The sequence below is a fragment of the Rhodococcus sp. SGAir0479 genome (genome assembly GCF_005484805.1).
In the GTDB taxonomy this organism is placed as follows: domain Bacteria; phylum Actinomycetota; class Actinomycetes; order Mycobacteriales; family Mycobacteriaceae; genus Prescottella.
In genome coordinates this window covers 798,336-856,006 of sequence record NZ_CP039432.1, presented here as the reverse complement: position 1 = coordinate 856,006, position 57,671 = coordinate 798,336, and the positions used below count along the sequence as shown (strand labels likewise).

General features: G+C 69.4%; 49 protein-coding genes and 1 pseudogene (2 of these 50 cut by a window edge). 14 read left to right on the top strand and 36 right to left on the bottom strand.

Features of this window, described 5'->3' with window-relative positions:
• The 3 genes from E7742_RS04050 to E7742_RS04040 all read right to left on the bottom strand — a co-directional run.
• On the bottom strand, positions 1 to 1,540 hold the start of the coding sequence (locus tag E7742_RS04050) for an AAA domain-containing protein (RefSeq protein ID WP_441346908.1). The gene continues 4,283 nt to the left of window position 1, outside the view; 1,540 of the gene's 5,823 nt are visible here — the first part of the coding sequence; its start codon is at positions 1,538 to 1,540; its stop codon lies off the left edge, out of view.
• Positions 1,541 to 1,682: 142 nt separating this feature from the next.
• The gene (locus tag E7742_RS04045; protein WP_137797768.1) at positions 1,683 to 3,920 is read right to left on the bottom strand and encodes a hypothetical protein; all 2,238 of its coding nucleotides are present in this window, start codon (positions 3,918 to 3,920) and stop codon (positions 1,683 to 1,685) included.
• Positions 3,921 to 4,035: 115 nt separating this feature from the next.
• Positions 4,036 to 4,905, bottom strand: coding sequence for an HNH endonuclease (locus E7742_RS04040; RefSeq protein ID WP_254699155.1), 870 nt, complete (start codon positions 4,903 to 4,905; stop codon positions 4,036 to 4,038).
• A gap of 264 nt (positions 4,906 to 5,169) precedes the next feature.
• Here E7742_RS04040 and E7742_RS04035 point away from each other — a divergent pair, with 264 nt between their 5' ends.
• Complete coding sequence (locus E7742_RS04035) at positions 5,170 to 5,751, top strand: T3SS (YopN, CesT) and YbjN peptide-binding chaperone 1 (protein WP_137797766.1); 582 nt, start codon at positions 5,170 to 5,172, stop codon at positions 5,749 to 5,751.
• 10 nt (positions 5,752 to 5,761) lie between these two features.
• Here E7742_RS04035 and E7742_RS04030 read toward each other — a convergent pair whose 3' ends face one another.
• Together E7742_RS04030 and E7742_RS04025 are read right to left on the bottom strand one after the other, a co-directional pair.
• Positions 5,762 to 6,631, bottom strand: a complete 870-nt coding sequence (locus E7742_RS04030) for a slipin family protein (RefSeq protein WP_254699262.1) — start codon at positions 6,629 to 6,631, stop codon at positions 5,762 to 5,764.
• Complete coding sequence (locus tag E7742_RS04025; RefSeq protein ID WP_137797764.1) at positions 6,628 to 7,095, bottom strand: NfeD family protein; 468 nt, start codon at positions 7,093 to 7,095, stop codon at positions 6,628 to 6,630. Before E7742_RS04025 ends, E7742_RS04030 begins: the two co-directional genes overlap by 4 nt.
• Before the next feature lie 143 nt (positions 7,096 to 7,238).
• Here E7742_RS04025 and E7742_RS04020 point away from each other — a divergent pair, with 143 nt between their 5' ends.
• The 3 genes and pseudogenes from E7742_RS04020 to E7742_RS23425 all read left to right on the top strand — a co-directional run.
• Positions 7,239 to 8,003 (top strand): 8-oxoguanine DNA glycosylase OGG fold protein, encoded by a 765-nt coding sequence (locus E7742_RS04020; protein ID WP_137797763.1) that lies wholly within the window; start codon positions 7,239 to 7,241, stop codon positions 8,001 to 8,003.
• Between the two features lie 34 nt (positions 8,004 to 8,037).
• Entirely contained in the window at positions 8,038 to 8,145 is a 108-nt protein-coding gene (locus tag E7742_RS23595; RefSeq protein WP_302660641.1) for an SIMPL domain-containing protein, read from the top strand.
• A 114-nt stretch (positions 8,146 to 8,259) separates the two neighbouring features.
• Positions 8,260 to 8,457 (top strand): annotated as a pseudogene (locus tag E7742_RS23425) (SIMPL domain-containing protein); the annotation flags it as partial.
• Positions 8,458 to 8,709: 252 nt separating this feature from the next.
• On the opposite strand, the gene E7742_RS04010 reads toward E7742_RS23425, so the two are convergent.
• From E7742_RS04010 to E7742_RS03990, 5 genes are all read right to left on the bottom strand, one after another.
• Positions 8,710 to 10,032 (bottom strand): hypothetical protein, encoded by a 1,323-nt coding sequence (locus E7742_RS04010; protein WP_137797762.1) that lies wholly within the window; start codon positions 10,030 to 10,032, stop codon positions 8,710 to 8,712.
• Positions 10,033 to 10,453: 421 nt separating this feature from the next.
• The gene (gene recD, locus E7742_RS04005; protein WP_137797761.1) at positions 10,454 to 12,310 is read right to left on the bottom strand and encodes an exodeoxyribonuclease V subunit alpha; all 1,857 of its coding nucleotides are present in this window, start codon (positions 12,308 to 12,310) and stop codon (positions 10,454 to 10,456) included.
• Complete coding sequence (locus tag E7742_RS04000) at positions 12,307 to 15,579, bottom strand: UvrD-helicase domain-containing protein (protein WP_441346907.1); 3,273 nt, start codon at positions 15,577 to 15,579, stop codon at positions 12,307 to 12,309. Before E7742_RS04000 ends, recD begins: the two co-directional genes overlap by 4 nt.
• Positions 15,580 to 15,659: 80 nt before the next feature.
• Entirely contained in the window at positions 15,660 to 18,917 is a 3,258-nt protein-coding gene (gene recC / locus E7742_RS03995) for an exodeoxyribonuclease V subunit gamma (RefSeq protein ID WP_137797759.1), read from the bottom strand.
• Between the two features lie 167 nt (positions 18,918 to 19,084).
• Complete coding sequence (locus tag E7742_RS03990; protein WP_254699154.1) at positions 19,085 to 20,311, bottom strand: epoxide hydrolase family protein; 1,227 nt, start codon at positions 20,309 to 20,311, stop codon at positions 19,085 to 19,087.
• A gap of 102 nt (positions 20,312 to 20,413) precedes the next feature.
• Here E7742_RS03990 and E7742_RS03985 point away from each other — a divergent pair, with 102 nt between their 5' ends.
• Entirely contained in the window at positions 20,414 to 20,983 is a 570-nt protein-coding gene (locus E7742_RS03985) for a CGNR zinc finger domain-containing protein (protein WP_137797758.1), read from the top strand.
• A 6-nt stretch (positions 20,984 to 20,989) separates the two neighbouring features.
• Here the strand turns inward: E7742_RS03985 and E7742_RS03980 are convergent, their stop codons facing one another.
• From E7742_RS03980 to E7742_RS03940, 9 genes are all read right to left on the bottom strand, one after another.
• The gene (locus E7742_RS03980) at positions 20,990 to 22,099 is read right to left on the bottom strand and encodes a zinc-dependent alcohol dehydrogenase (protein WP_137801035.1); all 1,110 of its coding nucleotides are present in this window, start codon (positions 22,097 to 22,099) and stop codon (positions 20,990 to 20,992) included.
• An 11-nt stretch (positions 22,100 to 22,110) separates the two neighbouring features.
• Positions 22,111 to 22,374, bottom strand: coding sequence for a hypothetical protein (locus tag E7742_RS03975; protein WP_137797757.1), 264 nt, complete (start codon positions 22,372 to 22,374; stop codon positions 22,111 to 22,113).
• Positions 22,371 to 23,531, bottom strand: a complete 1,161-nt coding sequence (locus E7742_RS03970) for an amidohydrolase family protein (protein ID WP_137797756.1) — start codon at positions 23,529 to 23,531, stop codon at positions 22,371 to 22,373. The genes E7742_RS03975 and E7742_RS03970 overlap by 4 nt, the downstream gene beginning before the upstream one ends.
• A 91-nt stretch (positions 23,532 to 23,622) precedes the next feature.
• On the bottom strand, positions 23,623 to 24,516 hold the full coding sequence (locus E7742_RS03965; protein WP_137797755.1) for an SDR family NAD(P)-dependent oxidoreductase: 894 nt from the start codon (positions 24,514 to 24,516) through the stop codon (positions 23,623 to 23,625).
• Positions 24,513 to 24,959, bottom strand: a complete 447-nt coding sequence (locus tag E7742_RS03960) for a Zn-ribbon domain-containing OB-fold protein (protein WP_137797754.1) — start codon at positions 24,957 to 24,959, stop codon at positions 24,513 to 24,515. Before E7742_RS03960 ends, E7742_RS03965 begins: the two co-directional genes overlap by 4 nt.
• The gene (locus tag E7742_RS03955) at positions 24,956 to 26,122 is read right to left on the bottom strand and encodes a thiolase family protein (protein WP_137797753.1); all 1,167 of its coding nucleotides are present in this window, start codon (positions 26,120 to 26,122) and stop codon (positions 24,956 to 24,958) included. The genes E7742_RS03960 and E7742_RS03955 overlap by 4 nt, the downstream gene beginning before the upstream one ends.
• A gap of 45 nt (positions 26,123 to 26,167) precedes the next feature.
• Positions 26,168 to 28,561, bottom strand: coding sequence for a CaiB/BaiF CoA-transferase family protein (locus tag E7742_RS03950; RefSeq protein WP_137797752.1), 2,394 nt, complete (start codon positions 28,559 to 28,561; stop codon positions 26,168 to 26,170).
• Between the two features lie 22 nt (positions 28,562 to 28,583).
• Positions 28,584 to 30,083, bottom strand: a complete 1,500-nt coding sequence (locus E7742_RS03945) for a class I adenylate-forming enzyme family protein (protein ID WP_137797751.1) — start codon at positions 30,081 to 30,083, stop codon at positions 28,584 to 28,586.
• 8 nt (positions 30,084 to 30,091) lie between these two features.
• Positions 30,092 to 30,388: a hypothetical protein gene (locus E7742_RS03940; RefSeq protein WP_137797750.1), complete on the bottom strand. Its 297-nt coding sequence runs from the start codon at positions 30,386 to 30,388 to the stop codon at positions 30,092 to 30,094.
• 306 nt (positions 30,389 to 30,694) lie between these two features.
• Between E7742_RS03940 and E7742_RS03935 the strand changes: the two genes are divergently transcribed.
• The 3 genes from E7742_RS03935 to E7742_RS03925 all read left to right on the top strand — a co-directional run bounded on the left by E7742_RS03935 (position 30,695) and on the right by E7742_RS03925 (position 33,275).
• Positions 30,695 to 31,843 carry an enoyl-CoA hydratase/isomerase family protein gene (locus tag E7742_RS03935; protein ID WP_137797749.1) on the top strand — a complete coding sequence of 383 codons (1,149 nt, stop codon included), beginning with the start codon at positions 30,695 to 30,697 and terminating at the stop codon, positions 31,841 to 31,843.
• A 36-nt stretch (positions 31,844 to 31,879) separates the two neighbouring features.
• Positions 31,880 to 32,506, top strand: coding sequence for a TetR/AcrR family transcriptional regulator (locus E7742_RS03930; protein WP_137797748.1), 627 nt, complete (start codon positions 31,880 to 31,882; stop codon positions 32,504 to 32,506).
• A gap of 82 nt (positions 32,507 to 32,588) precedes the next feature.
• On the top strand, positions 32,589 to 33,275 hold the full coding sequence (locus tag E7742_RS03925; RefSeq protein ID WP_137797747.1) for an SDR family NAD(P)-dependent oxidoreductase: 687 nt from the start codon (positions 32,589 to 32,591) through the stop codon (positions 33,273 to 33,275).
• Between the two features lie 33 nt (positions 33,276 to 33,308).
• On the opposite strand, the gene E7742_RS03920 is transcribed toward E7742_RS03925, so the two are convergent.
• The 5 genes from E7742_RS03920 to E7742_RS03900 all read right to left on the bottom strand — a co-directional run bounded on the left by E7742_RS03920 (position 33,309) and on the right by E7742_RS03900 (position 40,207).
• Entirely contained in the window at positions 33,309 to 34,262 is a 954-nt protein-coding gene (locus E7742_RS03920; protein ID WP_137797746.1) for a phosphotriesterase family protein, read from the bottom strand.
• A 34-nt stretch (positions 34,263 to 34,296) separates the two neighbouring features.
• Positions 34,297 to 35,898 carry an ABC transporter substrate-binding protein gene (locus E7742_RS03915; RefSeq protein WP_137797745.1) on the bottom strand — a complete coding sequence of 534 codons (1,602 nt, stop codon included), beginning with the start codon at positions 35,896 to 35,898 and terminating at the stop codon, positions 34,297 to 34,299.
• Between the two features lie 54 nt (positions 35,899 to 35,952).
• Positions 35,953 to 36,825: an IclR family transcriptional regulator gene (locus E7742_RS03910; RefSeq protein WP_137797744.1), complete on the bottom strand. Its 873-nt coding sequence runs from the start codon at positions 36,823 to 36,825 to the stop codon at positions 35,953 to 35,955.
• Positions 36,826 to 36,877: 52 nt separating this feature from the next.
• A complete protein-coding gene (locus tag E7742_RS03905; protein ID WP_137797743.1) occupies positions 36,878 to 38,491 on the bottom strand; it encodes an ABC transporter substrate-binding protein in 1,614 nt (537 codons plus the stop codon).
• A 63-nt stretch (positions 38,492 to 38,554) separates the two neighbouring features.
• Entirely contained in the window at positions 38,555 to 40,207 is a 1,653-nt protein-coding gene (locus tag E7742_RS03900; protein ID WP_137797742.1) for a class I adenylate-forming enzyme family protein, read from the bottom strand.
• 405 nt (positions 40,208 to 40,612) lie between these two features.
• Between E7742_RS03900 and E7742_RS03895 the strand changes: the two genes are divergently transcribed.
• Positions 40,613 to 41,767 (top strand): Rieske 2Fe-2S domain-containing protein, encoded by a 1,155-nt coding sequence (locus E7742_RS03895; protein WP_137797741.1) that lies wholly within the window; start codon positions 40,613 to 40,615, stop codon positions 41,765 to 41,767.
• A gap of 256 nt (positions 41,768 to 42,023) precedes the next feature.
• Here the strand turns inward: E7742_RS03895 and E7742_RS03890 are convergent, their stop codons facing one another.
• The gene (locus E7742_RS03890; RefSeq protein ID WP_137797740.1) at positions 42,024 to 43,247 is read right to left on the bottom strand and encodes a DegT/DnrJ/EryC1/StrS family aminotransferase; all 1,224 of its coding nucleotides are present in this window, start codon (positions 43,245 to 43,247) and stop codon (positions 42,024 to 42,026) included.
• 366 nt (positions 43,248 to 43,613) lie between these two features.
• Between E7742_RS03890 and E7742_RS03885 the strand changes: the two genes are divergently transcribed.
• The 3 genes from E7742_RS03885 (at position 43,614) to E7742_RS03875 (ending at position 46,236) form a co-directional block, all read left to right on the top strand.
• Entirely contained in the window at positions 43,614 to 44,207 is a 594-nt protein-coding gene (locus E7742_RS03885; protein WP_137797739.1) for a TetR/AcrR family transcriptional regulator, read from the top strand.
• Between the two features lie 43 nt (positions 44,208 to 44,250).
• The gene (gene pdxS / locus E7742_RS03880) at positions 44,251 to 45,153 is read left to right on the top strand and encodes a pyridoxal 5'-phosphate synthase lyase subunit PdxS (RefSeq protein ID WP_137797738.1); all 903 of its coding nucleotides are present in this window, start codon (positions 44,251 to 44,253) and stop codon (positions 45,151 to 45,153) included.
• A gap of 168 nt (positions 45,154 to 45,321) precedes the next feature.
• Positions 45,322 to 46,236, top strand: coding sequence for an SDR family oxidoreductase (locus E7742_RS03875; protein WP_137797737.1), 915 nt, complete (start codon positions 45,322 to 45,324; stop codon positions 46,234 to 46,236).
• A gap of 33 nt (positions 46,237 to 46,269) precedes the next feature.
• Here the strand turns inward: E7742_RS03875 and E7742_RS23125 are convergent, their stop codons facing one another.
• The 8 genes from E7742_RS23125 to E7742_RS03845 form a co-directional block, all read right to left on the bottom strand.
• On the bottom strand, positions 46,270 to 46,443 hold the full coding sequence (locus tag E7742_RS23125; protein ID WP_175420398.1) for a hypothetical protein: 174 nt from the start codon (positions 46,441 to 46,443) through the stop codon (positions 46,270 to 46,272).
• Positions 46,444 to 46,558: 115 nt separating this feature from the next.
• Positions 46,559 to 47,110, bottom strand: coding sequence for an LpqN/LpqT family lipoprotein (locus E7742_RS03870; protein ID WP_254699260.1), 552 nt, complete (start codon positions 47,108 to 47,110; stop codon positions 46,559 to 46,561).
• Positions 47,107 to 48,042 (bottom strand): hypothetical protein, encoded by a 936-nt coding sequence (locus E7742_RS23120; RefSeq protein WP_175420396.1) that lies wholly within the window; start codon positions 48,040 to 48,042, stop codon positions 47,107 to 47,109. Before E7742_RS23120 ends, E7742_RS03870 begins: the two co-directional genes overlap by 4 nt.
• Complete coding sequence (locus E7742_RS03865; protein WP_137797735.1) at positions 48,033 to 49,034, bottom strand: WXG100 family type VII secretion target; 1,002 nt, start codon at positions 49,032 to 49,034, stop codon at positions 48,033 to 48,035. The genes E7742_RS23120 and E7742_RS03865 overlap by 10 nt, the downstream gene beginning before the upstream one ends.
• Positions 49,031 to 49,324, bottom strand: coding sequence for a hypothetical protein (locus E7742_RS03860; RefSeq protein WP_137797734.1), 294 nt, complete (start codon positions 49,322 to 49,324; stop codon positions 49,031 to 49,033). Before E7742_RS03860 ends, E7742_RS03865 begins: the two co-directional genes overlap by 4 nt.
• 77 nt (positions 49,325 to 49,401) lie before the next feature.
• On the bottom strand, positions 49,402 to 50,025 hold the full coding sequence (locus E7742_RS03855) for a LutC/YkgG family protein (protein ID WP_137797733.1): 624 nt from the start codon (positions 50,023 to 50,025) through the stop codon (positions 49,402 to 49,404).
• Positions 50,022 to 51,536, bottom strand: coding sequence for a LutB/LldF family L-lactate oxidation iron-sulfur protein (locus E7742_RS03850; RefSeq protein ID WP_137797732.1), 1,515 nt, complete (start codon positions 51,534 to 51,536; stop codon positions 50,022 to 50,024). The genes E7742_RS03855 and E7742_RS03850 overlap by 4 nt, the downstream gene beginning before the upstream one ends.
• Positions 51,533 to 52,285: a (Fe-S)-binding protein gene (locus tag E7742_RS03845; RefSeq protein WP_137797731.1), complete on the bottom strand. Its 753-nt coding sequence runs from the start codon at positions 52,283 to 52,285 to the stop codon at positions 51,533 to 51,535. Before E7742_RS03845 ends, E7742_RS03850 begins: the two co-directional genes overlap by 4 nt.
• 215 nt (positions 52,286 to 52,500) lie before the next feature.
• Here E7742_RS03845 and E7742_RS03840 point away from each other — a divergent pair, with 215 nt between their 5' ends.
• Positions 52,501 to 54,168 (top strand): L-lactate permease, encoded by a 1,668-nt coding sequence (locus E7742_RS03840; RefSeq protein ID WP_137797730.1) that lies wholly within the window; start codon positions 52,501 to 52,503, stop codon positions 54,166 to 54,168.
• 31 nt (positions 54,169 to 54,199) lie between these two features.
• Here E7742_RS03840 and E7742_RS03835 read toward each other — a convergent pair whose 3' ends face one another.
• Positions 54,200 to 55,003 (bottom strand): SDR family NAD(P)-dependent oxidoreductase, encoded by an 804-nt coding sequence (locus E7742_RS03835; protein ID WP_137797729.1) that lies wholly within the window; start codon positions 55,001 to 55,003, stop codon positions 54,200 to 54,202.
• 280 nt (positions 55,004 to 55,283) lie between these two features.
• On the opposite strand from E7742_RS03835, the gene E7742_RS03830 reads away from it, so the two are divergent.
• On the top strand, positions 55,284 to 56,015 hold the full coding sequence (locus tag E7742_RS03830) for a FadR/GntR family transcriptional regulator (RefSeq protein ID WP_137797728.1): 732 nt from the start codon (positions 55,284 to 55,286) through the stop codon (positions 56,013 to 56,015).
• Here E7742_RS03830 and E7742_RS03825 read toward each other — a convergent pair.
• Both E7742_RS03825 and E7742_RS03820 read right to left on the bottom strand, forming a co-directional pair.
• A complete protein-coding gene (locus tag E7742_RS03825) occupies positions 55,988 to 56,635 on the bottom strand; it encodes a LutC/YkgG family protein (RefSeq protein WP_137797727.1) in 648 nt (215 codons plus the stop codon). The genes E7742_RS03830 and E7742_RS03825 overlap by 28 nt on opposite strands.
• Positions 56,632 to 57,671, bottom strand: partial view of a lactate utilization protein B gene (locus E7742_RS03820; protein WP_137797726.1) — the 3' portion only. The gene runs 475 nt beyond the window's last position; only the last 1,040 of its 1,515 coding nucleotides appear in the window; the start codon falls outside the window, past its right edge; the stop codon is at positions 56,632 to 56,634. The genes E7742_RS03825 and E7742_RS03820 overlap by 4 nt, the downstream gene beginning before the upstream one ends.

Genomic DNA, 57,671 nt, shown 5'->3' with positions numbered 1-57,671 from the left:
GCTCCAGAATCGCCTGCAGCTGCGATCCGTTCACCGACGGCTCGGCCGCGTTCAGTGGCCCTGGCAACCACGAGAATCGCTCAGCTCGCCGGGTGACGTCACGGACGATCGCGGCCGTGGTCCCCGCGTATCCGGGCGCGACTTCCGCATGGACGAACATCTCGGCTTCCCGGACCGACCGGATGCGCTCGGTGATGCTGCTGCGTCGGCTCAATGCCTGATCGCGCCTCGTCGCCAGATCGTTGATGCGGGCGGCGGTGGAGCCGGGGTTGTATGACGATTTGCGGGTGGCGATCTCGGCGACGCTGCGGTTCAGTTCCGCGGATCCTCCGCGACCGACGTCGGTGATGGCAACGCACAGTTCCTGCATCTCCGGCGGCAGTTTGTCGCGCAGCACCCGCAACGCCTGTGCCTTCTCACTGGTGACGAGGACACGCTGCCCCTGCGCGAGCAGCGCGGACACGAGATTCGCGATCGTGTGGGTCTTACCGGTACCGGGAGGACCCTCGACGACGACGCCGCTGTCGCGGGCGAGCCGCTCGATGATCTCCCGCTGCTCGGGATTCGCGGGCAGCGGGAAGAGCGGGTCGTCGGCCAACGTCGCGGACGGCGACGCCCCGGTGCGGTCCAACCAGGCGACCCGGTCGTCCGGCTCGATCGCTTCCACCAGTTGTGCAAGCCCCAACGGCACCGGGACGTCGTCCCGCTCGGCCTCTGCGATCATTCGGTCGTAGTATTCGACCAGCGCGAAGGCTCCGCGCTTGCGTAGCACCAATGCCGGGGCATGCACGAGGGTCCGATCGAATGCGGCAGTATCCGTCTCGTCGCCAGTGTTCACCGGCACGGTGAGGGACCGCTCCGCCCAGGCTTTGAGGAATACCGGGATCCCCGGATCGATCGGGGACGTCAGCCCCTCCAAGTTCTCCTGCAGTGCGCGTGAACCGGTGGGATCGAAAATCGACATACCGGTGAGCAGCTGAGTGTCCTCGAGTCGCGGAGACGTCTCGGCGGCCAGTCGCACCAGGAGATCGCCGGTGGACTCATCGCGTTCGACGGTCACCGGCTGGGTCAGGATGTGGGTCCGCAGACTTTCCCCGGCCGCGCTCGCCGGCAAGGTGAGCAGCCCCGACGCCAGCACCAGTTCGATCGATTCCGGCCTCGAACCCAGCTCCTGCATCGCCCGTTGCAGCGAGTTGTGCAGATTCCACGCCGGACGCCGCTCCCGGTCCACCGCGGCCCACGCCTGCCAGTCGGCCAGCCAGGAGTCGAACGCTCCTCCGACATCGGTCGCCTTCGGATCCAGTCGCGGCGACGCAGCGGAGTCCGTCGTGTCCCCTTGTACCAAAGTGTTCAGTCGAGGCGGCAGCGCCGGTGGGTCGACCAGCACGACACGGGAGCGGAGCATGACGTCTCCAGCCGAAGCGTCGCGCACCAAGGCCATGTCGACGGCGTCACCGCTCAACCACACCACGTCATCATGACGTCGGTGGTCGAGCACGGGCTTGCTCCGCGACTTGACGAGTTCCCGAAGGAATCCCATCAATCGCTGGACTCGGTCCTTGAGGTGGGGGTCGTCCTCCCTGTGCACCGTGCGCCCCTCCTGTGTCCTGATCAGCTACGCCACGTCGCACTAAGGGTAGGGACCGGGTACGACACCGGATTGCCGGACCCGCCTGCCGGCGCTAGTCGGGGGATGTTAGGAGATCCCAGCGGCCACGCCCGTGTGCGATCCGGGCCAACTCGATGGCATGGTGCCCAGTGCGCCGCCGACTGGGGTCTCGAGCGATCCAGGCGTCGGTTGCCCGTCGAATGCCGGCCGCGACCTCCGCGGCGGGGAGGATGAAGACTTCGGTCGGAGCGACCGACAAGTCGACGAACGCCCAGAACTTCGCACCGGTGTCGTCGGTCCGCAGGTTCTCGTCCTTTTTGGTCGCCTGCCAGGTGCCGCCGGTCCGCGTCTTGACACGCACCACGACGGGTGCGCAGCCCGGTATTACCACCCGTACGGCAGTTCGCAGTGTCCCGGTAACGCGGGAGGCCTCGCCTCCCCGATTCCGAACCTGCTCGATGAACCATGTAATTCCCCGCTCTGCCGTCGGCGAAGTCGCTGCCGCGACCAATGCAGCGTCGACGGGCGCGGCGACGCTCCGCGGCGCGCTCACACCCGGGGTGTCGGCTGCAGTTCCGTCCATCTTGCGCACCGTCCCGAGAGTGCGGCCTCTGCCGTCATCGACGATCCAGGCGGTCCACCCGTCGTCCGGCGGGAGTGCTCCGGGTTCGTGTCGCTCGACGACCGCCGCGGCGGCGAGGGTCGGGTTGGGAAAGCGGCGGCCCTTCAACTCACCCTTACTGATCTCGATCACCCCTGTCTGCGGATCACAGACGGCGACGGTTCGAAAGCCCGCACAATCGAGGAACACCCGCCATCGGCTCCCCACCGCCGCCGACCGGTTTGCGGCCGGCGGGACAAGACTGGGAACGGCCCGCGAAGCGGGTGCGATCCGATCCTGTGTTGCAGGCCGATTCATCGGGCGCGCCGGAACCTGCGGCATCGTACGCGCAGGACGAGGACTGGCCGACGACGAATCGGTGCTTCCCCGACGCGGGGGCGCCGGCACCTGCGGTTCGCGGATGGCGCCGGCCGGGGCGGCACGGCGCTCGCCTTCCGCCTGCTCGCGCTTTGCTGGCTCGGGTTTCGCTGACTCGTTGTCACCGCGGTCGGCGCACAGGGCTTCCCACAGCTCGGACAGGCGCCACGTGGAGATGCCGGCCAGGGGCGTGTCGGCCGCTGCTGCGCACAATGCGGCGACACCGGTGTCGCCCGGAAGGGTGTCGACGAGCAGGCTCATCGCGCGCAGCAGCTCGACGGAGTCGGTGGTGCCCCCGGCGTGGAGTCCGCCTGCCGCGACCCAGGTTTCCCCCACCCACGCCCAGGTGACCCGCGGATCGTCATCGAGTTCGTCCAACTCGTCGGCCAGCTTGGCCACAGCGTCTTCGTCCTGATTTCGCCCGCGCTCCTCCAACACCGCGTCGAGGATTTCCTGCGCCGTGGCGATATTCTCCATCCGGTCGAGAGCAGCGAGGAACGCACTCGTCGTCGACTCCTCCGTCGCGTCCGCGGGCGAGGCCAGCATCGCTGCCAGATCCTCGAAGTCTCGCTCCTGTCCGACGCCGAAGACGACGGCGTCCGGATGGCTAACGCAGTCGGCAGGAAGCTCGTCCGCACCGTCGACGAGAACGTGCACCATGCCGCCTGCCCCATCAGCCCGCGACGGCAACAGCCGGCACGCGCGTACCGCGGTCAACGGGGCGCGGCGAGGCTCTGTCGCGAAGGCGAAGGCTTCGACATTCTCACGGGTAATCCAGACATGGGTGCGGTCGACGATCACCTGACCGTCGAGTCCACGGAACCATCGAATCAACCGAGTGGACTCGGCATCCTCCTGGTCACCGTCACCGGACTCCACCGGGTCGCCGGACTCGTCGGATGCCACCAGCCCGAGAAAATCCGGCAAGAGATCCGGGCCGATCCCCTGAAGCCGGGCAGCACGAAGGATTCGCAGATACAACGCATCCAATGCGTCGGGGTCGCCGACCAAGCAGTCGTGCACGGCGCGGTCGTGTCTGCCACCGTTGGGGCGGCTGCCGTCGAGGTTCGCCATCTTGGCCAGGATGCTCGAGTTCGGGCGCTTGAACAGCCGCGCCAGCTGGGGTACCGGAAACGGCGCCCGGTCGGCCGAGCCGCTGCCGAACCGGCTGTGGTCGACGACCCTTGTGGCGCACAGACAGAGCACCACTTCACAGGGAATGAAGTTCACCTGCCGTGCACCGCCGGGGTCGGTACGGGCTAGGACCGAACGCCACGCTTCGGCCAGCGCAGTGTCCGTCGGGTCCAGGAAGTCCGTGAGTTCGTGCGCCACCGTGCCTCCGCCGTGATTCCGCTACCTGCGATTATCTATACCAAGGAAACTCGACTACCCCTCACCCTCCAAGCATCCGACTCATTCGCTTGGAGGCTGTCTTCACCGAGGCTCCTCACACCGCCGCGCGGAACCTCTTGTAGCTCAGCTCCAACAGTTGCCGATCGGGGCGCTCGGCTCGCGCCTTCGGCAGTACCATCAGTGGCTGGCCGTGACGTTCCTTGAGCCCGTGTTCGAGCATCGGCCCGTCAATTTCGTAGAGCAGGTCCTCGCGGATCTCGACGACGAAGTCCGGACTGATGCCGAGGATCCGGACGTCGTACGCCGCATGGTGAATCTTGCAGAGTGCCAAACCGTTTCGTACAGATGCAATCCCCAGCTCGTCGCCGTCCGGGACGATGTGCGCGGCGTCGAGCAGCTCACCGTGCGCCAGCGCGCACACGGCACAGCGCGTCTCGTAGGCTCGCATCACCGCCGCGCGGAAGACCGGCTGGTGCAGGCGCCGTTTCGTCTCAGCCACCACGTACCGGCGCAGTGTCTCCTCGACCCGCGACTCCGGTCGACGCAGATCGCGCGATGCGTCGATCGCGACGACGAACTGATGCTTGTCTGGTTCCTCGTCGACGAGGTACACCGGATAGATCGGCTGATAGCGCCCGACACCGACCCCAAAGAACCAAATCAGCGGAACCTGCAGGTTCATCGCGGCCCGCAGACCGCGGTTGTCCATATGCTCGGGATCGGTCCCGGACCACTTGTATCGCAGGAATCCGTCGCCTCCGACCTCGTCCTCGTACGGTCGCGCCGCTCCTGCGGCCCGGTACGTGGTCATGATCGACAGCGCGGCACCCAGCTCCCGCGGCTTGCGGATACCACGTGTCGGGTCGACGAGGCGGAACATCGCGCCGTCGAAGGTGAAATCGAGGAGTTCATCGCGGGTGATGGAGTCGAGTCCGTCGTTGGTGCGGAGGGTCAGGAACTGCATCGCTTCTTGCCTCAGGCGAGCATCATCGCTCGGCCCCATTACCGCCACCACTCAAGTCCTCCCCATTGGAACCAGTGAGTCGAAGGCTATCCCGGGGAGCCGACAACCATTGATACAGACATGCCCTTTAAAGTGGGCGTCATATGGGGGATAGCCGCCGACCTCGGAAAACCCCCGATCCGGACCGCGCTACCGTTACACCCACCATCCACCAACTTTGCAGCGCCCGAACCGTAGATCCGGCCGGCGCCGGACAGGGGAATCATGACCGAGCACGACACCACCGACCAGCCGCTTCAGCTCGATGGCGCGTTCGCGATCGCGACCGACAGCCGCGAGCAGCTGCAGGCCCTGAGCCTCCGCACGCTCACCGAACTCCTCGGCAGTGCGCCGGAGGTCGACGAGGACGGCGACATCGCGATCCCGGTCCACGGTTTCGGGCTCTACGTCACGGTCGCCGAGGACGGTCCGCAGCTGCACGTGTGGGCGTCGATCCTCTCCGAGCTCGGTGACGGCGCCGCGGCCGCTCAGAATCTGCCGGCGCTTTCCGCCGAGTGGCCGCGGCTGCGCTTCACCATCGAGGACGGGCATCTGCTGGTCTCGACGCTGGTCGACGCCGACCCGTTCGCACCGCAGCACCTGATCAACCTGGTCGACGAGATCCACGAACTCACCCACGACCTCGACGACGACTTCGCCGCCAAGTTCGGTGGCGTCCTCGACTGCGACGCCGACGACGACTCCTACGCCGGCGGATGCGGGGGCTGCGGCGACGACTGCGCCTGCGGCGGCCACGACGCTGGCAACCTCGGCGAAACGATTCCGGTCGGCCAGCCGTCGAACTGACGCTCGCTCGCTACTTCTCGGCCGGCTGGGCGTTCGCTCGCACCGACGTCCAGCCGGCGATGAGCGATTCCATGTCGCTCCGCCTCCGCAACGCCGGCTTCTCGCTGCTCGTCGACGCCGCCGGCGCCCCGTCGCCCGCCAGGAACGGCCGCACCAGATCGATCGGTACCGGAAAGACCACGGTCGACGTGCTCTCCCCGCCCAACTCCCCCAGCGTCTGCAGATAGCGCAGCTGCAGCGTGGTCGGGTTGCGGCTGATCACGTCCGCGGCCTCCGCCAGCTTGGTGGACGCCTGGTACTCCGCCTCCGCATTGATGATCTTCGCGCGCCGCTCCCGCTCGGCCGCCGCCTGCCGCGCGATCGCGTGCTGCATGTCCCGCGGAATCTCCACGTCCTTGATCTCCACGGTGGTGACCTTCACGCCCCACGGCTCGGTCTGCTGGTCGATCACCTTCTGCAGGTCCTCGTTCAGCCGCTCCCGCTCGGCCAGCAGCGAATCCAACTCGGCCTTGCCCAGCACCGACCGCAGCGTCGTCTGCGCGATCTGCGACGTCGCCGCGAAGTAGTCCTCCACTCCGACGATCGCCCGGTCCGCGTCCACCACCCGGAAGTACGCGACGGCGGTGACCTTCACCGGCACGTTGTCCCGGGTGATCACCTCCTGCATCGGCACGTTCAGCGTGACAGTCCGCAGGCTCACCCGCACCATCCGGTCGACCGCCGGGATCAGCAGCACCAGCCCGGGCCCGCGCAGGTCGACGAGCCGTCCGAGCCGAAACAGCACACCCCGCTCGTACTCGCGCAGCACCCGAACGGCGGCCGACGCGACGATCACCGCGAGCAGCGCGACGACGATGACGGCCAGAATGATGGTGGTCAACATGGCAACTCCCACGGTTCACGGCGACGCACGCTCAGCGTGAGTCCACGCACTCCCTCGACGACGACGGACTCCCCCGCACTCGGAATTTCGTTGTAGCCGAACGCCATTCGGGCGCGCCACAAGCCGCCGTCCATCTCCACCTGCCCCTGCTCGCCGTCCCAACTGCGGACCAGAGCCTCGGATCCGACGAGCGACTGCGCGCCGGTGCGCACGGGTTCACGGCGGGCGGTGAGTACCTTGCGGCCCGTCACGGCGACCGCGCCGAGTCCGACGGCGGCCGTCCCGAGGGTCACCGGCAGCGCGAGCTCGAGACCCACTCCGCCGGAGGTGAACAGCAGCCACGCTCCGGTCCCAGCGAACACGGTGCCGACCACACCGAGGGCACCGTAGGTCGGCGCGTGCGCTTCGATCACGATCAGCAGCACGCCCACTACCAGCGCCAACACACCCAATGCGGTCATCTGCACTCACCTACGGTGAGGACCCGGTCGCCTCACGTAGCCACTCACGATCGGGCCCTCACGATCAAAGGTATGCCCGCATTGGCCGGGTTGCCACCGTGTCGTGCCGGGCGGCTGTCGGTGCCTGGTGCAATCATCGCCACATGCATCTGCTCGACGACGGGTTCGCGCCACCGGAGGCCTGCGTGCAGTGGTGCCGCGCTCGCGCCTATCCGCTGCACGTGCTCGACGACAGCCCGCGCCTCGACCTCGACTGGTGGAACCACCACCTCCGCGAGCAGGGGCACGAGATCGTCCTGCACGGGCGCGACCTCGACGGCCGGGTGGTCGACCGCGGTATCGCCGTCGTCCAGCGCAACGACCTGCAACTGGACAGCGAACTGGTCGTCGCCGAGCACGACGCCCTCGGGCTGCTGTTCCTGTGCGCCGCCTGGCGCAGCGCCCACGCCAGCCGCCGCGCCACCCGCCGGGTGCCGGACGTGTTCAATCCGTACGCCGAGCAGGACCCGCTCGCGAAGATCAAGACCGTGCTGGACCGGTGCGTCAAGGACAAGCGGATCCCCGAACCGTCCCGCGACGCGTGGTCGGGCTGGCCGGACATGCCCGGTGTCGGGGTGCCGCTGATGGCGCTGTTCATGTGGGCGGTCGGGGTGCGGCGCGGCGGCATTCGCGCCCAGGCGATCGATCAGCACGGTGTCTCGACGCTGATCCACGAGGGCTGGCTCGAGGAGCCGTCGGTCAGCGGCTTCACCCTCCGCCGCTACGACCGCTACCTGGAACTGCTCGGCGACTGGGCGACGCAGGTGGGCACCGAGCCGGAGTTGATCGAGATGTGGCTGGTTCAGCGCTGGAACGCCCGCGTGCACGAAGCCCGCAGCGGCGCCCGCGCCGAGCCGACGCTGTTCTGAAGCCCCTACAGCACTTCTCGGGGACACTGGCCTCATGCCGACCAATCCCGTCACGATCACCGTCACCGGCCATGCCGAACGCTCGGTCCCGCCCAATCGCGGTGTGGTCCACCTGAACATCGAGTTCGACGCCTGCGGGTGATAGGGGCGGTAGCGGGTGTGCTGCATCTGATCGACGAACCAGCGGCGCAGCGGCCGGCGAGCGTCCTTCTCAAGCGAACCGCCCTGGAACTACCGGTCAACGGTCACTGCAGCCGTGACGTTCCGCGATCTCGACGCCGTCGCCTCGTTCGTCGACCGGGCATCGGCGATCGAGGGAGTCAACGTCACGCACCTGGAGTGGAAGCTCACCCGGACGGCCCACGCGAAAGCGCTCTCGCGCGTGCGGGATCTCGCCGTCCGAGACACCCTCGCCAAAGCCAAGGGCTACACCCGAAGCCTGGGCTGCAAGCGGATCGAGGCCGTCGCCCTGGCCGACCCGGGCATGTTTGAACGCCGGCTCGCGCCCCGACGTCGGCACGCCGGTCATATGGGCGATGGCCGCGTCGGCACCGATCCAGGACGCCGAACGGTCGGCGATCGAACTGACACCGGAACGTCTCCGCATCACCGCGGATGTCGAGGCACGGTTCGAGGCGTATTGGAGACACTCATCTACGCAGTGACAGCAACCGTGCCTTCCGAGTTCGGTTCCACCATTTCACGCCTAGTGCCGTGCAGCCTTCGCCTTCTCCCGCAGCACTCGGGCACGATCAAGTCGCTTCTTGATCTTCGACGGAACGCCATTCTCTGCGTGCAGTTCGACGAGGTCCTCATCATCGACGAACTCGTCGCCATCTCCGAGTTCCAAGGCGACTTTGCCGTACTCCTCGACATAACGCTCGAGAAGTTCGACTTCGGTGGCGTAGTCCGCGAGCTTCCGACAGATGATCGCTGCCCGCTCTGTGAAATAGAAGCCCGGAGTGCGCCCGACAAGCGCCTCATACTCGAAGTCGACCGATATCAGTGGGACCAGCAGTTCGAGTGCCTCGTGATACTTCCCCGCCCGATAGAGCTTGTCGATCGGCTCCGACCACTCATGGATGAGCCTGCCCTGAAAGCACTCAATGGCCTTGGCGCGCGCCAACCGCTCGTCAAGATCGCGGTACGCGGCCTCGCGTCTAGCTTGAGCCTCGTCTGCCCACACGAAACCCTCCTTTTTGGAGAGGAATTCGAGATCGGGAATGAATACTCTGAGAGCAACATTGTCAGGCCACTGCTTCAGTACTGCGATGCCCGAGCGCCTACCAGAGCGGACCGTCCTGATCAAAAGCTCATTTTGGTGAACGGAGTGCGGGCGCAGCGTGCCCAGATGAACGTCGTCGATGTAGACGTCGACTCCCAGCCCATCCTCCGTCGTGCCGAGCAAAAGTTCGCACTCCGTTACGAACGTTTGTCGGCCCAGCAGGATATCCGAAAGCTGTTCTTGAAAATCGTCCTGCCGGTCCGGCGTGTGCCAGGTAGGTTCGAAGAAATCCGGACCACGCACCGCCTCTGGCAGAATGAGCCAGCTCGCGAGGTTCTCAGGCCATGTGCCTCGAAGATTCAACTCCCGGCTGACAAAGTCGCCTGACTCGAGACCTGCACGGTCACTCTTTCCATTCTTCTTGATTGGCAGAATGCCAGCGTCGTAGGACGACTCGAACACTTTCGCCTGCGCGAGGACTCGGAACCCGAGATGATTCGCGGCGACGATCTCTGGCTGAAACTGCACAGCCATGCCGTGACGGAGGTAGCCGATCCGCTCACCTTCGATGTCCAAGGCGACAGCGGCTGAATCGGCCGGATTCCCCGGCTCAGGGATAAGCTCGACCATGAGGCGAACACCGAGAGGAAGTGACTCGAAGAAGTCTTCGTTACCGAACCCAGTTACAGTCTCGAGGCTGACAGAACCGTTTAGCCACAGCGCGTTCAGAGGCGATGAGTACTCGGCTACTGGACGCCGATATGGGGTGTCGTCCCAGTAGCCTGCATTCGTTGTATCGCTCAACGTCCGTCAATCCTCCCGCAACGCATCCGACGATTCCCGAGTTTGGATGCTAGAAATCCGCAGTTTAGGGGGCGCGTTCGAGCATGACGAAGGCTGTCCCACTCGGCAAGACTGACAACACGGATCTGCAGATCATCGCATCGCGGGCCGTCGCTGCGAAGCATGTAGCAAGGACCACCGACCGGCCAATGCATCGGCGACCAGGACTTCCTGAACTACGCCGCTTGGCGATGTACGCGTATTGCATGCGGTTACTGTCAGGACCTGGCACCCAGTCCAACCGCGACCGTCAGATGTTCGATTCCGGAAATCACCGACACACTGATTCGCGTCGACCACATCGAGTCGTGCCAACGAAAGAAGGGGTGCCGCACCACTCGCCGAGGTAGACCCAATTCATAGCTCCCGGGCATCGCTCATCTCATCCCCGCCGCAACCCACTCGCCCGCAGGACTCGTCGCCCCACGGCCGCCCGCACGGCCGCCTCGGTCCCCACGATCCGCACGTGCGTCCGCGCACGGGTGATCGCCGTGTACAGCAATTCCCGGGTGAGCAGCGACGACTCCTCCCCCGGCAGGATCACCGAGACCACGTCGTACTGGCTGCCCTGACTGCGGTGAATCGTCATGGCGTACACCGTCTGTACCGACGCCAAGTGGCTCAGGTGCACCAGATACGGCTCCTCACCGCGCGCGAAGGCCGCGACCAGATCGCCGCCCGAAACCTCAGAACCGTCGGCGACCACCACCCCGGTGTCCCCGTTGTAGATCCGCATCTCGTGGTCGTTCGCGGTCACCATCAGCGGCTGCCCGGCGTACCAGCGCTCCGGGTCCAGTCGGCTTCCTGTCGCCTCCCCGATCCACGTCATCGCGTTGCGCGCCCACCACGACGCCCCGAACGGGCCCTCCCGGTGCGCACACAGCAGCCGATGCTTCTCCGACGCCCGCACCGCGCCCGCCGCATCCCCGGCCAGTGCCGCCGCCGTCACCTCCGCCGACGTCGACACCACATCGGCGCGCAGCCCGGCCAGATCCTCCGGGTCGACGAACGACACGTCCGCCGCCCCGCTCCGCAGAATCTCGAGGGCGCGGTCCTCGTCACCGTCGCGCACCGCCACCGCCAGCTGCGCGATCGCGCCACCGAACCGGCGACCCCTACTGAGCCGAATCACGCCACCCCGCAACCGATCCCGCTCCGACCGGCTCAGCGCCGCCTCGGCCGGATCGTCCGACGCCGACAGGTCCACGCCCACCACCCGCGCCAGCACCGGGTTCTCCACCCCGGTCACCGGCCGCGCGACCAGGTCGGCGAGCACCGCGCCGGCGTCCACCGACGTCAACTGGTCTGGGTCGCCCACCAGCACCAGCCGCGCCTCCGGGCGCACCGCCTCGAGCAGCCGGCACATCATCGTCAGCGACACCATCGACGTCTCGTCCACCACGATCACGTCGTACGGCAGATGGTTGGTCTCGTTGAACCGGAACCGGCTGGTCCCTCGCTGCCAGCCGAGCATCCGGTGCAGCGTCATCGCCGGCAACTCCGACCGCAGACCGACAAGCTCCGCCTGCTCGCGCACCGACTCCTGCAGCCGCGCCGCCGCCTTGCCGGTGGGCGCCGCCAACCCGATCCGCAGTCCCGGCTGCTGCCGCGCGAGCAGCGCCAGCGCCCGCGCCACCGTATGCGTCTTGCCGGTGCCCGGACCGCCCGCGATCACCGACGTCCAGTGCGTGGCCGCGACGGCCGCCGCGATGCGCTGCCGGTCCGGGGCGTCCGACGGACGCGACGGATCCGCGAAGTCCCGGAACAACTCGTCCAGCCCGGCCCGCAGGAGGTCCTCGTCGACGGTCGGGTGGCCGTGCGCGCGCTCGTCCAGGATCCGGCGCACCGTCTGCTCCTGCCGGTAGTACCGATCCAGGTACAGCAGCCCGTCCACCAGCCGCAGCGGGCGCAGCGGCCCGGCCTGGCCGCCCACCACCAGCGGACTCGACGCCAAGCCCTCGGCGACGACGGCGTCGTCCGGCCACGGCAGCGCCGCGGGATCGACCTCGAACTCCTCGTCGACCGTCACTTCCCGAATCCGGCTCAGCTCCAGGCACACCGAGCCCGACCGCACCGCCCGCACCGCCAGCGCCGTCGCCAGGTGCACCGGCTCGCGGGTCTCCCCGCTGAGCGTCGCCAGCCGCAGCGCGACGTGCACGTCGGCGGCCTCGAGCACCCCGGCCTCGTTGAACTCCCGCAGCATCCCCTTGCCGCGCTGCGCGACGCGTGCCTCGATCATGCGTTCCCCTCGGCACTCGCCGCCAGCAGATCCGACAGCTCCACCACCAGCGCGGCGGGCGGATCCCAGTCGAACACCCCCGCGCCGTCCGGGGTGTCGGGGCCGACCATGCCGCGCACGAACAGGTACTGCACCCCACCCAGGTGCGTCGCCGGGTCGTAGCCGGGCAGCCGCCACCGCAGATACCGGTGCAGCGCAACGGCATACAGCAGCGCCTGCAGCGGGTAGTGCGAGCGCATCATCTCCCCGGCCATCGCCTCGCGGGTGAAGTCGGCGGTGGTCACCTCGCCGGGCGCGATGCGGTTGGTCTTGTAGTCGACGATGACGAACCGGGGACCCTCGCGCCGCAGCACGGCGTCGATGCTGCCGGTGAGGTAGCCGCGCAGCGGCGTCGGCTCCAAGGTGGCGAGCCGATCCGCGTACGGCGCGAGGACGTCGTCGGACGGCAGATGCATCCGCAGCAGGTCCACGATCCGGTGCAGCGTCACCGTGAGCACCGCCGGGTCGTCGCCGCCGGCGAGCGGTAGCTCGAAGTCCAACTCCGGCAGCCGGTCCCGCGGGGTGATGTCGGCGAGGGTGCCGCCACCGGCGAGCGGGGTCCGCAGGACAGGTAGCAGCGCGTCGGCCAGCGCCACCGGATCGACCTGCGACATCCGCGCGGCCACGGCCTCGCGGCAGTGCCGCACCAGCTCGGCCTCGAGGTCCGCGGCAGCGGTGTCGACGTGCTCGAGGATCTCGTGCACCAGCGTGCCGAACACCGCGCCGTAGGGCATGTCGTTCATGGTCGACGGGATGCCCAGGGCGGGCGCGGGCGTGATGAGCGCGGGCTCCTCCGGCTCGTCCTCGATCTCCGGTTCCTCGGCCTCGCTGGTGACGCCGGGATGCTCGTGCGCCGACGCGGTGAGCGCGGTGTACGACGTGCGGCGCCACCCGGCGTCCAGCTCGCGGCGGAAGACGGCGGCTGCCAGCTCACCGGTCTCCTCCTGCGGCGGCGTCCACGACGGCTTCGGAATCGGGTCGGCGCCCACGGCGTGCACCTCCACCGTCACCGGCGCGGCCTCCGCCCAGCGGGTGAGCTGCTCGGCGACCATCGGGTCCTCCGGCACGCCCACCTTCTGCGGGACGTCCGACTCCCCCGGCTCGCGCCCGAACAGCATCCGGTGCAGCGGCGCCTCGTTGGTGGAGTACGCGGGCGCCCACCACAGCACCAACTGGCACTGGGCGCGGGTGAGCGCGACGTACAGCAGCCGCAGGTCCTCGCCGGCGGCCTCGGCGTCGCGCCGACGCCGGCGGTCGCCGTAGCCGGGGCTGCCCTCGCCGCCGATGTCGAGGATGCGGCGGCCGTGCTCGTCGTGCAGCAGCAGCCGGTTGGGGTCGGCGTAGCGGCCGGTGCTCCACCCGAACGGCACGTACACGATGGGGTACTCGAGGCCCTTGCTGGCGTGCACGGTCGCGATCTGTACCGCGGCCGCGTCGCTGTCGAGGCGCCGGCTGCGGTCGCCGCTACCGGATTTCGGGTCCTTGATGCGGTCGGTGAGCCAGCCGGTGAGCGCGGTGAGCCCGAGGGACTCGTCGACGGCGACCGCGCCCAGCAGCTGCCCGATGTGCCGCAGGTCAGTGAGCGTGCGCTCCCCCGACGCGACGGTCAGCAGCCGCGCCTCGAGCCCGGACTCGGCGGCGAGCCGCTCGAACAGCGCCGCGAACCCGGACTGCGCGAACACCGTCGCCAGCTCCCGCAGCTGCCCGCCCACGCGGGCGACCACCTCGTCGCTGCGGGCGTCGATGTCGGCGGCGGTCCAGCCGATGAGCGGGGTGAGCGCCGCGAGCCGCACCCGGTCGGGGCGGTGCGGCTGCTCGAGCGCCTGCAGCAGCTGCAGCCAGTGCGTGGCGGCCGGGGTCTCGAAGACGCTGGTGCCGCCGGCCAGCACCGACGGCACGCCCACCCGGTCCAGCGCCTCCCGCACCAGCGCGATCTGGGCGTTGGTGCCGGCCAGGATCGCGATGTCCCCCGGCGCGACCGGCCGCGTCACCCCGTCCAGCTCGAGGGTGGCGCCGCTCCCGAGCAGTGCGACGATGTCGGCGGCCACATCCGCCGCGACCCGCGTGCGCAGCGCCCCGACGGCCGGGAAGCCGGAGTTGTTGAGCCGTCCGGCGCCCGCCCGGCACAGGTACCGCAACCGCAGCGGCGCCGCCCCCTGCAGCCGCGACCCCGGCTTGGCCGCCGACACTGGATGCACGACGATGTCGCGGTGCCCGAGGGCGGCGCCGCCGTGCAGATGCCCCAGTGCGGCAACGAGATCGGCGTCGCTGCGCCAGTTGGTGGTGAGCTCCTGGTGGCTGTGCGCGGACCCGACGGCGTCGAGGTAGCTGAGCACCTCGGCGCCGCGGAACGCGTAGATGGCCTGCTTGGGGTCGCCGACCAGCACCAGCGTGGAGTGCCCGTGGAACGCGGCGCGCAGGATCCCCCACTGCTGCGGGTCGGTGTCCTGGAACTCGTCGACCAGCACCACCCGGTAGCGGTCCCGCACCCGCCGGCACGCCGCCTCCCCGTGCTCGGGATCGGTGAGCACGGCGTGCAGCAGCGCGGGCAGGTCGTCGAAGTCCCGGATGCCGGCGAGCCGCTTGCGGCGCTGGGTCTCCTGTCGGACGGCGGTGGCGAACGCGACGGCGTCCCCGGCGCGGGTGCCCTCGGCGTCCTCGGGGGCGAGCACCGACTGCGGGTCGAAGATCGCGGCCCGGGCGGCGGCACGCGCGTCGGCGGGCCGCAGGGTGCGGGAGTCGGCGCGGGCGAAGCGGTGCAGGAACAGGTCGGCGATCACCTCGGCGACCAGGTCCTCGGCCTCCTCGACCAGCACCGCGTCCGGGTCGCGCTCGCCGGCGATGCCGAGGCCGTCGAGCATCCGCTGGCAGAAGCTGTGGGTGGTGACGATGGTGCCGGCGTCGAAGTCCGACAACGCCTGCATCAGCCGTCGGCGCCGCAGCGCGATCTCGGCGTCGTCGGTGGCGGCCAGGTGCGCCACCAGGGGATCGTCGCTGTCGCGGGCGGCGGCCGGGTCCGCCAATCCGGCTGCGGCGGAGGCGAACCGCTCGCGGGTGCGTTCGCGCAGCTCCTTGGTGGCGGCGCGGCTGAAGGTGACCAGCAGCAGCTGCGAGAGGTCGATGTCCTCCTCCGCGACGAAGCGGGCCGCGAGCCCGACGATCGCGTACGTCTTGCCGGTGCCGGCGCTGGCCTCGAGCACGGTGGTGCCCTGCGGCAGCGGCGCGAACAGGTCGAACGCGGTGTCGGTGGTGGTCGCGGTGGCTGTGTCTGTGGCTGTGGCTGTGTCCGTGTCCCGGCTCGCGGTCTGCGTCACGGTTCCCCCAGGGTCTCGGCCGCGAGCAGCGGCCCCCACAGTACGGCGGCCTCGGTGCCGAAGCAGCTCGGTTCGTACGCCCCCGGCGGCGCGGGCCGCTCGGTGAGCACGGACAGCTCCGCGTCGGGCCCGTGCACGTATCGGACGTGCCGGTCCTTGCCGTCGCCGAAGTCGCCGCCCCACTCGCGGTCGGCGGCCACCAGCGCCAGCTCGATGGACCGGCCGCGGAACCGCTGGTCCGCGTACGCCGCCGACGTCGCCGCGGTCAGCGGCAGCGGCGCCACCAGGCCGCGGTCGCGCATCTCGACCAGCCGGGTGAGGATCTCGGCCGCGTTCTCCGGGGCCGTCAGCGTCGACCGCATCACCGGGGTGCGGCCGCGGCCGCGGCCGGTGGTGACGGCGGTGAGGTTCCCGCCGCGCCGCGTCGCGGTGACGGCGAGCAGCCGCACCCACGCCCCGATCCGGTGCTTGGGTGCCAGTCGGGAGAACGTGGTCCGCGCGAGCACCTCGCCGTGCACGCCGTCGACGGTGCCGACCAGCCGCCGGCCCCCGAGATCGACGTCGATGTCGACCGCCTCGGCGGGTCCGGCGTGCACCGGTGCCGACGCGCGGACCAGTGAGTCGACGGTCCACTCGATGTCCGAGAGCGCGGCGTCGCCGAGCCTCGCGGGTGGCAGGGTGCCGCGCCGCCACTCCGCGGCCCGGAACGCGGCCGGGTCCGCACCGGCGAGCCGGGCGCCGAGCATCCGCTCCCCGATCCCCCACCGGGCCAGCGGGTCGAGTTCGAGGTCGAGGGTGTCGGCGATGTCCTCGTCGAGGTCGGGCACCCGGAACCCGAGGCGCTGCCGCAGGAAACCCTGAATCGGGTTCTCCAGGAATGAGATCAGCTCGGCGAGATCGACGTCACCGGGCTCGAGCGGCGGCAGCGGCTCCGGGAGGAACGCGGGCGCGGGCGCCGACGGCTGCTGCGCGGCGCGGGCCCCGCCCAGCGCGGCGTGGTCGAAGCTGCCGGGCCGGACCGGGTCGAAGTTGCGGGGATCGAACGGCTGCAACGGATGCCGCTGCACCACGTCCGCCCCGGCCATCGCCACCAGCACGTCGCGCAGCTCCGCGAGCGGCACCGCGGGCGGGCGGGGAGTGCCGTTCACCGGGTCGGCGCCGGTGTAGAACAGCAGCAGCCGCTCGCTCGCGGACATGATCGCGTCCAGCAGCAGCTGCCGGTCCTCGCTGCGCGGATCCCGTTCCCCCAGTAGCGGATCGCGGGCCAGCACGTCGTCGCCGTCGATGCCGGTGCCGCGGGGGAAGACGTCGTCGTCGAGCCCGAGCAGCACCACCACCCGGTGCGGGACCGAGCGCATCGGCACCATCGTGCACACCGTGAGCTCACCGGTCCGGAAGTTGGCGCGGGTGGGCCGGCCGGCGAGCCGCGCCCGCAGCATCGCCCGCACGTCGGCCAGCCGCAGCAGCGTGTCCCCGCCGTGCTCGACGGCCGCGGCCAGCTCGCGCCGCGCCTGCCCCAGCTGCCACGCGTCGGCCTCGGCAACGTCGACCAGCAGGTCCAGCGCCCGGGCCAGCGCCGCCGACCACTGCTCGGCCGACTGCGGTCCGGTGAGCCCGCGCAGCGCCACGTCGAGCCGGTCGACGTACTCGGCGAGACGCCCGGTGAGGTCGATGTCGTTGCTCTCGACGTCGTCGAGCGGCAGTGCGAGCGAGAGCCATTCGCTGTCGGCGTCGTCGGCCGCGGCGCCCAGGAGGATGCGGTCGAGCGCGGCCTTGAGGGTGTTCTGCTCGAAGTCACCGAGCCCGAACGCGCCACGCTCGCGGCGGCCGATCCCCCACCGCGCCCCGGCCGCCACGGTCCACTCCCGCATGCGTTCGAGATTGTCGTCGTCGAAGCGGAAGCGGCGGCGCACCGGCGCGGTCGCGGCCAGGTCGAGGACCTGGCTGACGGTGACGCGGGAGTCCGCGAGGTCGAGCAGCGTCGCCACCACCCCGAGCACCGGGTTGGTCTGGTGCAGCGCACGGTCGGCCAGCCGCACCCGCAGCCGGTGCCCGGGATGGGTGAGCGGGCCCGCCACACCCTGCCCGAACGCGGCCCGCACCAGTGGCGCGTACGTCTCGACGTCCGGGCACATCACCACCACGTCGCGGGGCTCGAGCGTGGGATCGTCCTGGAACAGGTGCAGCAGCCGCTCCCGCAGCGCCTCCACCTGCCGGGCCGGGCCGTGGCAGGCGTGGATCTCGACGGTGTCGTCGACCGCCCACGACGACGGCTGCCGGTCGGCGGCGATGTCGGACTGCAACTGCCCGAGCAGCGTCGACGGCCGCGCCGGTCCCGGGTGATGGACGTCGACCATCCCGATGGCGCTCAGCCGCGACTGCAGCTCGCGCACGTCGCGGGCGAGGCTCGCGAGCAGTGGGTGGGCGACGTCCAGCGCACGCAGGTCGTCGGCGCGGCGACGCGGCGGTTCGGTGTCCGCCAGCTCGCCCCACATCTCGATGCTCGGGTGCGGGATCCACACGTGCACATCACGGTTGGCGCCGATCGCGGACAGCACCGCGATCTGGTCGGCGCCCAGCCGGGTGGGGCCGAACAGCGACAGCCGTTCGGGCAGCTCGAGCAGTTCCGGCTGCTCGCGCAGCCGCGCGCACGCGGCGTCGAGGCGCTCGGCGGGGCTGGGGCTGCCGATCCGCTCCCGCAGCCGTCGCCAGAGCTGGGCCTGCCAGCACAGGTCGTCGTCGAGCGGCGCCAGCCCGTCGGTGTCGCGGCCGGCGGCCCAGTCGACCAGCATCGCGGGGCGCTGCGAGCCGTACGCGCGGAACAGTTCGGCCAGGTGCGCGGCGGTGCCGTACCGGCGGCCGGCGCGGTGGTCGTCGAAACCGTGGCCCAGATGTCGCGCCAGCACCGAGCACCAGGGTTCGGCCACGCAGTCGTCGATCACCCGTAGCAACGTCCACAGCATCCGCGCCGGATGCCACGGGTCGTCGTCGACGTCGTGCCCGTCGACGGCCGCGAGCGCCTGGTCGATCAACCGCGTCGGCGACGGGAAGTCGATGTTGGCGGCGACACCGTCGTGGCCGGCCTCACCGGCACCCAGCACGTGGGACAGGCGCTGCGTCAGCCAGCGTTCGACACCCTTGGCCGGGACCGCGACGACCTCGCGTTCGAACGGGTCCGCGAGCGGGGTGACCAGCACCTGAGCGAGCGCAGCCGCGAGCGTGCCGGCGCTCTCGGCGCGGTGCAACGTCAGCACGTGCGCATCCCCCTACCGGTGTCGTCGACTGTGCAGCATCGGCCAAGCATTATCACACCGATCCGACGAACCCGACGGCTCCGGAACGGTCGGAAACCTCGCCCGCGAGCGATTGCCGGGCCGCCCAGCGACAGTAGTAGCCCGGGGGGCCGGCTGTCAGATCCGGATTACTTCGTCACACCCGACGGCGTCGACGTCCGGGTGGCGGCCAGCACGGCCGCCAGGCCCTCCCGCAGGTCCCGGACGAAACCGTCGGGGACCTCCAGCGACGGGAAGTGGCCGCCGGTCTCGGGCTCCCGCCACCGGACGATCCGCCGGTACCGCTGCTCCGCCCACGGGCGTGGGCACTTCTCGATGTCGCGGGGATACATGGTGATCGCGGACGGGACGTCGACCCGAAGCTCGGGGTCGAGCGAGTTGTGGCTCTCGTAGTAGATGCGGGCCGCCGAGGCGCCGGTCCGCGTCAGCCAGTACAGCGTGACATCGTCGAGCACCGCGTCCATCGAGATCGTCTCGAAGGGGCTGTCCTCGGTGTCCGACCACTCGGCGAACTTGTCGAGGATCCAGGCGAGCAGCCCCACCGGGGAGTCGACCAGCGAGTACCCGAGGGTCTGCGGCCGCGTGGCCTGCTGCTTCGCGTACGCCGCCCGGTGGTGCCAGAAGTCGCGGGTCTCCTCGGTCCATCGGCGCTCGTCCGCCGTCAGCCCGTCCACGGACAACCCCGGCGGCGCCTCCGCGAACAGGGTGTGGACGCCCAGGACGTGCTGCGGGAACCGGCCGGCGAGCACCGTGGTGATGTTGCCGCCCCAGTCGCCGCCGTGCGCGAGGAACCGGTCGTAGCCGAGCCGTCCCATCAGCTGCACCCAGGCGGCCGCGATCTTCTCGGTGCCCCACCCGGTGGTGGTGGGGCGGTCGCTGTAGCCGAAGCCGGGCAGCGACGGAACCACCACATGGAACGCCGGCACGGCGGGGTCCTGCGGATCCGCCAGCTCGTCCACCACACGGACGAACTCGGCGATGCTGCCCGGCCAGCCGTGCGTGAGGAGCAGCGGCGTGGCGTCCGCGCGCGCCGAACGGCGGTGCAGGAAGTGGATGCCCAGGCCGTCGATGGTGGTGCGGAACTGGCCGATCCGGTCGAGTCGCGCCTCGAACGAGCGCCAGTCGTACCCGGTACGCCAGTAGTTCACCACCTCGACAAGGTCGGCGAGTGGAACGCCCTGGTCCCATCGGGCCCGGCCGGGCGCTGCGCCCTGGACCGTCTCGGCCTCCGGCAGCCGCGCCGCCGCCAGCCGCCCGCGCAGATCGTCGAGGTCGGCGTCGGCGGCGCGCACGGTGAACGGGTGCACCGCGGCGGGGTCGGGCGAGGAAATCGGAACGTGGTCGAACGTGGACATGGGACCTCCTGGCCATCGCGGAATCGAGTACGACCGATCAAGAACCAGCTATGACGGTTCTAACACGGCAGCGTGCCCTCGGCAACCGGCTATGGTGGTTCCATGTCTGCTGGGTTCCCCGACTTCCGTCTCGGTAGCGTGCTCGCCACCAGCTTCACCGGGACGTTGTCGGAGCGTCACGGCGACGCGGTGGAACGCATCCCCACCTCGCAGCGCCTCGTCGACTGGCTGGCGATCTACGGCCTGGCCGTGGACTCGTGCAGCACCGCCGAGCTCGCGCGCGCCCGCGAGCTGCGGGAGGCGATTCATGCCGCCGCGACGGCGGCGGCGCTGCACGAGACTCTCCCCGCAGCTGCCGTCGACATCATCAACGACTGCAGCCTGCGGGGCGGCGCCTCGGCCATCCTGACGTCCGACGGTGAGCGGCGGTGGCGACTGGGCTCGGCTTCCGGCGTCGACGACGCCCTGGGGGTGATCGCCGCCGACGCGATCGACGTCATCACCGGGGCACGCGACGGCAGACTGGCCCTGTGCGGATCGCCCACCTGCCGGGCCGCGTTCTTCGACACCAGCCGCAGCCGCACCCGCCGGTGGTGCGACATGAACACGTGCGGCAATCGCGAGAAGAAGGCCCGCTTCCTGGCGAACCAGCGCAAGAACATCGACGGCTGACCGAGGTCATCCCCGGGTCGGGGTGATGACGATGTTGATCGGCCGCTCCTCGGGGTGATCCCCGCGCAGCAGTTCGATCCCGTACTCGAGACGATCGAAGCCGAGGACGTGGGTGCGCATGCGGCTCAGCGGGAACCGGCCGGACGCGACGATCCCGGCCGCCTGCTGGTAGGCCGCCACCCCGGAACCGCCGCACCCGATCAGACGGATGTTCTTGAGTGTCAACTGGTCGATCGGGAAGTTCTCGACGGGCCGGGTCTTCAGTCCCGCGGACACCACGGTGCCGCCGGTGCGGACGATGTCGAGGGCGTCGAGCAGCGGGCCCGTGGCGTGCGGTGAGGTGTCGAGCACGACGTCGAACCCGCGCCCGCCGGTGATCTGCCGCGCGAGCGCACGCAGATCCTCGGTCTCGACGTCGACGACCACGTCGGCACCGAATTCCGTTGCCAGAGCCAGCTTGTGCCGGTCCCGTGACAGTCCGGTCGCGAGGATCGTGTCGGCGCCGGCCGCCTTCGCCGCGACCACCGCGGCGAGCCCGCGCTGACCGCAGCCGAGGATCGCGATCGTCGTGCCGATCGTGGTGCCGGGCGTGGTGACGGCCCAGTCGATGGCCGCCGCCAGCGGATTCCACAGTGTGGCGTCGAGCGGATCGGTGGTCTCCGGGAACGGGTGCAGGATTGCGTTGGGGTGGATGTAGACGTGCGTCGCGTATCCGCCCCACAGCGCCGGCTCGTGCCGCGTCGGGATGTACCCGTACGCGTTCGGCCGGAACGGCCATCCGGTGCACCGGATGGTCGCGCCCTCGCGGCAGCCCTCACACCGCCCGCACGACAGGAACGGGTTCACCGCGACCCGGTCCCCCACGCGAACCCCGTCGGCGCGGGCGCCCCCGCCGATGTCCTCGACGACGCCGACGATCTCGTGCCCGTTGATCCGTGGGAACGGTGACACCCCCGGTTCGTACGCCGAGTGCTTGACCTCCCACGAGTCGATGTCGCTGGCGCACAACCCGTTCGCCTCGACGCGCAGCAGCGCCGAACCGGGCACGAGCGCCGGGATCGGGAACTCCTCGAAATGCACCGCGCGTGGGCCGGTCTGCACCAGCGCGGTCGCCATGGACGACACGATCAGCTCTCCTCGACGAACGTCCGGGACGCGGCCGCGGCGGCGATGCGCCGGCGCACCAGCTCGATCGCGTCGGCCGGCGCCCCCGTCTTCTCCAGATACGCCAGCTCGGCCTCGGCCTGCGCGACGACGGCGTCGAGGCGTTCGACGGCGAGGTCGCGGGTGAGCAGGTCCTGCTCCACCCAGTCGTCGGCCTCGATCCGTTCCTCGGCCGTCATCGGGGTGAGCGGCGGCTGCTGCCAGGCGAAGGGGTCCGGTGCCGTCACGACGTGGCCCCGTCGTGGAAATTGAACAGCTTCCGGGCGTTGGTCTCGACGATCTTGACGACCTCGTCGTCCGGCACGTCTTGGAACCGGAACTCGGCGTGCCTGCGGCTGTTGGGCCAGTACGAGTCCGAGTGCGGGTAGTCGCACTCCCACGTGATGTTGTCGATGCCGACCACGTGCCGGTTCTTCAGCCCGAAGTCGTCGTCGATGAAGCAGCCGTACATGTTCCGGAACCACAGGGTCGACGGCACCACGTCCTGCACCACGTTCTGGTAGTGCCGATGCCGCTCCCAGACGGCATCGATGCGCTCGAGCATGTACGGCACCCAGCCGATGTTGCCCTCGGACAGCGCGACCTTGAGGTTCGGGAACTTGTGGAACACCGGCGAGAACAGCAGGTGCGAGGTGGACGACATCATGTTGGTCGCGTACAGCGAGATGGTCACCGCGTACGGGGCCTCCTCCGCCGTCGCGGGCGGGCGGCCCGACGACCCGAAGTGCAGGCACAGCGGCATGCCCGTCTCCTGCGCCGCTGCGAACACCGGATCCCAGTGGTCGGTGTAGTACGACGGCAGCCCCAGCGGTACCGGATCCTCCGGGAACGTGATGCCCTTGGCGCCCTTCGCAGCGGCGCGGTGGATCTCGGTGACGCACTCCGCGATGTCCCACAGCGGCAGGATGATCACCGGGATGAACCGGTCCGGCGCCGCGGCACACCATTCGTCGAGGACGTAGTCGTTGTAGGCCTGAACGCTCAGCAGTGCCAGTTCCATGTCCGTGCTCTCGACGGTGAAAAGCGCGCCGGCGAAACGCGGGAACGACGGGAAGCAGGTCTGCGCCCACACGCCGTCGAGGTCCATGTCGGCCAGGCGGGCCTTGGGGTCGTAGCAGCCCGGGATCATGTCGGAGTACCGGACCGGTTCCATGCCGAAGTCCTCGGGATTCTTGCCGGCCACCGCGTTGAGCCCGATCGCCGGGAATCGCTTGCCCTGGTAGTTCCACACCTGCATGGGCGCGCCGCCCGACGGCGACGGCTCCTCGACGATGCGGGGCCCGGCCTCGCGGAACTTGGCCGGCAGCCGGTCGGCCCACACGGTGGGGTGCTCGATGAGGTGGTCGTCGACCGAGACGAGCTTCATCCACGGCTGGAGTGGCATGGGTGTGCCTCCTGTAGTGATAAACAAACGATTGTTGCGGATCGGGGGCGGCGGTGCCGGTGCGGCGGCGCGAGCACCGCGGGGTGGGCGCTCAGGCGAGCGCGGCGAGGTATCCGGGGCGGATGCGGGAGGTGTCGATGTCGCGGGGCTGCCAGCCCGGGACCAGAGCGCGGCCGTCGAGGGTGCGGACCGGACGCTGCAGCTCCACCAGCAGTCCCAGGTTGCGGGTGATCCTGCCGGTCAGCACCTTCGGGTCGCCCGTGCACAGGGCCAGCGCGGCCTCCGCGATGGTCTCCTCGGGTTCGGAGTTGTCGGTGGTGACACCCGGGACGGTGAGCGCGTTCTCGGTCGCGATCGAGTACTCCGGGGCGAGCGTGTTGACGGCGATGTTGTCGTCGTACAGGTCCATCGCGGCGCCGGTGGTGATCCGGTCGATCATCGCCTTGGTGCCGCCGTAGAGGCAGGCCCCGAAGGTCGAGTTCGCCGCGAACGGTGGCCCCACCCGCGGACCGGCCTGCGTCGAGGAGATGCTCAGGATCCACCCGGCGCCTCGGCGGCGCATGCCGGGGATCGCGGCGACGGCGAGATCCCATCCGGCCCAGACGTTGGTCTCCACCGAGTCGCGGAACGATTCGCGGGTCATCGCGTCGTACCGCTGGTCGAAGTGCCGGCTGGCGGCCGCGTTGTTGACGAGGATGTCGACCGGCGCGCCGAACACCGACTCGGCGTGCGCGATCACCGCCGCGCGGTCGACGGCCGGGTCGCCGAGGTCGAACGCGAGGGCCTCGGCGGTGCCGCCGTCGGCGCGGATCTGCGCCACGGTCTCCTCGAGCGACCCCTGCAGCCGACCGTCGCCGGCGCGCAGCGATCGGGACACCGCCAGGACGTGGATGCCGTCGGCCGCGAGGCGGCGCGCGATGGCGCGGCCGATGCCGCGGCTGGCGCCGGTGACGACCGCGACGTGGGGAGAAAGGTTGTCGCTCATTGCCTCTGATCCTCCGGCGCGAAGTACGGCAGGACGACGCCGTCGTCGACCTCGTGAAAGCTCACCTGCACCGGCAGGCCGATCCGGACGTCGGACGCCGGGCAGCCGATGAGGTTGGAGACCATGTGGTAGCCCTCGTCGAGCTCGACGATGAGCACCACGTAGGGGCTGGTGAACGCGGGCGTCTGCGGGCGGACCACCTCGGTGTAGCTGTAGACGGTGCCCCGGCCGGCGCTCACCTGCCAGTCGAGTGCGTCGCTGCCACAGCCGCGGCACAGCCGGTTCGGGTCGAATTCCGCGCGGCCGCAGGCGGTACAGCGCTGATACCGCAGCTCTCCCAGCGCGCACCCCTCCCAGAAAGGCTGGGACAGCACGGACGGGGTGGGCAGCGGGATACCCGCCCGCTGCGGGGCCAGCACGGTGGCGATGGTGTTCTCGCTCATGGTCGCTCACTTCCCAGTAGCAGGACGTCGGTGAAGAAGGCGCCGGCACCGCCGTTGCTGCACAGCACCACCTCGGCGTCGTCGACCTGACCGGTCGCGCACACCCCCTGCAGCTGGTGCACGGACCGGGCGATCCGCTGCGTCAGCTGCACGATGCCGCCGCCGTGGCTGTAGGACATCAGGCCGCCGTCGGTGGTCAGCGGCAACGCCGGCTCCGCGCCGGTGACGTTCTCGACGCACCACGGCCCGCCCTCGCCGTCGCCGCAGAACTCGAACGCCTCGAACTGGCGGATGATCTCGAAGGAGAACGGGTCGTACAGTTCGGCGACGTCGACGTCGGCGGGCGTCAGGCCCGCCATCGCGAAGCTCTTGCGCGCGGCGCGCCGGCCGACGTAACCGTTGGGTATGTCGGAGGAGCGGCTGCCGAGGTCCCAGCTGGGGGCGTGCTGGTACGACGGGCCCATGTGGTCCAGGCCGCCCCCGAGAACGTAGACGGGCTTGCCCGGCAGGTCCTTCGCGCGCTCGGCGGTGGTGACGATCAGCGCGCACCCGCCCTCGGAGGTCATGGCGCAATCGAGCAGGTGGAACGGATCGGCGATCATGCGCGAGGCGAGGATGTCGTCGGCGGTGAACGGCCCGCGGCCGTAATAGACGGCGTCCGGGTTGACGTTGCCGTTGTTGCGGATGGTGGCCGCGATCTCGGCCATCTGCTCGCTGGTGGTGCCGTGCCGATGCATGTGCCGACGCGCGATGAGCGCGAACTCCGACGCGGTGTAGAGCCCGAAGGGCGCGACGAACTCGTTGGTCGGACGCGTCCACGGCGCGGTCGATTCGCGTTCGGTGTAGCGGCCCGCCTCCCCGTCGGCGATCAGGACGGTCTCGCACAGCCCGGCGGCCACGACGCTCGCCGCGTGCAGGACACCGGTGATGCCGCCCGGGTTGTTGGCGTTCCACACCGGCCCCAACCCGAGGGAGTAGATCAACTGCGGCGCGGTCTTGCTGTAGACGCCGTCGATGGTGGTCGGGTCGACCCCCGACCGAGCGATGACGCCGCGCGCCGCCTCGAGGCTGATGGTGAAGCTGTCGTGTCCGTCCAGCACGCGCGCCTGCGCGGTGTTGTAGGCGGCGACGATCGCGACGTCACGGAAGGGATGTGCGGTCACATCGAGTACTCCTGTCTGGGATCGACTTCTCGGCCGTGCCGGCAGTCAGAGATGAAGGGGGCGGTCGCCGATCACGCCGTCGGCGGCCAGCTGCGCCAGGCGCTGCGGGGACACCCCGGCGAGGTCGGTGAGCACCTCGGTGTTGTGCTGGCCGAGCGTGGGCGCCGCGGTCTCGAACGCCGCCCGGGCGTGCGAGGCGAACACCACCGGCAGGCCCGGGATCTCGAAGGCCCCGAGCACCGGATGGTCCAGCTTCACTGGGAAGCCGCGGCCGCGTACCTGCGGGTTGTCGAGGATCCGGCTGGGGTCGACGACGCGGGCGGCCGGCACCCCGCGCGCCAGCAGCGCCGCCGCGAGGTCGTCGACGTCGCGGTCCGCGCAGCACTCGGTGAGCAGTTCGTCGAGCCGGTCGTGCCGGCGGCGTCGGCCACCCACCGTGTCGAACCCGCTGCCGCGCACCGATTCCGGTAGTTCCAGGACCGTGGCGAGCGCGGACCACTGGGCGTCGTCGGTGACCGAGACGGCCAACCAGTCGTCGGCGCCGGCGCAGCGGTACACGCCCTGGGGCGCGGCGCCGGGGCCGCGGTTGCCGTCGCGGGCCGGGCTCGTGCCGTAGGCGCTGTGTTCGACGACCATCTCGGCGGCGACGCCGAGGGCGCTCTCCACCATGGGCACCTCCACGAAACAACCGCGCCCGCGGGTGCGGGCGTACTCGAGCGCCGACAGCGTCGCGACCACCGCATGCAGTCCCGCGACGGGATCGCACGGCCCCTTGAGCACCATCGGGCTGCCGTCGCGGTAGCCGGTCATCCACGACAGGCCGGTGGCCTGCTCCATCGTCTGTGCGAACCCGGTGCGGTCCCGCCACGGCCCGGACAACCCGAACGCGGGCATCCGGACGAACACCGCCGCGGGGTTCGCCTCGCGGATGCGGTCCCACGTGAGCCCGAAGTTGTCGAGCACACGCGGTGAGAAGTTCTCGATGACGACGTCGGACCGGCGCACCAGCTCGAGCAGGATCTCGACGCCCTCCGGACGGCTCAGGTCCAGGGTCACCCCGCGCTTGCCGGCGTTGGCGCCCTGGTACACCCCGCCCGCCTCCCACCACGACGGCTCGTCGGGGGCGCGGGTGGAGGTGAAGCGCATGCCGTCCGGCCGCTGCACGGACTCCACCTTGACCACGTCGGCGCCGAGTCCCGCCAGCAGCTGGGTGGCCGCGGGGCCCGCCCAGAACGCGGTGAGGTCGAGCACCCGCACCCCGGCCAGCGGGGCGGCATCGGTGTCGTCCAGCACCCGCGACGGCTGCTCGCGGGGCGTCCACGGCCGGGCGTCGTCGTCCGCACCGAGGACTGGGGCGGGGCGCACCGGCGCCGGGGGTACACCGTCGACGAGATACGGCCGCCGCGGCTGCACGAAGCCGGCCGGGTGGTCGACGAACACCCCACGGTCGACGAAATGCGGATTCTCGGTGACGGACTCCGGAGTGCCGATCGGTGACACGGGAATGCGCATGGCACTGGCGATCTCGTCGATCGCCTCGACGGGCATCGTCGAAGTCCACGACTCGATCATTGACCGGAACTCGTCGTACCGCTCCTGCCGGCGTCGCACGTCCACGATGGAATCGTCCGCCAGCAGCTCCGCCCGGTCGATCATGATGAGGAAGTCCTGGAACATCTGCGCGGTGATCGTGCAGAAACCGACGTATCCGTCCAGGCACCGCTCGACCGACGGGATCTCGACCGTCCGCGGCGTGCGCCGGCCGGGTGCACCGGACAGCGTCGCGGTCACCGGGTGGTAGAGAGCCATTGCGACGCCCATGGATTCGAGCATCGACAGGTCGGCCCACTCGCCGCCCCGCCCTCGCGTGGTGGCCCCGACGCGCAGGCCGAGCGCGGTGGCGGCCGCGAAGGACCCGGCGATCCATTCGCCGAGCCGGCCCCCGGCCTGCAGCGGCTGCCGGCCCTCGGGGCCGCGGATCGCGAGCGAACCGGCCAGGGCCTGCAGGGTGAAGTCGGTGGCCGGCAGATGGGCCCACGGCCCGGTGCGGCCGAACGGCGTGATCGACAGGATGTCCACGCCGGGGAACGCGGCACGCAGGCCCACGACGTCCTCGGTCGTCAGCGCACCGGACTCGACCACCAGGTCGGCGCCGGCCACGAACGCGCGGACGTGCTCGTCGCGCAGCGTGCCGCGGACCGACCGTTTACCGGCCGCGAGATAACCGAACAGCGCGCCGTCGTCCGCGCCCGTCTCGCCGTCGAGCCGCCACCGTCGCAGCGGATCGCCGTCCGGGCCGGCCTCGATCTTGACGACGTCGGCGCCGGCGTCCACGAGCATCTTGGTGCAGTAGCCGCCGGCGATGCCCGTGGTGAAGTCGACCACGCGGAAGTCCTCGAGCAGCGGCTGCGCCGGCTGCCGCGACTGTGGCTGGTGCACAGTGGTTTCCTCTCGCTCGTCGTCAGGCGGTGACCGGCGTGAACTGCTCGCGCAGCACGCGCCGGAGCACCTTGCCCATATCGTTGCGGGGCAGGTCGGCGTGGAACTCGACGACGGCCGGCACCCGGGACGAGCGCAGCCGGTTGCCGACCCACTCCCGGATCTCGGCGTCCGACACCGCGCCCTCGGCGCGGGGCACGACCGCCGCGACGACGACCTCGCCCCACTGGTCGTCGGGTACGCCGTAGACCACGACGTCGTCCACTCCGGGGTGCTCGCCGATGACGTCCTCGATCTCGCCCGGCGACAGGTTCTCGCCGCCCCGGACGATGACGTCGTCGAGGCGACCCTCGACGTAGACGTACCCGGCGTCGTCGATCCATCCGCCGTCCTGGGTGTGGAACCAGCCGTCGGCGTCGAGCAGCGACGCGCCGGAGTACTCCCCCGACACCTGGGCACCGCGCACCCACAGCTCACCGCGCTCGCCGGCCGCGACCGGCCGTCCGGCGTCGTCGCGGACCACGATCTCGACGTCGGGGACGGGGAGCCCGACCGACCCCAGCCGGCGTTGGATCGCGGGATCGGGCGACGAGAGCGCGGCGCGATGCTCGTCGGGGCCGAGAACCGCGATGGACGAGGAGGTTTCGGTGAGCCCGTAGCCGTTGACGAAGTCGACGTGGGGCAGCAGTTCCAGAGCCCGCTCGATCACCGGCAGCGGCATCCGGCCACCACCGTAGGACAGGTGCCGCAGCGACGGCACGCCGAGCCCGTCCTCGGCGAGGACGTCGACGATGCGCGCCAGCATCGTCGGGACCACCATCGCGTGGGTGATCTCCTGCTCGCGCACCACCCGCACCCATTCGCGTTCGTCGAAGTTCGGCATCTGGACGATGCGGCGCCCGCTGTAGAGGCCGGTGAGCAGGCCCGCGACCCCCGCGATGTGGTACGGCGGAACGCTGACGAGCGCGGCCTCGTCGGGGCCGGCACTGAACAACTCGGTGCAGCCCAGGACGTACGACACCAGGTGCCGATGCCGCAGCACGGCCACCTTCGGGGTTCCCGACGTGCCGCTGGTGTGCAACAGCACGGCGGGCGCGTCGGGATCCTGGTCGGCGGGCGCGGGGTCGACGGCGTCCGCGGCACGCAGGTGCTCGATCAGCACACTCGGCGCGACGGTCCGGACCCCGTCCACTCCGCCCCCGATCCGCGCGACGGCGCCGTCCGCGACCAGCAGCGCCGGCGCACGGCCCGCCACGATCGCGCGGAGCGGGTCGTCGGCCAGGCGGTAGCTGATCGGGGCGAACGGGATTCCCGCCCAGGCGGCCCCGAACAACGCGATCGGGAAAGCCGGTGCGGCCGTCGATCCGTACAGCACGGTCCGCGTCGCGCCGGAATGTTCGGCCGCGAAGCCGCGGGCCAGTCGAAGCAGGTCGCCGTACGTGAGGCCGTCGCGCTTGTCGCCGAGGGCGATTCGGTCGGCGTCCGCGCCGGCGGCGATCTCGAGCAGTGTCAGGATGTTCATCGATGTCCTCAGTCCGAGGCGGGCATGGCCTTGGGTGCCTTTACACCCAACGTCTCGCCATCGGCCGTCAGCACGCCGCTGCCCGGCTTGGTGCACAGCAGTTCGACGGTGCCGTCGTCGCTGCAGTACCGCTTGCCGAGTTGGAGGTCGCCGCTGGTGTCCCCCACCGGGTCCCCGGCCGACTCCGGGGCGACCATCGGTGCGCCGTCGCATCGGATGTCGACGTCTCGGCCGGGAATTCGGATGACGATCAGTTCGGCGGCCGATGTGGTGCTCCGCAATCTGGCTCCGACACGCAACTGCATGGGGTTGGCTCCTTAGAGGTTTCGGTCGAGATCGACGCTCTGGGGCACACGGTGACGAGGTCGTTGCCCGCGTGCATCGGCCCGGTCAACAACCCGAGCAAACGTTTGTTGCAAGCAACTATGGCAGTACGGTGTGAGCCACGTCAAACACCGCGACCGGACGTGTCCGATCGGCCGCAGTCTCCGGTACTGGCGCAGTGTCGGCGAGAACCGTTCGGAGAAAGCAACAATCGAGCAATGCCGAGAACCGCGTTCTACACTGCACGCACTCACACTGGCACACAACCGCTCGATCGAGAAGGACCGATGCCTTCCCACCCGACCCGCGTCACCGTCCGCCAGCTCGCGGACGGCGCCGCCGACACCCCGCTACTCGACGACACCGGTGGGCTCGACACGCCGTTGACGGTCGTCGACCTGACCGGCGCGGGTGCCGACCAGCCGTCCGTGCTCGCCGCCGCGGCGCAGCGAGCGCGCGTCGCCGATCGAATCCTGCTCGGCATCCACCGCGGAGGTCCGCCCGCCCCGGACATCCTCACGGACGCGCTGGACCTGACGTACGTCGACGCCGCACCAGCCGACGACCGGGACGAACGCTCCACGGTCGTGGTCGCCGACGCCCTTCGGGCGGTCGCAGACTTCGCGTCGCGTGTCGCCGCGAACCCGCAGGCCGCGACCGTCCTGCGCCAGGTCCTCCGGTGCGGCGACGGCCTCGATGCCCGCGCGGGCGTGGACGTCGAATCGCTCGCGTACTCGACACTGCTGGGCGGGACCGAGTTCGCGCGCTGGCTCGCGCGCCGCGGACCGCGGCCGCTGCCCCCTCCCCCGCACGGCGAGCCCGTGCTGGTGGCCCGCGACGGCGCCGACCTCCGCATCACCCTTAACCGTCCCGAACGCCGCAACGCGTACGGCGCTCGCCTGCGGGACGCGCTCACGAGCGCGCTGACGGTCGCGACGGCGGATCCGTCGATCACCCGCGTCACGCTCGACGGCGCCGGTCCGTCGTTCTGCGCGGGAGGCGACCTCGACGAGTTCGGCACGACCCCCGACCTCACCCTGGCGCACCTGATCCGTACGCGAGCCGGCGCCGGACTGCTGGTCCACGAGCTGGCCGACCGGCTCGAGGCGCACGTCCACGGCGCGTGCGTGGGCGGCGGCATCGAGATCCCGGCCTTCGCCGGCACCGTCGTGGCGAGCGCGGACGCATGGTTCCGTCTGCCCGAGATCGAGATGGGCCTGATCCCCGGCGCCGGCGGAACGGTGAGCATTCCGCGGCGGATCGGACGGTGGCGCGCGATGCACCTGTTCGTGACCGGGGCCAGGCTGGATGCGCCCACGGCGTTGGACTGGGGACTGGTGGACGCGATCGGCCGCCCGGAACCGACCACACAAGCCAGCAAACGCTTGTTGCAGACCGGGAATTCTCCTGTCATGATGGGCGAAACCCGAGCGTGAGCCTGCACGCTCGGCCGTCGCAGAAGGGCCGTGCACATGCCGTCGAACCTCGATCGGGACTCGGCCGGCGACCGCCCCGCCGAGGCCAGGACGGCGTTCCTGACGAGAATTCGCGAGGCGGCGCTCCGCCAGTTCGCCGAGAGCGGCTACGACGGGACGTCGATGCGCGACATCGGCTCGCTCGTCGGTGTGCATGCCGGCAGCCTGTACGTGCACATCAAGAGCAAGGAAGACCTGCTGTACCAGATCGTCGGTGAGATCGCCGACAGTGGCGAGGCGGCCCTCCGGCGCGTCGAGGCGGCCGACGTGGGAGCGATCGACAAACTCCGCATCCTCGCCCGCATCCACCTGCGTTGGTCGATGGCCAACCCGGACGCCGCGAAGGTGTTCGAGCGAGAGTGGATGCGGCTCAACGGCGCCCAGCTCGCCGAGGTTCGCGTCAAACGCCAGCGGTGGGCCGACGCCGTGGAGCGGATCATCGGCGCGGGCGTCGACGATGGCACGTTCCGCGACATGGACGTGGCGTTGGCGGCCGTCGCGTTCCGTTCGGTACTGAACGCGAACTACACGTGCGACGGCGACCCGGACGTCGACGGCGTCAAGCTTGCCGACGAGTTCGTCGACTTCCTCTTCAACGGTTGGGTCGCATCCGACCGCCGTTGATCCTCGGACTCCCCCGGCGCACACCGGCCCGCCACGGTGCCGGGACCACAACCGAATTCCCGACCTGCGAAGGATCCCCGACATGACCGGAACCGCTTTCGTGACCGGAGGAACCGGCGCGCTCGGTGTCGCCGTCACCGACCACCTGCTGTCGATCGGGTGGCGCGTGGTGGTGCCGTTCATCGCGCCGTCGGAGGCCGCCCGGCTCACCCAGCACGACCGACTGGAACTGATCCGCTGCAACGTGTCGGTTCCGGCCGAGCTGTCCGCGGCCGTCGCGGCCGCCGCGCGGGAACCCGGCGCACCGTTGACGGCGCTGGTCAACCTGGTCGGCGGTTTCGAGTCCGGGCCGCGGACGCACGAGGCCGACGCGGAGGCCATCGACCGTCAGCTCGACCTCAACGTCCGGACCACGTACGCGGTTCTGCGCGAAGGGTTGCCGCACCTGATCGCGAACGGCGGCGGTTCGGTCGTGTCGATGTCGTCCGGCGCCGCACTGAAGCCGTTCCCGGGCGGCACCGCGTACAGCACGTCCAAGGCCGCCGTCCTCGCGCTGGCCGAGTCGATCGCGGTCGAGTACAAGGCCGATCACATCCGCTCGAATGCGTTGCTTCCCGGCGTGATCGACACGCCGGTCAACCGGGCGGCGATGCCGAAGTCGGATCGCGCCAACTGGGTCGCCCCGGCCGACATCGCCAAGGTGATCGCGTTCCTGATCTCGGACGACTCGGCCCCGATCTCGGGTGCCGCCATCCCGCTGGGGCTGTGAACCCCGCTCTGCTGCTCCACTGACCCGGCCGGGTCAGTGGACCTCCAGGAACTCGACCGGATTGCGTTCGAGCATCGCGCGCACGGCGTCCGGGGTGAGCCCGGCGGACGCGAGTGCGGGAACGACCTGACGGTTGATGAAGGTGAAATCGACTGTGGGATCCACCGATTCCCCGGTCTTGAAGTCCTCCCACGACCCGAAGACGCCGAAGTAGGTCGCCAGATCGTGCGAGAGCAGCAGCCGGTCACCGTGACCGCGTGCACACAACTCGGTGATCGTGCGCACCCGGTTCTCCAGGCTGTTGCCCGCCGCGCAGTGCCCGAACCGATCCATCCCCAGGTAGGCGCCGCGCCGGAGAATCCCCTCCAGGTAGTCGAGGTCGTTCGTGTCTCCGCTGTGCCCGAGCACCAGTTGGTTCGGTGCGACGCCGCAGCTCTCGAAGAGGTCCACGATCGCTTCACCGTTGCCGACCTCGGTGTGGTGGTGGCAGAAGATGGGCAGTCGCTGCTCGGCGGCCACTCTGCCGATCGCGCGGAACACCTTGTCGAGGATCGGGGTGATGCCGAGGTCCGCGCAGGCCGTCTTCATGATGCCGGGCCGCACGTCCGTGCCGGCGATGCCGTCCTCGCACTCTCGGGTCAGCCACGCGTGGATCTCGTCCTCGCTCCGCCACTTCAGGTAGACCTCGTCCTGGTAGTAGAAGCCGCTGGACACGATGAATTCCAGCCCGGTCCGCTCCGCCACCTCACGGATGAGGGCGACGTCGCGTCCCATGTTCACCGGCGTGCCGTCGACCACCGTCCGCACGCCACTCTCCTTGGCCCGCAGGAATTGCTCGACTGCGCGCTCCACGACGACGTCGTGCTCGTAGAAGTGCGCACCGAATGCCATTCGCATCGACCAGTCGGCCGTGACGATGTGCTCGTGGATCAGGGTCTGGCCCAGTTCGGAACCGTCGAGCGGTCCGCGGACCGTGTTGACCGGCATGGGGGTCTCCTTCGGGTCGGTGGGACGAGCAGGGTCACCCGGCGGTCAGCCACGCGTTGCCGAACAGCAGGATGCCGTCCGCGCTCGGGGTGACGCCGTGCACCTCCGGGCTCCAGGGGATGAAGAACTTGCCTGCACCGGTGACGACCGTGGGCGCCGTCTCGTTCACCAGTGTCTGGATGGTGCCGAGCACCTCGCGTCGTTCGTCGTCACCGCGAGCGGACTGCAATTCCGTGAGCAACGCGTCCATCTCGGGGTTGTCGTAGCCGAGCACGTTGGACGTCGAGTCGCCGTAGAAATTGCCGTACATTCGCACGAACGGGGACTCCTCGAGGATGTTGAAGCCGGCGTTCCCGATGTCGTAGTCGTGCTGGGCGTACATCCGTTTCACGAGATCGTTGACGTTGTTGGAGTAGGCGATGTCGACGGTGAAGCCCACCGCTTCGAGCATCGCCTCGTATGCCAGCGCCCGGTTCTGGGCACCGGGTTCCTGGAGACTGGCGTAGGTGAGCCTGCCGTCGTAGCCGTCGGCCTTCGCCTCGGCGAGCAGCTTCTTCGCCGCCTCCGGGTCGTAGCCGGTGCCGGCGACGTCACCGTGCCACTGCGACCAGTCCTGGAGCATGTCGGTGCCGGGCATGCCGAAGCCGCCGTCGACGCGTTGGTTGAGCGTCTCGGGATCGACGGCCGCGACGATGGCCCTACGGACCCGCTCGTCGGCGCCCGGTCGGCCCTCCCGCTGGTTGATGATGCCGTTGCTGCCCAGGCTGACGGTGTAGACGTACCCGACGTCACCGGCGGCGAGCGAATTGTGCACCACTTCTGCCCTGTTGAGGTACGCGGCCTGAACTCCGCCGGTGTGCAAGGCGTCGAGCTTCGCCTGATCACCGACGATCGCCGGGAACCGCAGCTTGTCCAGGTGCGGCCTGCCGTTCCAGTACGTCGGGCTCGCCGTCAGCACCAACTCGTCCTGCGATGCGAACTTCTCCACCGTGAACGGGCCGGCACCGATCGGGGTGAACTTCCCACCCGCCGCCGACGACGGCGCCACCACCATGCCCGGCCCGGTGGTCAACAGGATCGGGAACTCGTTCCACGGCTGCTTCAGCGTGAACACCACCGTCGACGCATCCGGGGTGGCGACGTCCGCGACACTCGCCTTCCACACCTGCGTGTGGGTGCCCTTCTTCTCCAGATAGTGATCGATGCTCCACCGCACCGCCGCCGAGTCCACCGCCGTGCCGTCGCTGAACGTGGCCCCCTCGCGCAACCGCAACGTCCACACGGTGTCGTCGTCGTTCGCGGTGAGCGACTGCGCCAACTGCGGGCGGTACTCCCGGGTCTCGGGGTCGTAGCGCATCAACAGGTCGTAGATCGCCGCCATCTCGCTACCGCCCGTGGCGCCGCCGTCCTGCCGATCCGCCGGATCCAGGCTGCTCACCCCGTTGTACGTCGCGTACGACAGCGAGCCACCCGACACCGGCTCCCCACCGTCCGGCTGCTCACCGACCAGCCCCGTGGTCACCTCCGACGCGTCGGTCACCGAGCTCGCGTTCCCGCCGGCGCACCCCGCCAGCAGCGCGGTGGCGGTGATCGCCGCGACCAGTTCGGTGGCGCGGACCAGCCGTGAGCGCTTCACAAAGACCTGCTTTCCGTGGAAGTTGAGGAAGTGCGCCGGACGCGGGGAGCGTGTTCAGACCCACCGTCCGGTCTGGATCGAGACCAGGCGGTCCAGGGCATCGGCCGACCACCTGTCGACGGGCGTGGCCGCCGCACGTTCGCGGCGGGACCGCCCGAGTGCCGGATCGAGAATCCGCGCCACCTCGTCCGCGGCCTCCGCGACGAGGGGCGCGACGCGCTCGAGGTGGGAGGTCCGAGCGTCCCCGCACAGCGAGATCCCCGCGACCGGACCGTCACTGCCGCGGATCGCGACGCCGACGCACGCGACGCCGCGGACCGATTCGCCCTGTTCGTAGGCCAGGCCACCGCGCCCCCGGATCCGGTTCAGTTCCAGACGGAGCGTCGCGATGTCGGTGATCGTCCGATCGGTGCGCCGGGCCAGCCGGTTCTCGTGGAGGCTGTCCACCCGAGCGGGGTCGAGCCACGCGAGCATCGCCTTGCCGCCCGCCGTCGCGTAGGCGGGGCCGCGGCCACCGACCCGCGACGGCAGGGTCGACGCGAACGGTCCACCTCGCTTGTCCAGGTAGACGCTCTCCGCACCCTCGAGAACCGTCAGGTGCACCACCATGCCGGTTCGCATGTGCAGCTCGTGGAGCAACGGTGCAGCGGCGGAGCGGATCTCCCCCTCGACACCGACACCGAAGCTGCGCGCTCGCCGGCCCAGGCAGTAGCCGAACGACGCGTGTTCCACCCACTCGAGCCGGACGAGTTGCTCCAGGATCCGGTGCACCGTCGACCGAGGCAGCCCCGCCCGAACCCCCACTTCCTCGAGGGTCAGGCGGGTCGACCGGTCCTCGAAGACCTCCATGATCGAGGTCATGCGCTCGATCATGGACGTCGCGCTCCTGGCGCCCGGTCCGGTGGCGGCGGGGCCGACTCGTGGCATCGAGACCTCCAAAGGTGCATTGCAACTGTCGAACTGGGGTACCGGGGATGGTCTACTGCTCCATCCAGGCGTCGTCGAACAGGACGACGTTGTCGATGCTGACGTTGGCGCCGTGCAGCTTCGGCGTCCACGCCGTGAACACCACGGACGGCGCCCACACCGCATACGGGACGGTCTCGGCGGCCAGCTTCTGGATGTCGTCGATGGCCTCCTGCTTCGCGTCGTCGTCTGCGGCGGTCTGCAGTTTCACCAGTAGCGCGTCCATCTCCGGCGAGTTGTAGCCCGCGGCATTGTTGTTCGACGTGCTGCCGAGCGAGCCGTACAACCGGAGCAGCGGCGCCGCGTCGATGAGCGACGCGCCACTGCGGGCGATGTCGAAGTCCCGATCGACGTAGACGCGGCGCGTCAGGTCGGTGACGCTGTTGGCGTACGCGACCTCGACGTCGAATCCGAGGGAGTTCAGCGCGGCCTGGGCGGCCAGCGCGCCCTGGCGCGAGGCCTCCTCGTTGATGGCCACGTACGTGAGCTTGCCGTCGTAACCGTCGGCCTTGGCCTGGTCCAGCAGCTGCCGCGCCTTGTCCGGGTCGTAGGGCACGCCCTGCACGTCCTCGTTGTGCCACTTCGAGCCCTCCGGGAACATCGCCGAGCCGGACGGGCCGTGTCCGCCGCTCACGCGCTGGTTCAGCGCCTCGGGATCGATACCGAGTGCGATCGCCTGCCGCACCCGCACGTCCGCGCCGGGGCGTCCCTCGCGCTGGTTGATGGTGCCGATCGCGCCGAGCCCCTGCAGGTCGAGGTAGCCCGACAGGCCCGAGTCGACGGCACTGTCGATCACCTCGGTGTTCCGGTAGAGGTAGCCGGCGTTGAGCTCCCCGCTGCGAATGGACTCGAACATTCCCTGGGCGTTCGCGGTGGGGACGAAGCGCAACCCGGCCAGGCGCGGTTTGCCGCCGAAGTAGTCGGCTCGGGGGGCGAGTTCGAGAACCTCGTTGGGCGCGAACCGGGTGACCGTGAACGGTCCCGCACCGATCGGCGTGAACGATCCCGCGGTCTCCGAACTGGGCGCCACGATCACCCCGGGTCCTGCCGCGAGCAACACCGGGAAGTCGGTCCACGGACGTTGGAGCCTGATGACGACGGTCTTCGCGTCGGGGGTCTCGACCCCGGCGACGGTGTTCGACCACACCTGCGCCACATCGCGTTTGGCAGCGACGTAGCGATCGAAGCTCCACTTCACCGCCGCGGAGTCGACCGGGGTTCCGTCGCTGAAGGTGGCTCCGTCCCGCAGTGTGACGGTCCACGTCCCGCCGTCGTCGGAGGCGCTGAGCCCGGCGGCCAACTGCGGGACGTACCGGGATTCCTCGAAGTCGTACCGCACCAGCGTGTCGTAGATCGCCGCCAGCTCGGTGCCGCCCGTCGAACCGGCCATCAGGGTCTTGGCCGGGTCCAGCGTCGCCGGGAAGCCGTACGACCCGTAGGTCACCACCCCGCCGTCGACCGGGTCTCCCCCGGTTCGATCGCCGACGTACCCGATCGAGTACGCGCCGCTTCCGGTCGACGTACCGCCGGAGTCCTGCCCGTCGGCGGAGGCGCAGGCCGTCAGGGCCAGCGCACCGATGCCCACGACAGCCACCGAGCGCCAACCGCGCCGCAGTCGATGCAACATATCCGTCCTCTCGATGATGACTTCTCGATGTGATGACTTCTCGATGTGATGACTTCTCGTTGTTCAGCGGGCCGAGAGCACCGACGTCATGACGTCGACCCGTTTGACCTTTCCGGTGGCGTTGCGCGGCAGTTCCTCGGCCCGAAAGACCCAGCGGGTGGGAACCTTGTACCGGGCGATGCGTTGGAGCATGTGCCCGCCCAGCTCGTCCGCCGTGACATGGACGCCGGGGACCGGCACCACCACGGCACAGACCTCCTCGCCGTAGTCGACGTGTTCGGTCCCGACGACGATGCACTCCTGCACTGCCGGATGCTCCACCAGCGCGTCCTCGACCTCGGCGGGATAGACATTCTCGCCTCCCCGCAGGATGAGGTCCGAACGGCGGCTGCTGATCCGGAGGTAGCCGTCGCGCATCGTCCCCAGATCCCCGGTGTGCAACCAGCCGGCGCCGTCGATGGCCGCCGCCGTCGCCTCCGGGTCGTTCCAGTAGCCGAGCATCACCAGCGGACCGCGCAGCCAGATCTCACCCTCGACGCCGTCCGGCGCCGGGAGCCCGGCCGCGTCGCGAACCTCGACGCTCATCGTCGGCACCGCGGTGCCCACGGTGTCGGGCCGCTCCGCGAGATCTGCGGCCGTCGCCAGCGTCGCCGCCGACGACGACTCCGTCAGCCCGTACGACGTGCCCAACGACCGCCCCGCCGCCGGCAGCAGCTCGCGCAGACGTTCCTTCAGCGCCGCCGACGACGGCGCGGAACTCACCGACACCGTCTGCAGCGTCGAAAGATCGTAGGCGGCGACGTCGCCGTGCTCGATCAGCCGGCTCAGCATCGTCGGCACCGCTCCCCAGTTCGTGACGCGCTCCCGCTCGATCGTCCGCAGGACCCGGGCGATGTCGAAGCGGCCCGTGGTGATCACCGCGGCATCGCCGAACGCCAGTCGGGGGATCGCGAGGTTGTGCAGGGCCGCGATGTGGAACAGCGGTGTGGCGAGCAGGAACCGTCGCCGGCCGGGCGCTCGCCCCGCCTCGGTCGCCAGCGCGTCGTTGAACCGATGGAAGTCGACCGCGGCCACCATGTTCCGGTGCGAGTGCGTCGCGCCCTTCGGCCGGCCGGTCGTCCCGCTGGTGAACAGGATCACCGCGGGATCATCCTCGGCCACCTCCGGCTCCGGCAACGCCGCGCCGGGCCGCGCGGTCGACAGTGCGGGGATGTCGTGCTCGATGGACAGCACCGGGATGCCGGTCGGTTCCACCAGCTCCCGTCGCGGCCCGTCTGCCACGATCAGCGCGGGCTCCGCGAGGGTCACCCCGTAGGCGATCTCGCGGGCCGTCCACAACGAGTTCATGCCGACCGTCACCGCGCCCAGCGCCGTCACCGCCCAGAACGTCACGATCCATTCCGCGTTGTTCGCCGACAGGATGGCAACCCGGTCGCCCTTGCCGATGCCGTACCGGGACCGCAACTCTTGCGCGAGCGAGGCCACCCGGTCCAGGTGCTCGGCGAAGGTGAGCCGGGCCTCGTCGCACACCAGATACTCGGCATCGCCGTACCGGGCCGATTCGACCAGCATCCGGTGCAGCGAACGGTGGCGGCGGGAGAAGACCCGCGTCGCCTGGCCCCGAACCGACTCCTCTGCGATTTCGAAGGCGGCGCCAGGCGCCGTCAGCCGGGCAATCGCCTCTGCGCGAGCAGGGTTCGACACCGGGGCACCCATCACGAACCTCCTGAAAAACAGCACGGGCGACAGCCGACAATGAGGCGGTTTTCCACGCAGCCTCGTCAGAAGAAAGAATCACGTTCCAGTGACATGGAACACCAGTACGGGCAGTTCCGCAAGACATGTGGCTTATTCGAGGACATCTCCCAAGTGCACTGCAATCTGATTCTATGACACTTGAGCTCGGCCTTGCCCGATAGACCTTCGGCTCGACCAATTGCTCTGCTGTAGAGTCGCTCTCGCGCAACAGTGCCCCGCACACCCGCATCACGACCACTCCGAGCGGAACGGTCTCACCTCGCGATGTGTGCCCCACCAGCGGCCGGCGCCATTCGCGGGACTGACCAGTGGTCATCTCCCCGACCGATCCTGCAGGAAGTACCACCAACGTATGGGAACCACATGACGACACCAGCGACAGACAGCAGCGAAGTCCGCATGATCGAGTCGGGCGCGGCGCCCACTCGATTCGCCCGCGGTTGGCACTGCCTCGGCCTCACCGACAACTACCGGGACGGCACGCCGCATCCGGTCCACGCCTTTGGCACCAAGCTGGTCGTATTCGCCGACAGCCGAGGCGATCTGAACGTGCTCGACGCGTACTGCCGCCACATGGGCGGGGATCTGAGCCAGGGCGAGGTCAAGGGCGACTCTGTGGCGTGCCCGTTCCACGACTGGCGGTGGAACGGCAAGGGCAAGTGCACCGACATCCCCTACGCGCGGCGCGTGCCGCCGTTGGCGCGGACCCGCGCGTGGACGACGATGGAGAAGGACGGTCTGCTGTTCGTCTGGCACGACCCCGAGGGCAACCCGCCGCCGGCCGAGGTCACGATCCCGGAGATGACCGCGCCCGGTGAGCAGTGGACCGACTGGGTGTGGAAGCAGATCACCATCGACACCAACTGCCGCGAGATCATCGACAACGTCGTCGACATGGCGCACTTCTTCTACGTGCACTACGGTTTCCCGATCAAGTTCAAGAACATCTTCGAGGGCCACATCGCGACGCAGTACCACGAGGGTGTCGGCCGTGAGGACATGGCCCGCCCCCGCAGGGACGGCGAGCCCGAATCGACGGGTAACAGCTCCGTCGCGGCGTACTACGGTCCGTCCTTCATGATCGACGAACTGACCTACCACTACCCGGACTTCGACATCGAGTCGATCCTGATCAACTGCCACTACCCCGTCTCCCCGAACGAGTTCGTGCTGATGTACGGCATCAAGGTCAAGCAGACGGACGCCATCAGCGGGGAGAAGGCGCGCGCTCTCGCCTCCGGCATGGCGAAATTCATTGCGATCGGCTTCGAGCAGGACGTCGCGATCTGGAAGAACAAGACCCGGATCGAGAACCCGCTGCTCTGCGAGGAGGACGGCCCGGTCTACCAGCTGCGCCGCTGGTACGAGCAGTTCTACGTCGACGTCGCCGACATCACCCCGGACATGACGACGCGGTTCGAGTTCGAGATGGACACCACCAAGCCGGTCGCCGCGTGGCGCCGTGAGGTGGCCGAGAACATGGAGCGCCGGGCCGCCGGGATGCCGAGCGGGACCTGACCGCCGGATCGCGGAGGTGAGGGCCGGCAGTGCGATGCGTCGCACTGCCGGCCCTCGCCGCCTCTCGGGCCGAAAGTACCGTTGCGTGTCAACAGATCTCGCTCGCGGCTACCCGCCGACGGCCGCTCGCACAGATCGGCCGTCCCGCAGCACTCTCGTCGCCGAACTTAGAACGATGTTTCATTTCGCGGCGCGGTCGACCACAACGCGCACAAGCCCCGGCCGGGACCGGGGGCTTGCGCGCGAGGTCGGAGCGCTACTGCTGCGGGCTCGCGTACTTGGACGAGAAGGCGTGAATGCTGGCGACGGTGTGGTCGAGCTCCTCCGCGGTCATGCCGTGACTCATGCCGAGCGACATACCGCGGGCGAACACCTCATCCGCGTTGGGCAGGCCGCCCTCGGGCACGCGGTACTCGACGTTCCGCATCATCGGATGCCGGGTGACGTTGCCGCTCCACACCGTTCGGGTGTCGATCCCCGCCCCCTCGAGCGACTCCTGCAGGTCCGAGCGCTCGAAGCCGGCGTCCTCCCGGACCGTGATCGGGTAGCAGAGCCACGCGGTGTGGAAGCCGTCGAGCTGCTTGGGCAGGCGGTACAGCTCCGGGTAGGCGCCGAAGGCGGCGGTGTAGGCCTCGAAGATCTCGTGACGACGCTTGTAGTTCTCGTCGAGCTTGCTCAACTGGACCAACCCGAACGCCGACCCCAGCTCGGACGGTTCGAAGTTCCACGGCAGCACATCGAAGATGAAGTCGTTGTCGTACGCGACACCGTCGAGTTCCTCGCGGAAGACGCGACCCGTCCGCGCCTGCTCGGAACCGAACAGATGCGGCTCGGACCGACGGCCCCACCGGCGCAGCATCAGACCCTTGTCGCGCAGCTTCTCGTCGTCGAGGCACACCATGCCACCGTTGCCGGCACACGTGATGATGTGCGACATCGCGAAGCTCGTCACGGTGATGTCCGACCGCGATCCGGTCTTGGTGCCGTGCAGCGTGGTTCCGATGCAGTCGCACGAATCCTCGATGACCTTCAGGTCGTGGCGGTCCGCGATCTCGCGGATCGCATCCCAGTCGGGAGCGTTGCCCGCCAGGTTGGGGACCAGGATCGCCTTGGTCTTGTCGGTGATCAGCTCTTCGATCTTGGCGGCGTCGACGTTGTAGGTGTCGGGTTCGACGTCGACGAACACCGGCACCCAGCCGCCGCGCACGATCGGCGACACGTCGGTCGAGAACGTCAGCGGCGAGGTGATGACCTCGGAGCCCTTGGGAAGGTCGAGCAACTCCAGGGCCAGGTACAACGCCGAGGAACCCGAATTGCACATCAGTCCCAGCTTCTTGCCGTAGAGGTCGGCCACCCGGCGCTCCATCTCGGCGACGTTCTTGCCGATCTTCAGCGCGAACGGGCCGCCCCGCAGCACCTCGAGGCAGGCCTCGATCTCACGCTCGTCGTGGACACTGCGGGCGTAGACAACCCTGGTCATGGGGATCTCCTCGTCGATTTCGGAAGGTGTCCGCGGCGGGTGACGCGCGCGGAAAGTACTCGGCCGTGCATCGGCCCTCGTCGGGGCCGGGGCACGCGGCACGACTGCCACGGATCCGCACACGGTGCGGATCCTCGATGTATTTGAATTACGTGCATTGAACGTTCATTCAAAGGCGAACTTAGACGGGCTCCCCGCGGTCGTCAAGCGCAGCGCGGGGACGCGAGACGAAGCACTCCTGCGCCTTCCGTGCGCCGCTCGCACCCCGGTAGGCTGGCGAGCGGGGCCGTGCGCAGCACATTTTGACTCGCGCCGATGCCCGCCGCTAATGTCGTTGAATGAATGTTCAATGTGGGGAGTGCTGACGTGTCGGAACCGCTGGATCGGAAGTCCGGGATCCTCGACGCTGCGGCCACCCTGTTCGCGGCGAGCGGAATCGCCGGAACGTCGATGCGCGAGATCGGCGACGCCGTCGGCCTCAACGCCGGCGCGCTGTACCACTACTTCCGGTCGAAGGGCGCCATCGTCAACGAACTGGTGACGGGGTACCTGACGGAACTGCTCGCCGACTACCAAGCGAAGAATCTCGATCGACTCGAGCCCCGCGACCGACTGAAGGCGATCGTGGACGTCTCACTCGCCACCGGGGCCGCGCGCCCCGCCGCGACCAAGGTCTACCACGCGGAGTTCGCCAACCTTCGCACGTTGCGCGACTACGCCGAGGCCCGCAAACTCGCGGACGAGATCCAGACGCTGTGGCTCGACGCGATCGAGGCCGGAAAGGAGACGGGCGTTCTCCGCAAGGACGTCCCCTCCAAGGTGTTCCACCGATTCCTCCGCGACTCGGTGTGGTTCACCGTGTACTGGCGCAAGCCCGACGATCCCTACACCCTCGAGGAACTCTCGAACGACTGTGTCTCGGTATTTCTCGACGGCATGGCCGTGCACCCGGACCGGTAATCCCCCACTCCCCCAACCCTGTTCGACGAAGGAAGCGATTGCTGTGAGCACCCCCGACACCACCCCCACTACCGGCACGGCGCGCGTGAAGCGGGGCATGGCCGAGATGCTCAAGGGCGGCGTCATCATGGACGTGGTCACCGCCGAGCAGGCCAAGATCGCCGAGGATGCCGGTGCCGTCGCGGTCATGGCGCTCGAGCGGGTGCCCGCCGACATCCGCGCCCAGGGCGGCGTCTCGCGCATGTCGGATCCGGACATGATCGACGGCATCATCTCCGCGGTCTCGATCCCGGTCATGGCCAAGGCCCGCATCGGCCACTTCGTCGAGGCCCAGATCCTGCAGTCGTTGGGTGTCGACTACGTCGACGAGTCCGAGGTCCTGACCCCCGCGGACTACGAGAACCACATCGACAAGTTCGCGTTCACGGTCCCGTTCGTGTGTGGTGCCACCAACCTCGGTGAGGCCCTGCGCCGGATCAACGAGGGTGCGGCGATGATCCGCTCCAAGGGTGAGGCCGGCACCGGAGACGTCTCCAACGCCACCACCCACATGCGCCGGATCCGTCAGGAGATCCGCCGCCTGACCTCCCTGCCGGAGGACGAGCTGTACGTCGCGGCGAAGGAGCTGCAGGCGCCGTACGATCTGGTCGTCGAGGTCGCGAAGGCCGGCAAGCTGCCGGTCACCCTGTTCACCGCCGGTGGTATCGCCACCCCGGCCGACGCGGCGATGATGATGCAGCTCGGCGCCGAGGGTGTGTTCGTCGGCTCGGGTATCTTCAAGTCCGGCAACCCGGCCGAGCGGGCCGCCGCGATCGTCAAGGCCACCACCTTCCACGACGATCCGGACGTCCTGGCCAAGGTCTCCCGCGGCCTGGGCGAGGCTATGGTCGGCATCAACGTCGACGAGATCCCCCAGCCGCACCGCCTCGCCGAGCGCGGCTGGTGACCTGAGCCCCGCTCCGGATCGCACCGCTGTGGTCGCGACCAATCGGCAGCCGACCGGCGGTCCTCCTGGCCGGGGTCACCTCGGGTGGACACACCGTCGCCTGTGCGGTCGGCCCAACTCGCCCGCGCCTGCCTTTCCCGCGCCCGAGCGTCGCAGTAGGTTCGGGGCATGGACGCCCCCTCCAGTCTGGGTGGCAAGGTCGCTCTCGTCACCGGAGCCGGCCGCGGCATCGGAGCCGCGACCGCACGAGCACTCGCCCGAGAGCGGGTCCGACTGATTCTGGTGGACCGTGACGGCGCGGCCGTTCGCGATCTCGCCGCCGAGCTCGGCCCCGACGTCGCGGTTCCGGCGGAGGCGGACGTCGGCGACCTGGCGGCGATGGAACGGGCCGTGGCCGCGGGCTCGGCGCGGTTCGGCGGTATCGATCTGGTCCTCGCGAACGCCGGTATGGGCGGTTACGGTTCGGTGGCGCAGATCGACCCGGCCACGTTCGCCCGGGTCGTCGACGTCAACCTGGTCGGCGCCTTCAATACCGTGCGCGCGGCCCTCCCGTCGGTGCTCGATCGCCGCGGCTACATCCTGATCGTCTCGTCCGGGGCCGCTTTCGTGGCAACAACCGGCATGGCCGCGTACAACGCCAGCAAGGCGGGCCTGGAGCACTTCGCCACCACCGTTCGGCTGGAACTCGCCCCACTCGGTGTCGGAATCGGGTCGGCGCACATGTTGTGGATCGACACCCCGATGGTCAGAGACGCCCGGGCCGATCTGACGACCTTCGCCGAGATGCTCGAGAAGATGCCCGGCCCCCTCGGGAAAGTACTGCCGGTCGAGGACTGCGCGGCGGCGTTCGTCGCCGCCATGGCGTCCCGCAAGCGCCGTGTGTACGTGCCCCGCTGGCTCGCCGCGGCAGCCTGGCTCGAGCCGGTCTTCGGCTCACGGCTGGCCGAGCGCGCGATGCTGCGCTCGGCACCGCAGCTGTCGGAGATGGACAGGCAGGTGGCTGCGTTGGGGCGCAGCACGAGCATTCGCACCGTCCCGACGCCCACCGAGTCGACGACGCAGCAGCGGTTCCCACAGAAGTGAGCGTCCTGCACGTCGCGAAACACCTGCGCCGCGCTACGCGCCACCCAGCACGATCGTCCCGTTTGGATCGTCCGGAAACGGCTCCGGCTCCACGATCAGCGCGGCCACCACGCTGTGGGGCTCCCACTCGAACGCCGATTCCCACGTTCTACCGGTCGATGACAACGCGCTGACGTTCTCGAGCGCGCGACCCACATCATCGGCCATGTCTTATCCACCCCTGGCCTCGAACATCACAACTCTCCCCATGATGATGCAGCTCTCGAGCCAGAGACGTCCTGCGAGCGGGCCGCCCATGCGAGACGTCGCCGCTCGATGCGCGTCATACCTGGATGTCGAGAGCGGAATTGATCACCATGACATCGGTGGCAAGCGCTTCCGACCTTTCCGCGAACGTCGTCACAGTCAGCTGCGTCAGGTATTGGCGCCGAGACCGCTCTACAACGACGAAACGACTGGTGACCGCGAATGTGGAGTCGCCCACGGTGGACACACCACTTACGAACAGCGACCGCTGCCCGTGAAAATCCGCGAAGGACACCTCGTCCTCTCGCCACTCCGGCAGCAGCGTCGACGACCTCCGCGCCGCGTCCAGCAGATCGTCGACCCCGGCCCGTTCGGAGAGCTCACCGTGCAGGACCACGGCGTTGGCCGTGAAGACGTTTGATTGCGCATCGGGTGCCGTCAGCACCAGCCAAGCACCGGGGAAGGACTCCGATGCCAGGCGCGTCCAGCCTGGAAGTACCGGGACCGTGACGGCGGGAACGCCGGGGTCTCCGGCACTGCACGGAGAACACCGAAGTCCTTTTCCGTCCAGAAAGTCCTGCAGGGCCCCACGTCCGCCCCGACCACCGGCATGGTCACCGAGAGTCACTGCGGCTCGGCGCGTTCCGGTGCAAGCGGCCGAGACTGCTGCGGCCACAAGCGAGATCGCAGGGGTGGAGGGGTCAGGAGCGCCGTGGCGCCGGGATCCGCGAGCGACCGACGCAGCGGCGCCGATTCCCGGAGTACCGACAGCACTGTGAGCAGCGTGTTCGGCTCCGCGACAAGCAGATGGGCGTCGAGCCTCATCCGGTCGGGTTTATCGAACTGCAGTCGGCTCGATTCCGGAAGCGCAGGCCCGCTCACCAACCAGATGATGGGATTGCGACCCTCGAGGGCTCCGCGCACCACCTGCTCATCAGCCTCGAACTCGACGACGTCGTCCCACGAGACGAACGTTTCGACCGTCCGCGTCGACCACAGCCGACGGAGAGTGACCATCCGGCGGACACCGCCCGGGTACAACCGCACTTCTTTCACTGAATGGAATCCGAGGAAGGCAACGAACAATACCGACAACGCGATGCCGCCCCCGGTGAGCAGATGGGCCTGTCCGCGGTCCTCCGCTGCGAGCGGGCCCGCATCGACTCCGAGGAACCACCCTGCTGCGACAACGAGTCCGACCACCGCCGTCGCTCCGAGTGCCACCAGGAGCGGAGCAAGATGATGCCGGCTCGGAATGGCGATCCCGGCACCGACGTCGTCCTGGCAGACGACGATCCGCTTCGAAAGCCTCAGATGACGAACCCCCGCAACACCCGCAAGTCCTACCGTGGCAAAGGCGGCCAGCAGCGTCATGGCAACCCCGGCGAAGATGGTCGCGAGTTCGTTGCCAGCCAGGCTCCTGACAACAGCCACCGGCATCACGAGCGTCATTCCCCCGGTCACGACAGCACCCGCCAGCGGAAACCATCGCAGCCGCTGAGGCCACGCCGGCACCCGCTTCGCAAACTCCATCGCCTTCATCCCGTCTGTCAACCCCATGCCCGCTGTAAACCCTTCGATCCGCCGTAGGCGGCCACACCACCCGCGAGCGCACCCACCACCAGTCCGACAGCCGTGCCGAGTCCCGGAACTGCTGAGCCCGCGGCGGAACCGGCCACCGCACCACTCGCCATAGACGCCGCCAAGCCGCCGGCGAAAAGCCCGAAGCCCGCTCCGGCAACCTCCGTCGTGACAGCCTTCGTCGTATCCATGCCCCCGTCGATATCGTTCGCAATGGCGGGAACGGCACCCAGGACCACACCGAACGGGCCCATCCCCCGACCTATCAACCGCGCCACGTCGTCACCCGAGGCTTCCGCTGCACTGACAAGTCCTCCCCGCGTCGCGTCCACCATCATCCCCACCGTCGATGCGGCCACTGTTGCGGGCACATCGGGCTTCCAACTGAACGCACCGGTGCCCGAGGTTTCGAACCGGCCGGGTAGGGCCGCCTGCCCCGCGGAGGTCACCGCCGCGAACGAATCACGCACACGACCAATCACCTGCGTTGCCGCAGAACCGGCTTGTCGCAGCGCATCGACCACTGCGATGGTCAGCTCCGCCGCCTCCCGCTCGAGCTCCAGCCGCGCAACATCGCGTGCAGCGGGGGGTGCAAGAACCAGCCAGCCGACGAGACCACTGGCATCGACCGTTCCGTCATCGGCGATCTGGAATCCTCGAGATCGGACGCTGTGCACCAGTGAGGTCAGATGTTCACGAACGGACGCGATGGAGGCTGCGCCCTCGCGATACGCCTGCGCCACCCCACCCAATGCAGCGGTCACACGTCCCGCGGTCGAACGTTCTCGTTCGATTCTGGCCGTCGCCGAATCGGCGGCAATGCCGTCCCACGTCTCGACGAGGGTGTTCTGGCCGGCAGCAAGATCGCCCATCCGCTCGTCCAACCGAGCGACGAGACCGTCCACGCCTTCAGCGGTGGATATCAAAGCATTCGGGTTCCAGGCAAGTACCTGCGACACCGTCGGACTCATGACGGGGCGTCCATCGTGTCGAGCAGGCTTCCGAAGTCGGTGTCGGTGACGTCGTAGTTCTCGGCCGACCCCCGTGCGATCTGCGCCATTGCGGTGAGCCGCAGACAGATGTTCTGCAGAACCTCCGCAACGGCCGCGTACCCATCCGGGCCGAGCTTCGAGAACTCGGTCCCCACTACTGCACCCTGCGAATCCACGAAAGGCGAACTCACATCGACCGCGGCCAGCGCGTCACTCGTCGACGCCGAGAGCTCCGCGAACGCCCTCAATGCCGCCGGATCAACCTTCATCGAAACATCCCCCCAGAGTTTCTTCCCCTGGCCGGGACGGTATCAGGCCGTCGCACGGTCCGCCGCAGTGGCGCAGATCAGCCGACGATCACCACGTGCAGGTTGCGGGGCCCGTGCACGCCCTCGACGCGTTCGAGTTCGATGTCCGAGGTCGCCGACGGTCCACTGATGAGCGTCGTGGGCCGCTCCGGCACCAGCCGAGCCATGGCCTCGGGCACGCCCACCTCGATGCTGTCGACGGTCACGACACACACGTGCAGGTCGGGAACCAGGGTGAGCGCGCGGCGGCCCTGGTCCGGTCTGCCATCGAGGAAGATGGTGCCGGTCTCGGCGCACGAGACGGCGGACGCGGTCACCACGCCGTCCAGGTTTCCCAACTCGGGCGCGGGCACCGTCGGCGAATCGACCACGGTCTCACCGTCGAACTCCGACAACCACGAATCGTTCAGTCCTGCAGGCACTCCGATGCGCCGGGCGCCGACGTCCCGCAACGCGCGTGCGAGCACCTCGGGCAGCTGCGCCTCCGTGCTCCGATGCACGACGGCCTTGTAGTCCACCAGGCGGTCGACCAGGAGCTCCACCCGCTCGGCGTCGGGCATGGTGCGCCCGGTCCGATAGTTCCGGGGAACCTCGGTCGCCGTGGGCGGCGCCAGCGTCAACGCATCCCGGATCCGCCCCATGACGACGTCTCGCGAGCTCATCGGTCACCGTCCTTCCGGGCCGCCGCGATCGCGGCACGCCCCTCGGTCGAGTCCCACCACTGCCGGAACGTCTGCGCGGGCGGGGCCGGGATGTCGCGGGCGTCGGTCCACCCGCTGAGCGGGGGTGGCAACTTCGAGATCTTGCCCTTCTTGCCGGCGACCACCCGGCCGAGCCCGGCGGCCTTCTGCGCCAGCGTGAATAGCTTCGCCGACGACATCGCCACCGACGCCGCCTTCATCGCGGCCGCTTCCGCACCGAAGCCGGACTTCTGCACCTTCTGATGCCGCAACTCCACCAGCAGCGACGGGATGTCGATCTTCACCGGGCACGCGTCGTAGCAGGCGCCGCACAGGCTCGACGCGAACGGCAGCGTCGAGTTCGGATCGTCCTTGCCGTCCATGCCCGCGAGCTGCGGCGTGAGGACGGCGCCGATCGGCCCCGGATACGTCGACCCGTAGGCGTGGCCGCCGGTGCGCTCGTAGACCGGGCACACGTTCAGGCACGCCGAACAGCGGATGCAGTTGAGCGCCTGCCTTCCCACACCGTCGGCGAGTGCGGCGGTGCGGCCGTTGTCGAGCAGCACCAGATGGAAGTCCTGCGGGCCGTCGCCCGGCGTCACGCCGGTCCACATGGAGGTGTACGGATTCATCCGCTCCCCCGTCGACGAGCGCGGCAGCAGCTGCAGGAACACCTCGAGATCCCGGTACGTGGGGATCACCTTCTCGATGCCCATGACGGTGATCAGTGTCTGCGGCATCGTCAGGCACATGCGGCCGTTGCCCTCGGACTCGACGACCCCGAGCGTGCCGGTCTCGGCGACCCCGAAGTTGGCGCCCGAGATCGCCACCGGCACCGTCATGAACTTGTGCCGCAGAAACTTCCGTGCCGCGGCGGCGAGGTGCTTGGGATTGTCGTCGAGGTCCGGATCGACGTCGGCCATCTCCCGCAGGAAGATCTCGCGGATCTCCGACCGGTTGCGGTGGATCGCGGGCACAAGGATGTGCGAGGGCTTGTCGTGGCCGAGCTGGACGATGAGCTCGGCCAGGTCTGTCTCGTAGGCGTGGATGCCGTTGGCCTCGAGGTGTTCGTTGAGCTCGATCTCCTGCGTGGCCATCGACTTGACCTTGATGACCTCGTCGGAACCGGTGGCCCGTACGAGGTCGGTGACGATCGCGTTGGCCTCGTTGGCATCCGCGGCCCAGTGCACGGTGCCGCCGCGGGCGACGACGGCGGCCTCGAGCTGCTCGAGCAACTCCGGCAGCCGGCTCATGACGTCGGTCTTGATCGCCGCGCCGGCGTCGCGCAGGTCCTCCCAGTCGGGCAGTTCGCCCGTCACGTGCAGTCGCTTGGCGCGGATGGTGTGTGTGGCCTTGCCGATGTTGCGGCGCAACTGGGCGTTGGCCAGTTCGTGGCGCGCAGCCGCCGGGAACTTCTCCGTTCCGCGCAGGAAGCCGACGCCCTCGGGGGCACGCGGCGGAACGGCAGGCAGCCCGAGCGAGACCCCGCTCATGCCGTCACCTCCATGCTCTCGGTGGCCGCCAGGATCTCGGCCAGGTGGATCGTGCGCGTACCCATCTGCAGCCGGGACATGCCGCCGCCGATGTGCATCAGGCACGACGAGTCACTGGCACAACAGAACTCGGCTCCGGTATCGGCGACGTTGCGGATCTTGTCGGCCAGCATGGCCGTCGACGTCTCGGCGTTCTTGATCGCGAAGGTGCCGCCGAAGCCGCAGCACGCGTCGGCCGCCGGCAGCTCCACCAGGTCGATGTCGCGGACCGCGCGCAGCAACTGGAGCGGCTTGTCGCCGACACCGAGCATCCGCAGCGAGTGACACGTCGGGTGGTAGGTGACCCGGTGCGGGAAGTTGGCGCCCACGTCGGTGACGCCGAGGACGTCGACCAGCAACTCGGACAGCTCGTACGTCTTGGCCTTGACGGTCTCGACTCGGCCGCACAGCGCCGGTGTGCCGTAGCGGTCCGCGACGATCTCGTGCTGGTGCCGCACCGACCCGACGCACGACCCGGACGGCGCCACGATCGCGTCGATGGAGCCGTCGCCGAAATTCTCGGCGTAGTTCTCCACCAGCGGCAGCGCGTCCGGCTGGTACCCGGTGTTCACGTGCATCTGCCCGCAGCACGTCTGCCCGGGCGGGAACACCACTTCGTGCCCGAGGCGCGTGAGCAGGAGCGCGGTGGCCCTGGGCGCGTCCGGGAACATCGTGTCGCCCAGGCACGTGGCGAACATCGCAATACGCATGCGGATCTCCGAGATCGATCGACGATGTGGTCAGACCACAGTAAGCCATGGTCAGCGCGGCGGCGCAAACCCGCCCCCGGCGTGCCGCCCACGGCCGGGGCGAGTCTCGATTGTGATCGGGGTCATGGTGTACGGTCCCTGTGGTCTGACCACAGATCGGGCTTTTCCGGCTCACTTCCCGATGCGCCGCCCCCCGCACGACCCAGGAGTTTCATGTGGAATCCGAGATTCTCGCGGTGACCTTCACCCCGACGACCGACGCCGTCGGCGGCAGCCTCACCGCCTCGGCACTGGTGGCGTTGGCCCCGCTCGTCACGTTCTTCGTGCTGCTCGCGGGCTGCAAGCTCAAGGCCTGGTACGCCGGCCTCGGCGCGCTGGCGGTGGCCGCAGTGATCGCGGTGGTCGGGTTCGACATGCCGGCGTCCTTGGCCGGCCTGTCGGCGCTCCAGGGCATCGCCTTCGGGCTGTTCCCGGTGATGTGGATCGTGGTGACCGCGATCTGGTTCTACGAGCTCACCGTGGTCAGCGGCCGCTTCGAGGATCTGCGCCGGGTGTTCAGCTCGATCGGCCGCGGCGACATGCGCATCCAGGCGATGCTGATCGCGTTCTGCTTCGGCGGCATGCTCGAGGCACTGGCCGGGTTCGGGGCGCCGGTCGCCATCACCGGCGCGATGCTGCTCGCGATCGGCATGCCGCCCGTCCGGGCCGCGGTCACCGTGCTGGTGGCCAACACCGCCCCGGTTGCGTTCGGCGCCATGGCCATTCCGATCACCACCGCCGGCAACCTCACCGACATTCCGCCGACCGAGATCGCCGCGGTGATCGGCCGCCAGACGCCGGTCCTGGCGCTGTTCGTGCCGCTGCTGCTGCTCTTCCTGGTCGACGGGCGCCGCGGCATGAAGCAGGCCTGGCCCATCGCACTCGTCACCGGCGTGGTGTTCGCGGTGGCCCAGTTCTGGTGCTCGGCGCACTTCTCCTACGAACTCACCGACGTCGTCGCGGCACTGGCCGGCCTGGCCGCCGCGGTGATCATGCTGCGCTTCTGGGCGCCGCGAACCCCGGACGACCAGCGGTCCCAGGTGGAACCCGAGCGCCTCGGCCCCTCGCGCGTGTTCCTGTCGCTGTTCCCGTACCTGCTCGTGGTCGTCGTGTTCGGGATCGCGAAGCTGTGGACCGTCGGTGTCGACATCCCCGACTGGCTGGCCCGCACCGACCGGAAGGTCGAGTGGCCCGGCCTGTTCGGGAACCTGCTCACCGGCAGCGGCGACCCGGCGTCGAGCGCGGTCTACACGTTCTCCTGGCTGTCGAATCCCGGTACCTTGCTGCTGATCTGCGGCGTCGTGGTCACCGTCGTCTACACGCTCTTCACCAGTGGCGGACGGTTCCCGATGTCCTCGGGGGCCGCGGTGTCCACGTTCTGGGCCACGCTGGTGAAGATGCGGTTGGCGATCGCGACCGTCGCGACGGTGCTGGGGCTGAGCTACGTGATGAACCAGTCGGGGCAGACGGTGTCCATCGGCACGTGGCTCGCCGGGACCGGCGCGATCTTCGCGTTCTTCTCCCCCGTCCTCGGCTGGCTCGGCACCGCGGTCACCGGCTCGGACACCTCAGCGAACGCGCTGTTCGCCAAGCTGCAGCAGACCGCCGGCCAGGGCGCCGGCATCGATCCGACGCTGCTGGTCGCGGCCAACACCTCGGGCGGCGTGGTCGGCAAGCTGGTCAGTCCGCAGAATCTGACGATCGCGGCGACGGCCGTCGGGCAGCCGGGCAGCGAGCCGATCCTGCTGCGCAAGGTCGTCGGCTACAGCTTGGCGATGCTGGTGGTCCTGTGCACGATCGTCTACCTGCAGTCCACCCCGGTGCTGAGCTGGATGCTGCCGTGACCTTGCCGGTGACCGGGCCGGGACGGCGCGGTCACCGGTCGAGCAACACCCGACGGCTCGCGGCGATGGGGCTCTGCGCGGTGAGGCCGCCGTCGAGCACCAGCGTCTGACCGCTCATGTAGCGGGATTCGTCCGACGCGAGGTAGACCATCGCCCAACCGATGTCCTCGGGATCACCGATCATGTCGAGGGCGTTGTGCCGGCGGATGTCGGCGATGACGTCGGCCGGAACGTTGTCCCGGAGGGCCGGCGTCATGATCGCGCCCGGGGCGACGGCGTTGCAGCGGATCCCCTGCTTGCCGTACTGCGTGGCGATGTACTGGGTGAGCCGGATGACGGCCGCCTTCGCGGCGCCGTACGCGCACTGGAGGGTGTCGCCGGTCAGTCCGCCGACGGAGACGGTGTTGATGATCGAACCGCCGCCCGCCGCGATCATGTGCGGCAGTGCCAGCTGGGAGGCCACGACGGTGCTGCGGGCATTGAGCGCGAGCGTGCGATCCCATTCGTCGAGGTCGAGCCGCAGCAGGTCGAGATCCTTACGCGGGTTGCTGCCACCCACGTGGTTGAGCAGCACGTCGATGCCGCCGAACTCCGTGACCGCGCGGTCGATCATCGCCGCCACGGCCTCCTCGTTCATCACGTCGACCGCCATGCCGATCGCCCGACCGCCGGATCCGGACCCGTCGATGTCGGCGGCAGCCTTCTCGGCGGCGTCCTGATCGAGGTCGGCGATGAGGACCTGCGCCCCCTCGGCGACCATGAGTGTCGCAGCGGCACGCCCGATTCCACTGGCGGCTCCGGTGATGACGACCTTCTTGCCGGACAGACGATTCATTGCTGCGTCCTTTCTGGTGGGAGACGGTTGCAGCGCCGACGCCGAACGGCCGTGAGGCGGCAGGCGCGGGCGGGGCGGCCGGACGCGCAACAGCCCTGTCGTGCGACGGGTCGACGACGGCGACAACCCCCAGTCAACAGCGTTGACAAAAGGTTGTCAACATTGTTGACAGTCGACCGACGGGTCGGTGGTCGGGTCGGTCACGAGCGGCGGATGCCGGAGGCCCGGGTAGCGGAACGTCGCGCCCCACCCGCCGGTGCACGGCCTAGGCTCACGTGTCATGACGTCCGAGTCGCCGACCACCGCCCTGCCGGCCGCACCGCACCCGCGGGCGTGGGAACACGTACTCAGCCGGGTCGAGGCGATGATGGTCTCCGGCGAACTGCTGCCCGGTCAGCGCCTGCCCGGCGAACGCACCCTCGCCGCAGACCTCGGCGTCGGGCGCTCGTCCGTGCGGGAGGCCTTGCGGGTGATGGAGGCCCTGGGCCTGCTCAAGGCGCAGACCGGGTCGGGCCCGAATGCCGGCGCGATGATCGTCTCCCGTCCGACCGGCGGCATGACGATGCTGATGCGCATGCAGGTCGCCGCGCACGGCTTCCCGGTCTCCGACGTGGTCCAGACCCGCCTGGTCCTCGAATCCGAGGTGATGGGCACGCTCGCGCAGCGGCGCTCCCCCGACCTGGCGGCGGCCGTCGAACTACTCGACTCGATGGACGATCCGGCGCTCACCGCCGACGAGTTCCTCGTTCTCGACGCCCAGTTCCACGTGGCGATGGCAGACGCGGCCGGCAACCAGGTGATCGCCGCGATGATGGCCGGACTGCGCGCGTCGATCGAGTCGTACGTGGTCGCCGGGGTCGATTCGATGGCATGGCCCACCACCTGCTCGCGCCTGCGTCACGAGCACCGCGGCGTGGTGGACGCGGTCGTCCGCGGCGAGCCGGCGCTGGCCCGGCAGCGGATCGTGGACCACATCACCGGGTACTACGAGGGCGTGCGCGGCGGCGCCTGATCGACGAGCACCACGTGCAGGTGCCGCGGTCCGTGCACGCCCTGTACCCGTTCGAGTTCGATGTCGACCGTCGCGGACGGCCCGCTGACGAGGGTGGTGGGCCGCTCGGGCACCAGCCGGGCGAGTGCCTCGGGCACCCCGACCTCGACGCTGTCGACGGTGACGACGCAGACGTGCACGTCGGGCACCAGTGTGAGGGCCCGCCGCCCCTGGTCGGGTCCCGCGTCCAGGAAGATCGTGCCGGTCTCCGCACACGTCACCGCGGAGCCGGTCACCACCGCGTCGAGGTCCTCCAGATCCGGCGCCGGGATGTCCGTCCCGTCCACGACGACCTCCCCGCCGAAGTCCGCCAGCCACGATTCGTCCAGTCCGGTGGGCACTCCGACGCGGCGGGCACCGGCGTCGGTGAGCACCCGTGCCAGCATGGCCGGAAGATGGGCCGTGTCGCACCGGTACACGCGGGCGTCGTAGTCCTCGAGCCGGTCGATCAACAGGTCGATCCGCTCTGCGTCGGGCAACGTCCTGTCCACGCGATACTCGCGTGGCACGGTCACCGGGGTCGGCGGGGCGTCGACCAGGGCCTCCCGGATCCGACCGAGGATCACAGTCCGCGAACTCACGAGCTCGCCTCCGCCCGCGCTTCCGCGATGGCGGCCCGCCCCTCTGCCGATTTCCACCATTGCCGGAACGTCTGCCGGGGCGGTGCCGGGATGTCGCGGGCGTCGGTCCACCCGCTCAGCGGCGGCGGCAGCGTCGAGATGGTGCCCTTCTTCCCCGCCACCAGTCGTCCGAGCCCGGCCGCCTTCTGCGCCAACGCAAATCGCGTCGCCGACGACATCGCGATGGATGCCGCCCTCATCGCGGCGGCCTCCGGCCCGAACCCGGTGTGCTCCACCTTCTGGTGCCGCAGCTCGATCAGCAGCGACGGGATGTCGATCTCGACCGGGCAGGCGTCGAAGCACGCACCGCACAGGCTGGACGCGAACGGCAGGCTCGCGTTGGGGTCGTCCTTGCCGGTCATGCCGGTCAGCTGCGGGGTGAGCACCGCCCCGATGGGACCCGGATACGTCGACCCGTAGGCGTGGCCGCCGGTCTGCTCGTAGACCGGGCACACGTTCAGACACGCCGAACAGCGGATGCACTTGAGTGCCTGCCGGCCGATGGCGTCGGCGAGGGCGGCGGTGCGGCCGTTGTCGAGCAGCACCACGTGGAAGTTCTGGGGGCCGTCGCCGGGCGTCACGCCGGTCCACATCGAGGTGTAGGGGTTCATCCGCTCGCCCGTGGACGAACGCGGCAGCAGTTGCAGGAACACTTCGAGATCGGCGAAGCGCGGGATGATCTTCTCGATGCCCATCACGGTGATCAGCGTCTGCGGCAGCGTCAGGCACATGCGGCCGTTGCCCTCGGACTCGACCACGCCCAGCGTGCCGGTCTCGGCGATGCCGAAGTTGGCGCCCGAGACCGCGACCGGCACCGTCATGAACTTGTGCCGCAGAAACTTTCGTGATGCCGCGGCCAGGTGCTGTGGGTCGTCGTCCAGGTTGGGATCCACCCCGTCCATCTCGTTCAGGAAGATCTCCCGAATCTCCGACCGGTTGCGGTGGATGGCCGGCACCAGGATGTGCGACGGCTTGTCGTGCCCGAGCTGGACGATCA

Bases quoted from the DNA above. Each gene is read 5' to 3' on its own strand.
- E7742_RS03970 (WP_137797756.1), bottom strand. From the start codon at position 23,531: ATGCCACTCCAGCCGTGGATGAAGCTCGTCTCGGTCGACGACCACCTC.
- E7742_RS03985 (WP_137797758.1), top strand. From the start codon at position 20,414: ATGTCTGCTGGGTTCCCCGACTTCCGTCTCGGTAGCGTGCTCGCCACC.
- E7742_RS03965 (WP_137797755.1), bottom strand. From the start codon at position 24,516: ATGAGCGACAACCTTTCTCCCCACGTCGCGGTCGTCACCGGCGCCAGC.
- E7742_RS04025 (WP_137797764.1), bottom strand. From the start codon at position 7,095: ATGACCGCATTGGGTGTGTTGGCGCTGGTAGTGGGCGTGCTGCTGATC.
- E7742_RS23125 (WP_175420398.1), bottom strand. From the start codon at position 46,443: ATGGCCGATGATGTGGGTCGCGCGCTCGAGAACGTCAGCGCGTTGTCA.
- E7742_RS03875 (WP_137797737.1), top strand. From the start codon at position 45,322: ATGGACGCCCCCTCCAGTCTGGGTGGCAAGGTCGCTCTCGTCACCGGA.
- E7742_RS03835 (WP_137797729.1), bottom strand. From the start codon at position 55,003: ATGAATCGTCTGTCCGGCAAGAAGGTCGTCATCACCGGAGCCGCCAGT.
- E7742_RS04040 (WP_254699155.1), bottom strand. From the start codon at position 4,905: ATGCAGTTCCTGACCCTCCGCACCAACGACGGACTCGACTCCATCACC.
- E7742_RS03865 (WP_137797735.1), bottom strand. From the start codon at position 49,034: ATGAGTCCGACGGTGTCGCAGGTACTTGCCTGGAACCCGAATGCTTTG.
- E7742_RS23120 (WP_175420396.1), bottom strand. From the start codon at position 48,042: ATGGGGTTGACAGACGGGATGAAGGCGATGGAGTTTGCGAAGCGGGTG.
- E7742_RS03940 (WP_137797750.1), bottom strand. From the start codon at position 30,388: ATGCAGTTGCGTGTCGGAGCCAGATTGCGGAGCACCACATCGGCCGCC.
- E7742_RS03930 (WP_137797748.1), top strand. From the start codon at position 31,880: ATGCCGTCGAACCTCGATCGGGACTCGGCCGGCGACCGCCCCGCCGAG.
- E7742_RS03960 (WP_137797754.1), bottom strand. From the start codon at position 24,959: ATGAGCGAGAACACCATCGCCACCGTGCTGGCCCCGCAGCGGGCGGGT.
- E7742_RS03935 (WP_137797749.1), top strand. From the start codon at position 30,695: ATGCCTTCCCACCCGACCCGCGTCACCGTCCGCCAGCTCGCGGACGGC.
- E7742_RS03990 (WP_254699154.1), bottom strand. From the start codon at position 20,311: ATGTCCACGTTCGACCACGTTCCGATTTCCTCGCCCGACCCCGCCGCG.
- recD (WP_137797761.1), bottom strand. From the start codon at position 12,310: ATGATCGAGGCACGCGTCGCGCAGCGCGGCAAGGGGATGCTGCGGGAG.
- E7742_RS03895 (WP_137797741.1), top strand. From the start codon at position 40,613: ATGACGACACCAGCGACAGACAGCAGCGAAGTCCGCATGATCGAGTCG.
- E7742_RS03920 (WP_137797746.1), bottom strand. From the start codon at position 34,262: ATGCCGGTCAACACGGTCCGCGGACCGCTCGACGGTTCCGAACTGGGC.
- E7742_RS03945 (WP_137797751.1), bottom strand. From the start codon at position 30,083: ATGAACATCCTGACACTGCTCGAGATCGCCGCCGGCGCGGACGCCGAC.
- E7742_RS03845 (WP_137797731.1), bottom strand. From the start codon at position 52,285: ATGCGTATTGCGATGTTCGCCACGTGCCTGGGCGACACGATGTTCCCG.
- E7742_RS03925 (WP_137797747.1), top strand. From the start codon at position 32,589: ATGACCGGAACCGCTTTCGTGACCGGAGGAACCGGCGCGCTCGGTGTC.
- E7742_RS03910 (WP_137797744.1), bottom strand. From the start codon at position 36,825: ATGCCACGAGTCGGCCCCGCCGCCACCGGACCGGGCGCCAGGAGCGCG.
- E7742_RS04035 (WP_137797766.1), top strand. From the start codon at position 5,170: ATGACCGAGCACGACACCACCGACCAGCCGCTTCAGCTCGATGGCGCG.
- E7742_RS03905 (WP_137797743.1), bottom strand. From the start codon at position 38,491: ATGTTGCATCGACTGCGGCGCGGTTGGCGCTCGGTGGCTGTCGTGGGC.
- E7742_RS23595 (WP_302660641.1), top strand. From the start codon at position 8,038: ATGCCGACCAATCCCGTCACGATCACCGTCACCGGCCATGCCGAACGC.
- E7742_RS03860 (WP_137797734.1), bottom strand. From the start codon at position 49,324: ATGAAGGTTGATCCGGCGGCATTGAGGGCGTTCGCGGAGCTCTCGGCG.
- E7742_RS04020 (WP_137797763.1), top strand. From the start codon at position 7,239: ATGCATCTGCTCGACGACGGGTTCGCGCCACCGGAGGCCTGCGTGCAG.
- E7742_RS03855 (WP_137797733.1), bottom strand. From the start codon at position 50,025: ATGAGCTCGCGAGACGTCGTCATGGGGCGGATCCGGGATGCGTTGACG.
- E7742_RS03850 (WP_137797732.1), bottom strand. From the start codon at position 51,536: ATGAGCGGGGTCTCGCTCGGGCTGCCTGCCGTTCCGCCGCGTGCCCCC.
- E7742_RS03890 (WP_137797740.1), bottom strand. From the start codon at position 43,247: ATGACCAGGGTTGTCTACGCCCGCAGTGTCCACGACGAGCGTGAGATC.
- E7742_RS03900 (WP_137797742.1), bottom strand. From the start codon at position 40,207: ATGGGTGCCCCGGTGTCGAACCCTGCTCGCGCAGAGGCGATTGCCCGG.
- E7742_RS03980 (WP_137801035.1), bottom strand. From the start codon at position 22,099: ATGGCGACCGCGCTGGTGCAGACCGGCCCACGCGCGGTGCATTTCGAG.
- E7742_RS03830 (WP_137797728.1), top strand. From the start codon at position 55,284: ATGACGTCCGAGTCGCCGACCACCGCCCTGCCGGCCGCACCGCACCCG.